Genomic DNA, 56786 nt, shown 5'->3' on the forward strand with positions numbered 1-56786 from the left:
CTCCTGCTGGGTATGGCATGCTCCTTGAGCTTCCTGCCCGTGAGGACGGCGCCCGCAGCCATGCCGGCAACCACGAACACCATGGCAATGGCGAACACAACCCAGCCCGCTGTGCCTGCTCCGCCCCAGATGGCCCATGCCAGCAGGCCTGCACCGATCAGGATGCTGCCCGGAAGCACCGGGATGACGGTGCCTGCCACGCCTACAAGAATTGCCAGGCCGCACAGGACGGTCACCACGGTCTCGGAGTTCATGGACCCAGTCTATGGTTCGGCCCGCTTAGCCAACGACGGCGGTGCCTCCCGCTCAGGGGAGGCACCGCCGTCGTAATTTCCGCAGGGGAAAGGAAGTTACTCCGCTTCCACGGCGGCTGCGACAGCCGCGGTGACAGCGGGGGCGACCCTGGGGTCCAGCGGGCTGGGCACGATGTAGTCGGCCGAGAGGTCCTCCGCCGCGAGCTCCGCGATGGCATACGCAGCTGCAAGCTTCATGGCAGGGGTGATGCGGCGCGCCCCGGCGTCCAGGGCTCCGCGGAAGATACCCGGAAAGGCCAGCACGTTGTTGATCTGGTTCGGGAAGTCGCTCCGGCCGGTGGCCACCACAGCGGCGTATTTCACGGCCACCTCGGGCAGCACCTCAGGGTCGGGGTTGGAGAGGGCGAAAATGATGGCGTCCTGGTTCATCAGGGCGAGGTGTTCCTCGTCCAGCTTGGAGGAGGAGACGCCGATGAAGACGTCGGCTCCGGCCAGGGCCTCGGCGGGGCCGCCTTCGAGGCTGCGGGGGTTGCTGCGGCCGGCGATGTCGGCCTTCTTGCTGGCCTGGTCCGCGGCCAGGTCCGTACGGGTGCTGTTGATGATGCCGCGGGAGTCCAGCAGGACCACGTCGGTGATGCCGGCTGCCAGCAGGATTTCGGCGACGGCGATGCCTGCCGCTCCTGCGCCGGAGACCACCACGCGCAGGGTTTCCAGTTCTCGGCCGGTGACCTTGGCGGCGTTGGTCAGTGCGGCGAGGGCAACGACGGCGGTGCCGTGCTGGTCATCGTGCATCACGGGGCAGTCCAGCGCTTCGATGAGCTTTTCCTCAAGCTCGAAGCAGCGGGGAGCGGAGATGTCCTCGAGGTTGACCGCCCCGAAGCTGGGGCGCAGGCGGACGAGGGTTTCCACGATTTCGTCCACGTCCGTGGTGTTGAGCACCAGCGGAATGGAGTCCAGGTCGCCGAAGGTCTTGAACAGGGCAGACTTTCCCTCCATGACGGGCAGGGAGGCGCTGGCGCCGATGTTGCCCAGGCCAAGGACCGCGGTGCCGTCGCTCACGACGACCACCAGGCGCTCGGCCCACGTGAGGGTGCGGGCGAGTTCGGGCCTGGCGTGGATGGCGCGGCTGACCTCTGCCACTCCAGGGGTGTAGGCGATGGACAGGTCCCGCTTGTTGGACAGCGGGACGGTGCTGGCGATGGAGAGCTTGCCGCCCTGGTGGGCGTCGAAGATCTCAGCTTCGCTCAGCGCGGTGGCTGCGGAATTGTCAGTGGCTGCAATTGCGTCAATGGACACGTCGTTGTCTCCTGGTGCTCGCCGTGGGCACACGGCACGTGGGGCCCAGGCCCAAACAGGCCTAAGGCGGAGGGGTGCGGCGGAAACCCAGGGGTGGCGGGTCTGGAAGGAGCGTCGGGGATGCGCCCTGCTGCTCCGTTCGACCATGGTAGGCAGCGGCGTGAGGTGCTTCTGCGCGATTTGACTGCCGGCACCCGTGCCAAAACGGTTCTGCAACGACTCTTGTGGCCCACGTCACGGCAATAAGGCGGATTTAAGGGGCGATTGGTCTAGACCGATTACGCGCTTTGATGGAGTGTGTAGCTGCCTTCGGTGGCCGGAGCAAGCCGTGCGCAGGCCTTTTTAAGGTCCTCCTCGGCCTCAAAGAGTGAAAGGCGGCGGTTCCTGACGGACTGGACCAGACCAGTGACGGTCAGCAGGAGCACCCTGGCGGCCGTGGCGTCGCCGCAGGCATTGGCCACCACTTTTTCACTCAGCGCGTCGATTTCGCGCAGGAGGGCTGTGGTGTCCCTGTCCGGAAGGTAGACGCCCCGGCTCAAGCACTGTTCAACCGCGGGCTGCATGACGCGCATGTGGAAGAGCTCCATCACCAGTCCGCCCAGCGCCCGGCCCCGGAACCGCGCCGCAGAAGTCCGCCCGGCAACCTGCAGCTCCCCGAGCTGGTGTCGGTAAAGCGCGAGCATCAGATGGGTGCTGGTGGGGAAGTACCGGTACAGCGTGCCCAGGGGTACATCGGCCTTCGCCGCCACCTCGGGCAGTTCCACGGCGTCCAGGCCCTTCCGCGCAAAGCCGCCGGCGGCTTCAAGGATGCGCGAATAGCGCAGGCGCTGGCGTGGAGCTGAGGGCATGGCAGTCATGGGCGGATGGTCTGGAAAGGTCTCAGGCATCAGTATTCCGGGGTTGTGTTTGACGGTGCAGCAGCCGGGAGCGTCCCCATCCCGGACCGCCTGCAATCCGGTTCAACTATACGGCACGGTAGTGTGCCGTAATTAGTCAGCCTGCCTTACTTCCGGCATCCCGGCAGGTCAACGGACACCCTTGATCTTCACCACAAAAACAGCCCCGAGCAGGCCGATGACCGCGGCAGCGAGGAACAGCGACCTGTAGCCGCCCCAGTACGTGACAGCAACCAAAGCGAGCGCGGGCGCCACCACCTGGGGCAGCGAGTTGGCAACATTGATGATGCCCATGTCCTTGCCCCGGTCCAACGCCAGGGGCAGGACCTGGGTGAGCAGCGCGTAGTCCACCGCGACGTAAGCCCCGAAGCCGACGCCCAATACGGCAGCGCCGGCCAAGGCCCCGGGCCAGACCGGGAAGAAGGCCATGATCAGGGCGGCCATGGCAATGATGACAGAAGACCCGATCACGAACGGCTTCCGGCGCCCCACCCTGTCGCTCCAGGGGCCCGCCACCACGGCGGTAACCATCACCATCACCGCGTAAATGCCGGTGAGAACGAGCACCCCTGCCGGGGGATCTTCATGTTCCAGGATGTCCCGCAGGAAAAAGAGCAGGTAGACGATGGTGAGCTGGTTGCCCACGTTCACCAGGAAGCGGGTGAGCCCGGCCCAGGCAAAATCCGGGTACAGCCGGGGACTGATCCAGAACCCCCGGAGGAAAGCAGCCAGCCGGAACCGGGGCAGGACGCCTTTGGGCAGCACTGGGTCATTGCGGTGCACAAGATAGGGGAGTACCGACAGCAGCAGGGCGCCGGCACACAGCCAGTAGCCCACCATGAAGTTGCCGGACACCACGGCGCCGAACACCGCGCCCGTGAGTATTCCCAGCGTCTGGCCCATGGCGGCGAGCCCCCCAACTTTGCCACGCTGGGGTACCGGGACCCGGTCCGGAACCGCGGCCGTGATGGCTGCGTACGCCGCGTTCGCCCCAAGCTGCATCAGGCACCAGAAGGCCACCAGCAGCGCCACTGTGGTGGCACCGGACATCGCCAGAAGCGCAATGGCAGCGAGTACTGCGCCCGCCAGCACCCACGGCGCGCGGCGGCCAAAGCGGGACGTGGTGCGGTCCGAGAGTGCTCCGAAGAGCGGATTCGCCACCAGCGAGACCGCCGCGCCGCACGCCGTGGCAAGGGAAAGGACCGCTTCCTTGCTGGGTTCATCGATACTGATGGCCTGCTGGCCAATGAAGATGTTGATGGGTCCAAAGAAGGCGGCGTTAATCCCCACGTTGACCAGGACCAGTCCGGTGACCCACCGGGGCGTGACCTTGCGTGTGGGCTCCGCGAACGGCGCAGCAGCGCCGTCCGGCCCGGTGCCACGGTCAGGGGGAGCTGGAGTGTTGGACAGGCTCATGGCGTTTCCCCCGTACGGCTGATTGGCTAGGGAATCAGACTATCGTGGGCTTTACCGCCGCTGTCAGAGGGCGCGCGGCGACCACTGGCGGCAGCCCGAGCATCGAGGAGAACCACATGAGCGCAGCGTCCACTCCGGCGGCAAGCACCGCCGTCAACACCGCGGACCTCTACGACGAGCGCGGTGAGGAACTGGCCTCGATATCACTGCAGTTCCAGTCCCTGGGCGGCCGTTCACACTTCAGCGGACAGGCGCGCACCATCCGCTGCTTCCAGGACAACGCGCTGGTGAAGTCCACCCTGGCAACCCCGGGCAACGGCAACGTGCTGGTGGTGGACGGCGGCGGTTCGCTGGGCACAGCCCTGATGGGGGACATGATCGCCGAAAGCGCCGTGGCAAACGGCTGGGCCGGCGTCGTCATCAACGGAGCAATCCGCGACCGTGAAGCGATCGCCAGGCTGGACCTCGGCGTGAAGGCCCTCGGCAGCAACCCGCGGAAGAGTGCGAAGGCGGGGGCTGGCGAAGTCGCCGTGGACGTCCAGATCGACGGTGTGACCATCCGGACCGGGGCCATGATCTGGTGCGACCCGGACGGCATCCTCGTGGAGCGCTAGCTCCGGCAGCAGAAATTTCTGGCTACGGGGAATAGACCTGCGCGTAACATAGTTACTGAAAGCAACTATCCGCCTGATTCCTTTCTTCCCCTGGAGCACCCATGCCCAAACCCGCTGCCGCGCGCGCCGCAGGAGACACCCTGACCCCGCGCCAAATCGTCACCGTGATGGTGGGCCTGATGCTGGGCATGTTCCTGGCATCGCTGGACCAAACGATTGTGTCCACGTCCATTTACACCATCGCGAATGACCTGGACGGGCTCTCGCTCCAGGCCTGGGCCACCACTGCGTACCTCATTACGTCCACGGTGAGCACCCCGCTGTACGGCAAACTCAGCGACATATTCGGCCGCCGCCCTCTGTACCTGACCGCCATTGTCATCTTCCTGGCAGGGTCCCTGTACGCAGGCTCGGTCCACTCCATGACCGAACTGGCACTGGCCCGCGGCGTCCAGGGCCTGGGCGCCGGCGGACTGCTGGCCCTCGCCCTGACCATCATCGGCGACATCGTCTCACTGAAGGACCGCGCCAAGTACCAGGGCTACTTCATGTCCGTGTTCGGCGTCTCTTCGGTGCTTGGCCCCGTAGTGGGGGGCGCTTTCGCCGGTTCCGCCAACATCCTGGGGTTCGAGGGCTGGCGCTGGGTGTTCTTTATCAACCTGCCCATCGGCCTGGCCGCATTGGCCGTGGTGTTCCTGTTCCTGCACCTGCCGGCAAAGCATGTGAAGCAAAAGATCGACTACTGGGGCGCAGCGGCTATCACGCTGGCGATCGTGCCGCTGTTGCTGGTGGCGGAGCAGGGGCGCAGCTGGGGCTGGGCGTCCCTGAACTCCTTCCTCTGCTACGGCCTGGGCGTGGTGGGCATTGCCTGGTTCCTGCTCGCCGAGAAGCGTGCCGGCGACTACGCGCTGATCCCGCTGCGGCTCTTCCGGAACGCGACCTTCGGCCTGTCGTCGCTGCTGAACTTCATTATCGGCATCGGCATGTTCGGGGCCATCGCCATGCTCCCGATGTACCTGCAGCTGGTCAAGGGCCTCACCCCCACCGAGGCCGGCCTGATGATGATCACCTTCACCGTCGGCATCCTGACCGGCTCCATCACGGCCGGCCGCACCATTTCGGCGTCCGGTACCTACCGGATCTTCCCCATCATGGGCACGGCCATCCTCACGGCCGCCGCCCTGGTGATGGGCCTGTCCCTGGGCGTGGACACCGGCCTGTGGGTTCCCGGGGTCATCGCGGTGTTCTTCGGCATGGGCCTGGGCTTCTGCATGCAGCCCCTCACCCTTGCCATGCAGGTGTCCGTGCCGCGCCGGGACATGGGCGTAGGCACCTCCTCTGCTGCGTTCTTCCGCTCCATGGGCGGCGCGGTGGGCACCGCCGTTTTCATCTCCATGCTGTTCAGTCTGGCCGCCACACGGATCGCCGACACCATGAAGTCCGCTATGGGAAGCGCGGAGTACCAGGCAGTCCTTCAGGATCCTGCGGTGGCCGGAGACCCCGCCAATGCCAAGCTGTACGAGTTCTTCCGGGACGGCGCCTCCAACGAATCCCTCAACGACACCAGCTGGCTTCACACCGCCAACAGCACGCTGACCCGCCCCATCACCGAGGGCTTCGCCTACGCCATCGACGCCGTGATGCTCACGGCGGCCGTGCTCACCGGCATCGCATTCCTGATCAGCTTCGCACTGCCCAACAAGAAGCTCACGGACTCCAAGGCAGCTCAGCAGGAGCCCGCCGCGGTTCACTGACCTGCCCTGCCCCGCACCATGTGACGACGACGGCGGACGCCTCCCGCCGTCGTCGTCCTCTGTCCCGGGGCAAGCAGGCTCCTGTCGACTGGAACAGTCCGCGGTGGCGTGGAACACTGTTTAGCGCGTGTGCGCCGGCCAGGTGGCCGGTTCCGCAGCCGACGACGTCCGCACACCGCGTCCACCCGAACCCAAACCAAGGGAGAACCATGCCCACTGCCCAGGAGCAGACAACCGCCAAAATACCGCGGCGGGTGATCTGGCTGGCGCTCGCAGGTGCGGTGGGCGGATTCCTGTTCGGCTTCGACTCGTCCGTGGTGAACGGCGCAGTGGATGCCATGAAGGACGAGTTCGCGCTGTCCGAGGCTGTCACAGGCTTCGCTGTGGCCATCGCCCTGCTGGGCTGTGCTGCCGGTGCGTACTTGGCCGGAAAAGTCGCCGACCGTTACGGACGCATCCCCGCCATGAAGCTGGGCGCACTGCTCTTCCTGGTCAGCGCCCTCGGCACCGGCTTCGCCTTCAGTGTCTGGGACCTGATCTTCTGGCGCCTGGTGGGCGGGCTGGGCATCGGCCTTGCCTCGGTCATCGCCCCTGCATACATTTCCGAGATTTCGCCGCGCAAGGTCCGCGGCCGCCTGGCCTCGCTGCAGCAGCTCGCCATTACCACAGGCATCTTCGCGGCGCTGCTCTCGGACGCGCTCTTCGCCACCAGCGCCGGCGGGGCGCACCAGGCGTTCTGGCTGGGGATCGAGGCCTGGCGCTGGATGTTCCTGGCCGCAGCGGTGCCAGCGGTGGTTTACGGCTGGGTGGCCTACACGCTTCCGGAATCGCCGCGGTTCCTGGTGTTCCTGGGCAAGGAAGAGGAAGCCCGCGAAGTCTTTGACTCCATCGCCCCGGCGGAGGACACCGACCGGCACATCCGCGAAATTCGTGAAGCAATCGAAGAGGACAAGCTGGCGGGTCAGAAAGGCTCGCTCCGCGGCAAAACCTTCGGCCTGCAGGCGGTTGTCTGGGTGGGCATCATCCTGTCCGTGCTGCAGCAGTTTGTTGGCATCAACGTGATCTTCTACTACTCCACCACGCTGTGGAAGGCGGTGGGCTTCCAGGAAAAAGATTCGCTCACCATCTCCGTGGCCACCTCCGTCACCAACATCCTGGTAACCCTCGTGGCCATCGCATTGGTGGACCGCATCGGCCGCAGGCCCATCCTGCTGGCGGGCTCGGTGGGTATGGCCGTGTCCCTTGCTGCCATGGCCCTGGCGTTCGCTTCCGCAGTTGGATCCGGCACCGAGATTTCTTTGCCTGGAGCCTGGGGTCCGGTGGCCCTGGTGTCGGCCAACGTGTTTGTGGTCAGCTTCGGCGCATCCTGGGGCCCGCTGGTTTGGGTGCTCCTGGGCGAGATCTTCCCGTCCCGGATCCGTGCCCGGGCCCTCGGCCTTGCCGCGGCTGCGCAGTGGGTGGCGAACTTTGCCATCACGCTCAGCTTCCCGGTTATGGCCGCCGGTTCGCTCCCGCTAACGTACGCCATGTACGCACTGTTCGCGGCGGCGTCGTTCTTCTTTGTGATGTTCAAGGTGCCGGAGACGAACGGCATGTCGCTGGAGCAGGCAGAGACGCTGTTTGTGGCGAAGGGCTCCGCCAAGGGCTAGACCCTCTCTCACCTAACGGGGGTTTTCACGGAACGCTCTCTCACTTAACGGGGCCTTTTACCGAACGCTCCTTCACCTTCCGCAGCTCAACGGCAGACCCTCCCCCACATTTTTTAGTGCGGGAGGGTTTGTGCTTTTCGTGCAGAAGGTGGAGGAGGGTCGCCGGAAAACCCACGTCAAGTGAGAGAGGGTCGCCGGAAAACCCACGTCAAGTGAGAGAGCGTCCTGGAAAGGACGCATCAAGTGAGAGAGCATGGGGAACGTCAGGCGAAGTAGACGCCGATCCGGTTGCCGTCGATGTCCTCGATGCGGATGTCGATGTCGTACACGTCCCGGAGCATGGCCTGCTGCATGATTTGGCGGGGGCTGCCCTGGTGGACCAGCCGCCCGTCCTTCATGGCCAGGATGGTGTCCGAGTAGCAGGACGCGAAGTTGATGTCGTGGACCACCAGGACGATGGTCTTGCCGAACTCGTCTGCCAGCCTGCGCAGGAGCCGCATCATTTCCACCGAGTGCTTCATGTCCAGGTTGTTCAACGGCTCGTCCAGGAGCAGGTACCGGGTGTCCTGCGCAAGCACCATGGCGATGAACGCGCGCTGGCGCTGGCCGCCCGAGAGCTCGTCCACGAACTTGTCCGCCATGGGCGTCAGGTCCAGGTGGGCGATGGCTTCCTCCACCTTGGCGAGGTCCTCCACAGTGGGCCGGCCGCCGGAGTGGGGGAAGCGGCCAAAAGCCACAAGGTCCCGGACGGTGAGCCGCATGGTGAGGTGGTTCTCCTGCCGCAGGATGGCCATGGTCCGCGCCAGCTCCCGGCTGTCGGTGGCGGCGATATCCAGGCCGGCCACGGACACTGTGCCTGCCTCGAGCGGCTGCAGCCGGCTGATCAGCGAGAGGAGGGTGGACTTTCCCGCCCCGTTAGGGCCGATGATCGAGGTGATGCCGCCCTCGGGGATCACGCAGCTGACGTCCTCGAGTACCGCCTGCCCGCCGTAGCTCTTGGAGACGTTGCGGACCGCGATGGTCATTTCAGGGAGCCTTTCAGGAGGAGGTAGAGGAACAGGATGCCGCCGGCGAATTCGATGACCACGCTCAGGGCGGTGCCGAAGCCGAACACCTTTTCCAGGAGCAACTGCCCGCCCACCAGGGCCACGGCGCCAATCAGCACCACGATGGGCAGCAGCCAGGCGTGGCTGAAGCCGCGGCACAGCTGATAGCCCAGGCTCACCACCAGCAGCCCGAAGAACGTCACTGGCCCCACCAACGCTGTGGACACCGCCACGAGCAGCGAGCACCCCAGAAGGACCCGCATCACCACTTTCCGGTGGTCCACACCCACGTTGATGGCCACGTCGCGCCCCAGCGCGAGCACGTCCAGCGTGTGGCGCGCCCGCCAGACAACAGCACAGACAACAGCAACGATGACCGTGGAGACGCCCAGCAGCGCGGGATCCACATTGTTGAAACTGGCGAAGAACAGGTCTTGGAGGATGATGAATTCGCTCGGCTCCATCAACCGCTGCAGCAGGGAGGACAGGCCACGGAACAGGCTGCCCAGGATGACGCCCACCAGCAGGAGCAGGTGGAGGGAGCGGGTGGCGCCGGTGAACATCCAGCGGTACAGCAGCGCGCTGAACGCCACCATCAGCAGCACTTCAACGCCGAACTGCAGCGCGGGCGGGGCGGCCACCACCGCGGCGGCCCCGAGCGTGAACGCCATCACCGTCTGCACCAGGATGTACAGCGAATCGAAGCCCATAATTGACGGCGTCAGGATCCGGTTGGCCGTAACGGTCTGGAACAGGAGGGTGGACACCCCTACGGCAACGGCCACCAGCAGCATCGCGGCCACTTTGATGGCTCGGCGCGGCAGGATATAGGCGATATTGCCTTTGAGTTCGAAGAACAGGAAAAGGCAGACGACGGCGGCAGCGGCCGCGAGCAGGACTCCCACCACCAGTCGGGGGGAGGCGTTACGGATGGCGGCTTTGAGCTTGTGCGCTGCCCCCACGGCCTGCCCCTTCACATTGCCAGGGCTTTTGGCGGGTGGCAGCAGCGTTGTGCTTTCACGCATTGCGTTTCCTCAGGATCAGGGCGAGGAAGAGAATGGCGCCCAACACGGACATGACCATTCCCACGGGGACCTCGTAGGGGTAGCGGATGGTCCGGCCGATGATGTCGCACGCCAGCACGAAGGCGGCACCGAACAGGGCTGTCCAGGGAACGGCGCGGCGCAGGTTGTCGCCGAAGATGAGGGACACGATGTTGGGCACCACGAGTCCCAGGAAGGGGACTGCGCCCACGGTGGTGACCACCACCGCCGAGATCAACGAGACGATAACCAGGCCCAGCCGCATGGTCCGGGCATAGTTGAGTCCCAGGTTGGTGGTGAAGTCCTGGCCCATTCCCGCCACGGTGAAACGGTCGGCGCCGAGGAGGCCCAGCAGCATCAGGACGGCGACGATCCAGAGCAGCTCGTACCGGCCACGGAGGACCCCGGAGAAGTCGCCCATCATCCAGTTGCTGAGGGTCTGCAGCAGGTCGTAGCGGTAGGCGAAGAACGTGGTGACGGCAGCAATCACCCCACCCAGCATGATTCCCACCAGCGGGATGAGCAGAGTGTTGCGGGCCGGGAGCCGCCGCAGGATGGCCAAAAAGAGCGCGGTTCCCAGCATGGCGAAGGCGCTGGCCACCAGCATCTTGGCCAGCACCGGGGCCTGCGGGGCGAAGACGGTAACCACCAGGATCCCGAGGGTGGCTGATTCAACCGTCCCCACCGTTGAGGGCTCCACAAAGCGGTTCCTGGCCATGAGCTGCATGATCAGGCCGGCGACAGCCACCGCCATGCCGGCGAGCACCACGGCGAGGGTCCGTGGCACACGGGAAATCCAGAAAACCTCCACCGTGGCCGGTTCGCCCGACAGGAGGGCCGGAAGTGAGACGTCGCTGACGCCCACAAACATGCTGGCGGCCGCGAGGGCAAGGACGGCAACTGCGGCCGCAGCCAGGCCTGCACTGCGGCGGGCCTGGCTGCGGGTTGCCGGCGCAAGCGGGCGCACGGCGGTGGCGGTCATGGAGCTTGGTGCTCAGTTGGGTGGCGCTAGGCCACGGACTCGGCGACGGCGTCCACCATTGCCTTGACGTTGTTCAGGCCGTAACCCACGATGTACCAGCCGGCGGGATCAAGGTTGATGACCTTGTTGTTCTTGGCGGCGTTCGTGGACTGGACGAGCTCGTTGTCCAGGATGGGGTTGGCGGCGGAAGCTTCAGTGCCTACCGCTGTGTCGCGGTTGATGACGTAGAGGATGTCCGGGTTGGCCTGCTTGATGTATTCGAAGGAGATTGCCTCGCCGTGGCTGCCGTCAACCTTGACGTCTGCTGCCGTGGGGACGCCCAGGACGTCGTGGATGATGCCGAAGCGCGAGCCGGCGCCGTAAGCCGTCAACTCTCCGCCGGAGGTCAGGACGATCAGGCCCTTGCCGGCGTCGGCGGCCTTGGCCTTCGTGTCGGAGATGGTGGCGTCCACTGCGGCGAGCTTTTCTTCCACTTCGGCTGCCTTGTCGAAGATGGTTCCCAGCTTTCCGGTCTGCGCCTTGAAGCTTTCCATCGGCTGGGCAGCATCGATGGACAGGTCGATAGTGGGGGCGATCTTGCTCAGTTCCTCATACGCTCCCGCGGTACGGCCGGAGATGATGATGAGGTCCGGTTCGCCGGCGCTGACGGCCTCGAAGTCGGGCTCCTTCAGCGACCCGATTTTGCTGTACTTAGCATCGGCGTACTTGCTGAGCGCTTCCGGGTAGGCAGCTTCCGGCACGCCTGCGGGCTCAACACCGAGGGCATCCAGCGTGTCCAAGACGCCGAGGTCGAACGTGAAAACCTTCTCCGGGTTCACCGGGACGTTGGCGGTAGTGCCCTGGGCGTGCTCCACGGTGATGGTGGTTGCTTCGTCAGCGGGAGTCGCCGTCGCGCTTCCTCCGCAAGCGGTGACGGTCAAAAGCGCCGCTCCCGCCGCAAGTGCCCCCAGGTAGCTCGACAGCCTCTTCTTCACGTTTTTCTCCGCTCGGGTAATACGTCACAACTTCGTTGCCTAATGGTCCAGAGCCTATAAGTAAGGGAAGGCTAACTTCAAAACGGAAGTGGCAGTATCGAGTCATAAGTGGGAGAGATCACACACAACGACGCCGGCACTTGGGGAAGTGCCGGCGTCGTAATTGCGAGAGGGTTGCCGAAAAACCCGCAGGAACTGAGAGAGCGTCTAGGCGGGGGTTTGGGCGAGTTCCGCCTGGCGTTCCTCCACCAGGGTGGAGACGGCGTTGAACAACGGATGCCCGGGCTCCAGGCCTGTGATCCTCGCCGTGGCATCAGCCGGGCTGGCGGAGGCGAGGATTTCGGCGAGCTCTGTTGCCTCGGTATCAGCGGGATCGTTGAAGCGGAGGGCTGCGGCAATGGCTCCCAGAAGTGCCTCAGGCACCACCCCGCGTTCAGCGAGTTCCGCGGCCGGGCCGATGAACCGCTCGTGCCGGCTCAGCTTCCGCAGCGGGGCACGCCCCACCCGGTTCACCGTGTCCGGCAGGTACGGGTTGGAGAACCGGACCAGGATCTTCTGGACGTACGCTTCCTGCTCATCGTTACTGAAACCGTGTTTGGAGACCAGGAGTTGCTTGGTCTCCTCCAGCACCGCCCGGACGTCCTCGGCAACGTCCTGGTCCGCCATGGCGTCGGATATCTTCTCCAGGCCCGCCTCGAACCCGAAGTAGGCCGCCGACGCGTGGCCGGTGTTCACCGTGAACAGCTTCCGCTCGATATACGGCGAGAGGTCGTCCACAAACGTGGCACCCGGGATTTGGGGGGCGGCACCGGCAAAAGCAGTACGGTCGATGACCCATTCGTAGAACGTCTCCACCGTGACATCCAGGCCCTGGCCTGCTTCCTGGTTTGGCACAATCCGGTCTACTGCAGTGTTCGCGAACACCGCTTTGCCGTCCAGCGCCCCTGCGGCGGCCCCCGGCTGTGAAGCCATTTCCTTGGCCAGGATGTCGGTGGCGTTGATGGCATTCTCACAGGCCATGACCTGCAGCGGAGCCAGTTCTGCCCCCCTTGCCACGATGCCCCTGGCAATTACAGGCGCCACGAACTTCAGGATGTGCGGGCCCACCGCGGTGGTAACGATGTCCGCCGTCGCAATTTCTGCAACGAGCTCGGCCTCCTGCGTTTTGGAATTCAACGCCCGGAAGTTGTTCACCGTCCGCACCGCAGGGTTCTCCCCTACTTCATGCACGGCGTAGCTCTCGGCCTTGGCGAGTTCGGCGATGAGGTCCTCCGCTACGTCGGCAAACACCACCTCATAGCCTGCGTTGTGCAGGAGCAGGCCCACAAAGCCGCGCCCGATGTTTCCGGCCCCGAAATGTACCGCCTTCACTATGCGTTGACCTTTCCAAAGAGCTCCAGGACCTCGTCCTCTGACGTGGCGGCCTCCAGCCGGGCCACCTGTTCCTTGTTGGTGAAGACCTTCGCGATGGAGGACAGGATGTGCAGGTGTTCGTTGTTGATGCCGGCGACACCCACCACGAACTTGACCTGCTTGCCGTTCCAGTCGATGCCCTCCGGGTAACGGATCACGGACACCGCGGACTTCCGGATGTGGTCCTTGGCCGCGTTGGTGCCGTGCGGGATGGCCAGGAAGCTGCCCATGTACGTGGACACCGACTGTTCCCGCTCGTGCATGGCCCTGACGTAGTCCTCATCCACCGCACCGCGGGCCAGCAGGAGCCGGCCGGCTTCGTCGATGGCGGCATCACGGGTGGTAGCTGCTCCGCGGAGCACTACGCTCTCCCGGGCCAGGATTTCGGACGTTCCGGTCCCCGCGGGTTCGGCTTCGGACGTTCCGACGGCGGTGCCGGCGGCTCCTCCAGCTGCAGTTCCAGCCGCTAGTCCCGTCGCCGGTCCGGATGCGGACGCTCCGCCCGGTGTTCCCGCACCGGCGTCCGGACCTTCCATTACGGAGGCACCGTCGGTGTTGCTCTCCCTGACCAGTTCCACGATTTCGTCGTAGCGCGGGCTGCTCATGAAGTTGTCAACCGAATAGTGGACGGCACTGGAGGTGGCCGGCTTGGCGCGTTCGGTCAGGTCCTGGTGGGTGACCACAACGTCGTAGTCGTCGTTGAGGTTGGCGATGGAGGCGTTGGTGACCTTCACGTCGGGGAACCCGGCCGCCTTGATCTTGTTCCGCAGCACCGAGGCGCCCATGGCACTGGAGCCCATGCCGGCGTCGCACGCGAACACGATGTTCCGAACAGGTCCGGCCAGAACAGCAACCCCGCCGCCACCGGCAGCGGAACCCGCGCCCGTCAGGGTGGAGGACACGGAGCTCTTCTTGCCCTTCATCTGCTCCATGCGGGACGTGGCCGCGCTGAGGTCGCCCTCATCGCTGTGCTTGGTGGTCTTCATGATGACCGAGGCCACCAGGAAGGACGCCGCGGTGGCCAGGAGGACCGCCAGGATGACGCCCACGTAGCTGTCGCGCGAAGTCTGCGCGAGAACGGCGATGATGGACCCCGGCGCGGCCGGAGCCACCAGGCCTGCACCAGTGATGGCCAGGGTGGCGATGCCCGTCATGCCGCCGGCAATGGCCGCCAGGATCAGCAGCGGACGCATCAGCACGTACGGGAAGTAGATCTCGTGGATGCCACCCAGGAAGTGGATGATGGCGGCACCGGGAGCGGAGGCCTTGGCGGCACCGCGGCCGAAGAACATGTAGGCGAGCAGGATGCCGAAGCCGGGGCCGGGGTTGGCTTCCAGCAGGAACAGGATCGACTTGCCCTGCTCCAGCGACTGCTGGACGCCCAGCGGGGTGAGCACGCCGTGGTTGATGGCGTTGTTGAGGAAGAGTACCTTGGCCGGTTCGATGAAGATGCTGGTAAGGGGCAGCAGGCCGTTGTTGACCAGGAACTGCACCACGTTGCCCGCGCCGGTGCTGAACGCCGAAACCAGCGGCGAGATGCCGTAGAAGCCCAGCAGGGCAAGCAGTCCGCCCCAGATGCCGGCGGAGAAGTTGTTGACCAGCATCTCGAAGCCGGGGCGGATCTTGCCGTCCCAGATCGAGTCGATCTTCTTCATGGTCCAGCCGCCCAGCGGACCCATGATCATTGCGCCGATGAACATGGGGATGCCGGCACCCACGATCACACCCATGGTGCCGATGGCGCCCACCACGCCGCCGCGGACGTCGTAGACCATCTTGCCGCCGGTGTACCCAATCAGCAGCGGCAGCAGGTAAGTGATCATTGGTCCCACGAGGCCGGTGTTCGGCACCCCGTTTGTCTCGCCGAAGCCGCCCAGCTGTGGAACAGGCAGCCAGCCCTTCTCAATGAAGAGGGCTGTGATGATGCCCCAGGCGATGAAGGCGCCGATGTTGGGCATGATCATCCCGGACAGGAACGTCCCGAACTTCTGGACGCCAACCCGCATACTGGTGCGGGGTTTTGCAACTGTCTCTGTTGCCATGTGCTTTCCTAACCGTCATTCCCGCTGCTCCGCAGGATGGTCCGATACTTACGACGACGTACTGATAGAACTGTTGGCGCTTTTCAGCCCGCCGGGCTGGTGGAGATGCGGTGAAGCCATTCGAGGAAGAGTTTGAGTTCCGAGCTGGAGAGCTGGTCTGAGTGCGAGGCCTGAAGTGCGGCGTTCAGGGCGATCGCTGCCACTACCACCGATGATTTCCCGGTGTCGCCCGGGGCCGCGCCGCTGGCCGGCTCGGCGGACACCGCGAAAATCATGGCGTCCCGGGTCATGGTGGACAATTCGAGGTTCCGGTCGGAGGCGGGCTCCGCAATCAGCATCAGCGTCACGCCCACGTTCGCGGCCAGGATGGACCTGGCCGCTTCCCGGGGCTGGACATTCAGCTGGCCTGCCACCGCTGCCTTGTTCAGCATCTCCTCCATCAGCGCCTCGGCATCGGCAACGATGGCGGGGCGGCTTTCCGGGCGGATGTTGCCGAACATCACCAGGTACAGTTCCGGCTGGTTGAGCCCGAACTGCACGTGGTTGTCCCACATTCTCCGGATATCTTCGAGCGGCTGTCCGGAGGGGGCGAAATCCCTTTCGCCCGCAACATACTCTTCAAACCCTGCGGCGACGACGGCGTCGAACAGCCCTTCCTTGTCACCGAAGTGGTGGTACAGCGTGGGAGCCGTCACCCCTGCCAGCTGGGTGATCTGGCGGGTGGAAACAGGCGCTCCCGCAGAGTTTGCCAGCAGCTCGGCGGCTGCACGCAGCAGCCGCATCTTGGGGGGAAGCTGGCCATCCAAACTCATAACCGCTACCCTAGCACCTATAGCAATGCTATATGAACTGAATCACATACAATTTTTTCAGGCACGTTTCCCGCCTCCGGACGTAGCAGTCCTCCGGCGGACCGGCATGGCGCCGGACAATACCGGCGGGCCTGGCAACCGGCAGAGAATGAGGACCTTCAGTGCAGAACTTCCCAGGAGTAGGCGTCAGCCCAGGCCGCGTTATCGGCACCGTCCGGCAGATGCCCAAACCCATCAGCGAGCCTCCGGCCGGCGAGCAACTGGCAGCAGGCACCACCGCCGAGGAAGCCACAGCAGCGCTGAAGGCGGCCTCGCAGGCCGTGCACGATGAGCTCAAAGCGCGCGCCGCCCATGCCACCGGCGACGGCAAGGCAGTCCTGGAAGCCACGGCACTGATGGCCAAGGACACCATGCTGATCAAGGGTGCCGCCAAACTCGTTGCCCGCGGAACATCGGCCGAACGCGCCATCTGGGAGTCCGGCTCCTCCGTTTCCGAAATGCTCCACAACCTGGGCGGCTACATGGCCGAGCGCGCCACCGACGTCCTGGACGTGCGCGCCCGGATCGTCGCCGCACTGCGCGGAGTCCCCGCACCCGGCATCCCGGCGTCCAGCACCCCCTTTGTCCTGGTGGCCGAGGACCTGGCCCCGGCCGATACCGCCACCCTGGACCCGAACAAGGTTTTGGCCCTGGTGACCTCAGGCGGCGGACCCCAGTCCCACACCGCCATCATCGCCCGTTCCCTCGGCCTGCCCGCCGTCGTCGCGGCAGTAGGGGTGGACGAACTCCCGGACGGCACGGAAGTGTACCTGGACGGCGCCGCCGGCGCTGTCACCTCCGAGCCGGACGAAGCCTTGCGCGCGGCCGCAGAGGCGTGGGCGGCCACGGCTTCGCTGCTGGCCGAGTTTAGCGGCACGGGCTCGACGGCGGATGGCCACCTGGTCCCCCTGCTCGCCAACGTGGGCGGCGGCAAGGACGCGGAGGCGGCCGCCAAGCTCGGCGCCCAGGGCGTGGGTCTGTTCCGCACGGAGTTCTGCTTCCTGGAACGTGACACCGAACCCAGTGTTGAAGAGCAGGCCCTTGCCTACAAGAAGGTCTTTGATGCCTTCCCGGGCAAGAAAGTGGTCCTGCGCACCCTCGATGCCGGCGCCGACAAGCCGCTCCCCTTCCTCACCGACTCAACCGAACCCAATCCCGCCCTCGGCGTCCGCGGCTACCGCACCGACTTCACCACCCCCGGCGTCCTGGACCGTCAACTGGAAGCCATCGCGCTGGCCGAAAAGCAGTCCGAAGCGGACGTGTGGGTCATGGCCCCGATGATCTCGACGGCGGAAGAGGCAGCCCGTTTCGCCTCCATGTGTGCTGATGCCGGCATCAAGACCCCCGGCGTCATGGTGGAGGTTCCTTCCGCTGCCCTTACTGCGGAAGCCATCCTCCGCGAAGTGGGTTTCGCGAGCCTTGGCACCAACGACCTCACCCAGTACGCCATGGCCGCCGACCGCCAGCTCGGCCCGCTCGCCAACCTCAATACCCCCTGGCAGCCGGCCGTTCTGCGCCTGGTGGGGCTGACGGTGGAGGGATCACGCGCCGAGGGCAGCAACAAACCCGTGGGCGTCTGCGGTGAGGCAGCTGCGGACCCGGCGCTCGCCGTCGTCCTTACCGGCCTCGGCGTGAGCACGCTGTCCATGACCGCCCGCTCCCTCGCCGCCGTCGCTGCGGTGCTTAAGACGGTGACCCTCGAGGAAGCGCAGCAGCTCGCCAAGCTCGCCCTGTCCGCGCCCAGCGCCACAGAGGCCCGGGCGTGGGTGCGCGAAAGGCTGCCCGTCCTGGAGGAACTGGGACTCTGACGCTGCCGGCCCCCGCCCTGCCGGCGGGGGTCCGTCAGGCAGTAACGCCGAACCCGTTCACGGCCCGGACCCAGCCGCTGATGGCCTGGGCCGCGATTTCCGGTGCAGTGTGCTGGAAGACGTGGCCCTGGCCCAAAATTTCGGCCACCGTTCCCTGCTGGGCCACCTCTGCGAGACGCACGCACCAGGGCCGGCGGGCAATGGGATCTTTGGTTCCACGAAGCACCAGCACGGGCTGGCTGACCGCGGCCAGCCGTTCCTCCAGCGGGTATTCCATCATCACCGGCAGTTCGGTCAGGTACCAGCGCGGGCCCGCCCGGAAGTAGTCGCCGAACACGATGGCGTTGGAGGCCAGGGACTCGCTGAACATCGCGTCCCGCGTCAGCGCCATCGCCTGCCGGATCACCGATTTTCTGCTCGATTCCACCACTGGCCCCATCAGGACTGCGCCGGATACCCGCTCAGGTTCCTGCAGCGCCAGTTCCACCGCGAACTGTGTGCCCATCGAGTGGCCCACGGGCACGTAATTGTCCACCCCGGCCTCCGTCAGGACGTCCCCTACGAAGGCAGCGAATTCCTCAACCTGCAGTTGGCGCCCGGGGTTTGACGACTTCCCGAAGCCGGGCAGGTCGAAGGAATAGACGTCCGCTGCTTCTGCCAGTTCCTCGTGAAGCCGGGCCAGGTAGCGGTGGGAGACACCGATGCCGTGCAGCAGCACATAAGTGGGCCGGGCTCCCATCTCTGCCGGTTGGACGGAGGCGTAGAGCCTTCCCTGCAAACCGCCGGATTCAACGTCCCGGCCACCAGTTAATGCCATCAGCCGAGCATACCGCCGGAGCTGGAAAGCCACCGGCAGGCCGGGACGCACGAGTGAACCTGTCACATCGGCAGGCCGGTGATCCACCGGTAGGCTGGGGCCATGGCACTGATTGCTCCCAGGATGGCCGGCGCCCTTCCGCCCGACGACGCCGTAAAGCTGCAGCAGGCCCTGGCCGGCAGCGACGACATCACTGTTTTTGTGGACGGCACTGTCCACCGCCTGCCGCCCCTGGCGAGGGACGCCGTGGTAGACCTCCTGCAGCGGTTCAGCCGCGGCGAGGCTGTGACCGTCAGCAGCGTGGAGGAAATGCTGACCACGTCAAAGGCTGCAGAACTGGCGGGAATTTCGCACACCTACCTGCGCAACATGACGGACCGCGGCGAGATTCCCGTGGAGTACCGGGGCAGCCACCGGCGCATTCCCCTGGCGGCGATCATGGCGTGGCTGGAGGGGCAAAAGAAGGACCGGCAGAAAAAGGCGGTTGCGGACCAGGCTGACGGGGACCTCAGATTCGGGGCCGAAGGGCCCAGCGCCGCATCTTAAGGGCAGCATGCAGTTCCAGGCGGGGCATCCCTTTCAGCGGATCCACCCCCAGCAGTTGCCGGATCCGGCCCAGCCTGTTGTAGATGCTGCTGCGGTGCAGGTGGAGTTTGGCGGCAACATCCTGGACGGAACCGTCGTTGTCGTACAGCAGTTCCAGGACCGGGATCAGTTCACCGTTGCGGTCGTGGTCCTCAAGGGTTCGGAAGTAGACGGACCCGGAGTCAGCCCAGGCGCCGGCCCCTCCCCCGGCAGAGGCCAGCAGCTGATAGACGCCGGTGGACCGGCAGTCCACGAGCTCCCCGAGCTGGGCGTCCACTGCGGCGGCCTGTGCAGCGAGCTTGGATTGCCGGTAGGCCTCGGCGAGTTCCCGCGGCCGGGCAAACCCTTCGCTGATACCTAAGATGATGCGGTGAACCGGCCGGCCGGAGCGCTTTGCGAGTTCCAGCTGGTAGTGGACCAGGACCTGGGCGTGGTTTGCGCGGCCCGATGACTCGCGGAACAGCACCACGGAGTGGGTCTCCGTTCCGGCGCTGAAAAGGGCGGCATCAACACCCACCGTTGCCTGGAGTGCTGCCGAACGGTGGATCAGGGTTGAGGCGATGGGATCCGGCCCACCCGCCCACCCGTCGGCGTCGAGCACTGTAACCATCTGCCACGGCCCGCGGCCCTGAACCTCTTTCCAGCCTGCCACCGCCGCCACCGCATTTGCTTCCCCCGCACAAGCTGAAAGGAATTCCCGCTCCCGCCCGCGCCGGAATTCGGACTCGGCGGTGTTCGAATCGAGGAGCAAACCGGAGAGCATCTCGAGCTCGTTGGTGACCGTTGGCAGTTGCGTGAGGATCGACGTCGGATTCTCCTCCACAGAGTCCTGCTGCACCCAGAGGTAACCCACCCGGAAGCCGCGGACCATCAGCGGGACACAGACGCGGCCCAGCATTCCAAGGTCAGGGTTTGCGGGAACCGCGACGGGGCGGACGGCCGTGGCAATACCGTGGGACAGCTGCCAGGCGCTGACATCGGCCGGTACCTTCTTGCTGAGCAGGAAGTTCACGCGGACCCGGTCGGCGTGGGACTGGTTGGAGCTGTACGCCAGCAGCACGCCGTCCAGGTCTTCCAGGGACAAGCCGCGGCCCAGTTTCTGCGCCACCTGCTCGACCAGTTGCTCCACGCCCTGCTGCTGCATGGCCCAACACTACTGCCTTTGCGCTGGCCTGCACGAACGGACATGAGGCGACACCTGACGCCCAGAGGCTAAACAAATGTCGATTCTCTTGTGCTGTAATCCGCGGAATGGCGGGGTTCTTAATTCACCGACCCTTGCTTCACATGTCGGCTGGCTCACAATCGGATTTATCGTGGAAACACAGAATCTTCCGCACTTTCCGGCTTACCAGCCGAGAACCTGGAGCCCACGATGATCATCGGTGTCCCCAAAGAAATCAAGAACAACGAATTCCGGGTGGCCATCACCGCCGCCGGCGTCCACGAGTTCCGCACCCACGGCCACACCGTGCTGGTGGAACGCGGCGCGGGACTGGGCTCAGGGATCACAGACGAGGAATACGCCATCGCCGGCGCCGAGATTGTCAACGACGCCGACGACGTCTGGGCACGTGCGGACATGGTGATGAAGGTCAAGGAACCCATCAACGCCGAGTACCACCGCTTCCGCAAGGGCTTGATCCTCTTCACCTACCTCCACCTCGCCGCCGAGCCGGAACTTACCCGTGAGCTCATCAACTCCGGCGTCACCGCCATCGCCTACGAGACCGTCCAGGAAGGCCGCACCCTCCCACTGCTGGCCCCCATGTCCGAGGTAGCCGGCCGGCTCTCCGTGCAGGTGGGCGCCGCTTCCCTGATGGCCCCCGCCGGTGGCAAGGGCGTGCTGCTGGGCGGCGTGCCCGGCGTCCGGCCCGCAAAGGTAGTTGTCCTGGGCGCCGGCGTTGCCGGAACCAACGCAGCCGCCATGGCACTGGGCCTGGGTGCCGACGTCACCATCATGGACATCAACATCAACCGCCTGCGCGAGCTGGACGCCCAGTACCAGGGCCGGCTGAAGACGGTGGCATCGAACTCCTACGAGATCGAAAAGTCCGTGGTGGACGCCGACCTGGTAATCGGCTCCGTCCTCATCCCGGGCGCCAAGGCCCCCAAGCTGGTAACCAACGAGCTGGTGGCCCGCATGAAGCCCGGTTCAGTCCTGGTGGATATCGCCGTGGACCAGGGCGGCTGCTTCGAGGACACCCGCCCCACCACGCACCAGGAACCCACCTACAAGGTCCACAACACCATCTTCTACTGCGTGGCCAACATGCCCGGCGCCGTCCCCAACACCTCCACCTACGCCCTGACCAACGTGACCCTGCGGTACGCCGTGTCCCTGGCCAACCTCGGCGTCAAGGCCGCCTTCGACCGCGACCCCGCCCTCGCCGCCGGCCTCAACATAGCCGCAGGCCACGTGGCACACCACTCCGTGTCCGAAGCGCACAACCTGCCCCTCGTAGCGGACTGGCACGAACTGGTTTCTGCGTAAGTCTTGACTCGACCCGCTGCGCTGGACGACACACATCCTCTGCGTGCTGGCTCCTTCGTCGCCTGGGCCCACGCCAGCAGGGTTCCCTGGTTGAGCTTGTGAGGTTAGGGAGCTGGTGGGGAGCACGCTGCCGGATGTCTGTGGTCCAGCGTTGTCGTTTAAACCCTGCCGCGGGCCAGTTCGCGCGCCTCTTCTATTAGTTTGAGGGACTCGACGGCGTCTGCGGGGTCTACCGGGAGCGGCAGGGGTGAGGTGGCTCCGCCGTCGAGGATTTTGTCCGCCAGGAGCCGGTAGAACTCAGGGTAGGCGCCCCGCTCGGTGGGGAGGGCATCCAGGTGGCCGTCGCGGCCCAGGAGCCCTGCCCACTCCGGTGCCTCCTCGCCGTACTCCGCGTCCAAGGGGCTGCCGCCGGCAACGATGTACGGCTCCTGCGGATCCACACCGTTCTTGGTGTAGCCGCCGACGGAACCCAACACACGGAACCGCGGGCCCTGCTGCGCGCAGAGCATGTTCATTGTGAGGTGGCTCAGCACTCCTGAGGTGTGCCGCAGCACCAGGAAGACGTCGTCGTCCGCCCGCTCGTCCGCGCGCCGGGCCCTCAGCTCGGCGTGGACCACCGTCGCGGGACCAAACAGCAGGAGCGCCTGGTCGATCAGGTGGCTGCCGAGGTCGAACAAGACGCCGCCCCCGTCCGAGACGGTGGCGTGCGCCTTCCACGCTTTGGCGATGGCGGGAGACCACCGCTCGAACCGCGACTCAAACCTGGTCACCTTCCCCACGGCGTCCGCTGCCAGGAGTTTCCGGAGCGTCAGGAAGTCCCCGTCCCACCGCCTGTTCTGGAACACCGTCAACACCCGGCCCAGTTGTTGGGCGAGGGCAACAAGCTCCTGTCCTTCCTCGCTGGTCACCGCGAACGGCTTATCCACCACCACATCCAGGCCGGCTTCCAGCGCTGCCTTGGCGAGCGGGTAGTGCGTGGCTGGCGGGGTGCCCAGGACCACGAGGTCAAGGTCAGCGGCGCGCGCCAGGACAGCATCGCCGTCGTGCACTGTCCTCACGCCGGGGTAGCGGGCAGTGGCTGCCTTCTGCCGCTCCACGTTGGACGTGGCGATGAAGTCCAGCGAGTAGCGCGCGTCCGTCCCGATCAAGGGCGCGTGGAAGACGCTGCCGGACAGGCCGTAGCCGACGACGGCCGTGCGGATGGTGCGTGGAGCGGCGGAGTCAGTCATAGGGCTACGGTACTCCGGCACGTGTGCGCCGGTCCCCGAAGTGTTCAAAGGTGAGAGAGCGTTCCGGAAAAAGCCGCGGGACGTGATGGAGCATTCCGGAAAAAGCCGCGGGACGTGATGGAGCATTCCGGAAAAAGCCGCGGGACGTGATGGAGCGTTCCGGAAAAAGCCGCGGTAAGTGATGGAGCGTTCGGAAAGGGGGCGGCGGTTCGGGCACGGCGAAGGCCGGCACCCCCGATTTTCCAGGAGATGCCGGCCTCGCCGTGTTGCCGTATTTGCCGTAGTCAGTTGCTCTTCAGCTGAGGCGGGGTTTTACTTCTTTTCCCAGCCGAGGGTGGTCCAGTCCGGAACCTGGGACAGGCTCTGGAACAGGGACGGGCCGTAGTTGGCCAGGCCAGTGCGGACGAAGGAGATCTGCGGACCGTTCATCACCACGCCCATGGAGAAGTACTTCGCCATGTGCTCCTTTTCAACTTCCATTGCCGCCTTGTTGCGCTCGGCGTTGTCCTCGATGGATGCCAGATCGGCGATCTTCTTGTCCAGTTCGGCATCGCCCAGCTGGTTTTCGTTGGTCTTGGAGTCGTAGTACTGCTTGACGGCGGACGTGGCGTCCGGACCGACTGTGTAGCCGGAAACGCTCATGTCGAAGTCGCGGCCACCAATCACCTTGCCGAAGTCGGCGGAGGCGCGCTGGTCGATGCCAACATCCATGCCGCCGGCTTGGAGCTGCTTCTGCAGGGTCTGGGTGAAGGCGAGGGTGGTGGGATCGTCACCGAAGTTGCTGATCTTGAAGGCTGCGGGCTTGCCGTCCTTCTCCATGATGCCGTTGGCGTTCGCGGTGTAGCCGGCGTCGGTCAGCACCTTCTTGGCAGCATCGGGACCGGTTTCCTTCACGGGGTAGTTGTCCTGGTAGTACTCGGAGAAGGGCAGGAGCATCATGGAGCCGGAGCTGGGCTCTTCCCAGTTCAGTCCGTTAAAGCGCACCTTGCGGAGGGCTTCACGGTCCACTGCCGCGAAGATCGCCTTGCGGACTGCGACATCGGTGATTTTCTGGGCGTTGATGTTCATGCCGCCGGCGAAGAGACGCTGGCCGCGCCGGACCTCGGAGTCCTTGGTGCCTTCGAGCTGCTTGTAGAGGGCGATGGTGTTGGCGGACATCGCGTCGATCTCGCCGTTTTTGAAGGCCGCGATCTGGGCGCTGGTCTCGAGCTGGCGGAACACCACGCTTTCCAGGACCGGCTTGTTGCCCCACCACTTCTCGTTGGGCACCAGGGTTACCGTCTTGGCTGCGGTATCGTACTGGTCCAGCTTGAACGGGCCTGCCATCCACTCCGGATGCAATTCCCCGTTAAAGCCTTCGTTGAAGATCTGCGGAGTGTTCACAGCGGGGTGGATCAGGCCGAAGAACAGGTCCTCCAGCGGGTACACCGGCCGGCTGGTCTTGACGATGACTTCCTTGTCGCTGCTGCCCGCCTCGACGGATTCAACAAACTCGTACGCTCCCGAGGAGACGATGTCGTAGCCGGCATCGGGGCTCTTCAGGATGTTCCAGGTGTTCTGGAAGGCCTTGACGTCAATGGGGGTGCCGTCATTGTAGGTGGCCTTCTCGTTGACCTTGATGGTGATGGTCTGCTTGCCATCCTTGACTTCGTTCGTGACCTCCTCGCAGAAGTCCTTATTGGGCGAGGCCTTGCCCTCGAAGTCGAGCTTCCAGCAACCGCCGATGCCGCCGCTGTTTACAGCGACAGGGTTCATGGGAATCTGCAGCGCGGAGTTGTCTGCGCTGTTGCCGTTGTTCGAGAAGCCGTTGAAGTCCGGGCCGATGTTGCCCAGCGGAAGGGTAACCTTGCCGCCCTGTTCAAGATCTGCGGCGGGCTTTTCGTTAACGCTGATGAGCTTGGACAGGTCGCTGCCTGCTTCCTGCCCCTTTGCCGTTTCCGGCCCTGTGGCCCCGCCACCGCCGCTGCCGCAGGCCGTCAGCGCCAGAGCAGCAGCAATGGCCGCCGCTCCGCCGATCTTGTTCAGTTTCCTCATGGTGTTCCCTTCGTTGTTGCAGGTGGTGATGCTGGTGATGGGTCGAAAAAACTTAAGGTGCATGGTGGTCCGATGATTCGTGGACTACCAGCATGTCCTCGTCCAGTTCCCCGTCCGGGAAGAAGCAGGCGAAGCGCTGGTCCAGGGCCGGCAGCGGCTGGGCGGCCAGGGCCAGGGCCGCTGCCGAGGGTGCCACCGGTTCCAGCGGGGGCTCCAGAGTGAGGCACTTTTCCTGTTTCACCGGCGGCAGCGCCGCGAAAACGGGGCACCTGGTGGCAAAGTTGCAGCCCTTGGGGGCGTCCAGCGGGGAGGGCAGGTCGCCCCGCAGGATGATCCGCTCCCTGGTCTTCTCCACCTGCGGGTCCGGTACCGGGATGGCCGAGAGCAGGGCCCGGGTGTAGGGGTGGCGGGGGTTGTCGAACACCCGGTCCACTTCACCGATCTCCACAATCTTGCCCAAGTACATAACAGCCACGCGGTTGGAGATGTGCCGGACCACCGAAAGGTCATGGGCCACCAGCAGGTAGCTGAGCCCCAGCTCGGCACGGAGCTTGTCCAGGAGGTTGATCACGCCGGCCTGGACGGAAACATCAAGGGCGGAGACAGGTTCGTCCAGGACCACCAGCTTCGGATTCACGGCCAGGGCGCGGGCAATGCCGACGCGCTGGCGCTGTCCGCCGGAAAACTGGTTGGGGAAGCGGTTGACGTGGTCCGGCTGCAGGCCCACCAGCTTCATCAGTTCCATGATGCGTGTCCTGATGGCCTGCTTGTCCATGCCGGCGTTCTGAAGCGGCTCGGCGAGGACTTCGTAGACCGTGAACCGCGGGTCCAGCGCCCCGGTGGGGTCCTGGAACACCATCTGCATCTCGCGGCGCATCGCATTCTTGGTCCGGGCATCGGCAGCCTGCTTGTTGCTGATGCCGCCGATCGTCACCTCGCCGTCCTGGTCCTTGTGGAACTCCATGATTTCCAGCAGGGTGGTGGTCTTTCCGGAACCGGACTCGCCAACGATCGAGAAGCACTCACCCTCGCGGATGTCGAAGCTGACACCGTCCACGGCCTTGACGGTGCCGATCCGGCGCTTCAGCAGCGCACCCCTGGTCAGGGGGAAGTGCTTGCGCACGTCCTTGAGCTGCAGGACCGTGGAGCGTTCCGTACGCGGAATGGCATCAAAGCGGGACACCGCCACCGGCGGGGCCGAGAAGACGTCGTGGACGTCGACGTCGCCGCCAAGGGACCCGGACTTGATGCAGGCGGCGCGGTGAATCGCACTTCCGGGCACCGCCGCCAACGCCGGCTCGCCCTCCAGGCAGGCATCTGTTGCGAGGGGGCAGCGGGGTGCGAAAGAGCAGCCGGTGGGTGTGTGGAGCAGGTTGGGCGGCATGCCCTCAATGGGAACCAGGGACGCCTTCTCCGCCACGTCGACCCGCGGCACGGCGCCGAGCAATCCCATGGTGTAGGGCATCCGCGGGTTGTAGTAGATGTCGTCCACTGCGCCCGTCTCCACGGGCTTGCCGGCGTACATCACCATGATGTCGTCTGCCATCCCGGCCACCACGCCCAGGTCGTGCGTGATCATCACGACGGCGGCGCCCGTCTCCTCCTGGGCGGTATGCAGCACCTCCAGCACCTGCGCCTGGATGGTGACGTCCAGGGCCGTCGTCGGCTCGTCAGCGATGAGGACGCGCGGGTTGTTCGCGATCGCGATGGCAATCATCACCCGCTGGCGCATGCCGCCGGAGAACTCGTGCGGGAAGGCCTTCAGCCTGTCCTTGGGGCTGGGAATGCCCACCATGGCCAGGAGTTCGACGGCGCGGGCTTCTTTTGCGTGCCTGCTCATGGTGGGGTTGTGGATGGTGAGTGCTTCCACAATCTGGGTGCCCACGGTGTACACCGGCGTCAGGGACGACAGCGGGTCCTGGAAGACCATGGCCAGTTCGTTGCCACGGTACTCGCACATGGCTTTGTCGCTGAGGCCCAGCAACTCCTTGCCTTTGAGCCGGACGGACCCGGATATTTCCGCCGTGGTGGGGAGGAGCCCCATGATGGCCAGGGACGTAACCGATTTGCCGGAGCCCGATTCCCCCACGATGCCCAGCGTCTTCCCGGGCAGGAGGTCAAAATCAACGCCCCGGACTGCGTGTACTACGCCGTTCTCGGTGTTGAAGCGGACGTTCAGGTCGCGGACAGAGAGGACTGCGTCCGTGGCGGCGTGCAGGCCGGCGACGTTCAGCCGCTCCACTGTTGATTGTGGCTGTTCGGCGTGGCCGGCGGCAATTTCGCTGCTCATGAGGACTTCCCCTTAACACGGGTTTTCAGGGCGCTGCGTTTTTTGGCGCTGCCGCTTGAGCTGGAGCTGGGGTCGAAGGCGTCCCGCAGTCCGTCGTTCATCATGGCCAGGGAGCCTGTGAGCAGGAACATCACGGTCAACGGCACCCAGAACATCCAGGGAAAGGTCTGTACCTGCGATGTTGCGCCGCCGATCAGGACCCCCAGGCTGACGTCCGGAACTTTGATGCCGATGCCGATGAACGAGAAGGCAACCTCCGCAAGGATGGCGCCGGTGACGCCGCGGGTAATGTCGAGCACCAGCAGGGAACCGATATTGGGAACCAGGTGCCGCCAGACGATCCGGCGCGGCGGGACACCCATGTACTGGGCGGCTTTGACGTAGTCCCGCTGCATCAGGGACATGGACAGCGACCGGATCAGCCGGGCTGTGCCCATCCAACTGAAAACCAGCAGAACGATGATCAGCAGCAGCCAGGAGGGCAGGTCCCGCTTCAGCCCTTCCCCTCCCCCGCTGGTGGCAACCGCTACCACCAGCAGTGCCGGCATCATGATGAGCGCTTCGAGGACAAAGAGCATCACTTTGTCCACCTTGCCGCCGAAGTAGGCCATGGTGCACCCATAGACGGCGGCAATCAGGACGGAGACAAGCCCCACGATCAAGCCGATGAGGATGGAGATCCTGGTGCCTTCGACCGTCATGGCATAGAGGTCAATGCCTGCCTGGGACGTTCCGAGGAAGTGCTCGGCCGAGGGAGGCATACCGATGTTGAAGGGATCGATGGTCTCCTTGTCCCAGGGGGTGAAGTAGCCACCGACAAAGGAGAAGACGGTCAGGGCCAGGAAAATGGCAAGGCCTGTCACGGCCGTCTTGTTGCGCATAAAACGGCGGAAGATGATGGTGTTCTTGCCGATGATGACATCGGCGTTTTCCAGGTGGGCGTCCTGTGCGACGGCGGCCGGGTCCACGGCGTTGAGGTTGGTCATGGCTACTGCACCCGCACTCTCGGGTCAACGAGGGTGGTGGCGAAGTCCGCCAGGATGGCCCCCAGGGCGAAAATAACGGAACCGTAGGCCAGCGTGGCGGTGGCGGCGTTGACGTCCTGGAGCGAGATGGCGTCGATGCTCCAGGAGCCGACACCGGGCCAGGCGAAGATTTTCTCCGCAAAGAAGCCGCCGGCAAAGATCGCCGGAATGGTGAAGGCGATGCTTTGGGCTACGGGAATGAACGAGACACGCAGTGCATGCCGGGAGATCGCTTGGTTCCGGGTCAACCCCTTGGCCCGGGCGGTCCGGACAAAGTCGGCGTTCACGTTGTCCAGGAGATACTGGCGCTGCGCAATCTGGTACGAACCCCACCCCACCAGCGTGATGGCGATGGTCGGAACCGCGTAGTGCGCCAGCATGTCCACGAACTGCGCCCACCCCGGCTCTATTCCGGGCGTGGAGATGCCGGTGACAAAAAAGATGCGCTCCCCCACGGTTTCGTTGATGTTAATGGCCCCCAGCTGAACCAGGAAGTACGCGATCGGGGCAGGCACGATGTAGGCGAGGTAGCTGTAGGACGTAATGACGCGGTCTTGGAACTTGTACTGGCGTGCTGCCGAATAGACTCCGAGTGCCACGCCGATGACGAGTGTCAGGATGATGGAGGCAAGGAAGAGCCGGGTGGAGATCCACACCCGGTCCCCGAACTCCGCGTTGATGTACGCGCCGTTGGGGCTGCGGCCCCAGTCCCAGCGGGTAACGATGGCAGTCAGCCATTCCACGTAGCGCTCCCACGGGCTCAGGTCCGGGTCCAGGCCCTTGAGCCGCATCGAGTTTGCCACCTGCTCCGGGGTGGGCCGGGGTATCCGTTCCTGCTCCAGCAGCGCGGGCTTGAGGGAACTGACCGCCAGGAAGTAACCCGCCGAGGTGGTCAGGAAGATCATAAAAGCGTACGTGATGCCACGCTTGGCGAGGTACCTGAGCATGGCGCTAGTTCAGCTTCGCCGCCGGCAGCTGGACGGTAAAACCCCGCGGTGTCAGCAGGCGGGCCAGGCTGTTGGGCAAATCAACAATCACGTGCTGGATCCTTCCGTTATCCCCGGATCAGCGGGGGTTGTGCCGCCTCATCGGGTCCTCTGCCAGCGGTAGCTGGGCTCCCGCAGCCTTTGCAGGCCTAGCCCTGGTGGACTATGTCGCGGGTCACATTCCAGAGGAAACTATCACAAGCCGCTCCCCAAAAAGGGCTGGTTGCGGGCAAACCCACCTGCCCGTATCAGATCGTTATGAATAATTCTGTAAATTTGGTGTGACAGGGCTCAAGAACAATGACCGGCGAAGTCTAGGAAGCGGTGACAACCCGTGTGACAAGCTCCCGCCACGAGTCATTGAGCCGGTCACTACTCACCCCATGCACCCGAACCAGATTTAGGAGCCGGTCCGGCGCCAGGGTGGCGCCCAGCGAACGCGCCATCAGCCAAGGGTCGGCCCCGAACCCCTCCTCCCTGAGCAGCACCTCGATATGGCGGTACCACAGGGCAGCTGCGGGAACTTCAAAGCGGCCCCGGGAGGTGTTCTCCGCTGCGAGCGCCAAGTCACCAAACTCCATCACGTAGGCAATCCGCTCCACGCCGAAAGCAACCAGGCGTTCCAGTCCGGGCGCGCCGGGGCCCAGGGGTGGCGGCCCGAACATAAAGCGGGCCTGGAAGGCGGCCTCGGACTCGCTCAGGAGCGTGAGCATGAGCCCGGCACGGCTGCCAAAGCGGCGGAATACGGTGCCTTTGCCCACCCCTGCGTGCTCGGCGAGCCGGTCCATAGTCAGCCCTTCTGCCCCACACTCGCCGATGAGGCTCCGGGCAGCATCGAGCAGGCGCTCCCGATTCCGCGCGGCATCGCTGCGTTCCACCGCTTCACCCGGCGACAGTCCGGGGCTCATTGGGATGAAGCTCACAGTCCACATTCTAGACCCCGGGAATAAGAACCGGACCGTAGTCCGTTTAGATGGGTGAAGGCAGCAAGAGCCTCAGCCATTACCCGGCCAGCGGACCCCTCCCGCCGCCCCTACCCCAGGAGTTCCCATGACCAAGAGCACCGTACTCACCCTCGTCGGCAGCCTCCGCGCCGAATCCACCAACCAGAAGTTGGCCGAAGCAATCCAGTTGAACGCTCCGGAGCAGGTGGACGTCGTCATCCACGAAAACCTTGGCAACATCCCCTTCTACAACGAAGACATTGACGTCGAAGGCCAGGTTCCCGCCGCTGCTGCCGCCCTGCGCGCCGCAGCCAACGACGCCGACACGCTCCTCCTGGTCACCCCGGAGCACAACGGCACGGTACCCGCAGCACTGAAGAACGCCATCGACTGGCTGTCCCGCCCCTTCGGTGCCGGAGCCCTCGCCGGTAAGCCCACCGCCGTCGTCGGCACTGCCTTCGGCCAGTACGGTGGAGTCTGGGCCCAGGACGAGGCCCGCAAGGCAGCAGGAATCGCCGGCGCCCAGATCCTTGAGGACGTCAAGCTCGCAGTGCCGGGTTCAATGGTGCGCTTCGCCGAAGTCCACCCGAAGGACGATGCAGAGGTCGTGGAGCAAATCAAGGGCGTTTTTGATGCCCTCGCAGCTTCCCAGCCTGCAGCATAACCAGCCTTCCGCGGTGCCCGGTGCATAATGCGCCGGGCACAGCTGTTTAAGCTGCGCCGCTGCGTTCACCGTGCCGGAGCGTCCGGCACGGTGCGTCCCGCGGAACTATGGCTGAGAAATCCAATCGTTGCTAGCGTGACGGAATGACGCCCTCGAAGACCCCGGCCGAGATCCTCGACATCGGTGGCGCGGAGGTCCGCATCTCAAGCCCGGACAAAGTGGTGTTCCCCGGGCCCGGGCTCACGAAGCTGGACCTGGTGCGGTACTACCTTGCGGTGGCGGATGGCGCGCTCCGCGGCGCCGGCGGGCGGCCCATGGTGCTCAAGCGTTTCCCGAAGGGCATCGACGCTGAGCCGTTCTTCCAAAAGCGCGTGCCCGAGAACCGCCCTGACTTCATCGACACGGCCACCCTGCACTACGCGTCCGGCACGTCGGCCGAGGAGGCTGTAATCCGGGATGCCGCAGGACTGGCGTGGGTGGTGAATCTTGGCTGCCTGGACCTCAACCCGCATCCTGTCAGGGCGGAGGACCTTGAGCATCCCGATGAGCTTCGGGTGGACCTCGATCCGATGCCGGGCGTGGACTGGTCACAAATCGTGGATGTCGCCTATGTGGCACGGGAGGTACTCGGTGACATGGGACTGGTGGGCTGGCCGAAGACAAGCGGCTCCCGGGGACTTCACATCCTGGTGCGCATCGCGCCGGAATGGCCCTACCGTGACGTGCGGCTTGCCGCGGAGACCCTTGCGCGCGAAGTCGAAAACCGGGCCCCCGGACTCGCCACCGCCCGGTGGTGGAAGGAGGAGCGCGGCGAGAGCGTGTTCGTGGACTTCAACCAGAACGCCAAGGACCGCACGGTGGCATCCGCATATTCGGTCCGGCCCCTCCCCGACGCCAGGGTCTCCACGCCGCTTTCCTGGGATGAGGTGCGCTCCTTCCGTCCCGACCAGTTCACGGTCCTCACAGTGCCCGCGCGCTTCAAAGACGTGGGTGACCCCCATGCAGGGATCGACGAGGCCGCAGGCAAACTGGACAGGCTCCTGGCCCTGGCGGAGGAGTTGGGGCCTGCGGAGAAAGCGCCGCGCAGCGGTGACGGCTCCGGCCGCCGGCAGTCGATGATGCCGCTCATCGAGGTGGCCCGCACCAAAACCAAGCCTGAAGCCCTCGCGGCGCTCGACGAATGGAAGTCCCGGCATGCGGACCTCGTCCCGGCCCTGCACCCCGCGGACGTGCTGGTGGACGGGATGCGCGGATCGAGTTCGCTCTGGTACCGGGTGCGGGTGAACCTGCAGCACGTCCCCGAGCCGGAGCGGCCGCCGCAGGAAGAACTCATCGCCGACTACGACCCCTGGGCGGGCAAGGAATGGCCGGGACGTCCGGGGACCTGAACGGAGACTGCCCAGTCCCCCGACCTCCCGGGCCGTGATCAACTCTTATCCCAACCGGTATCTCGTGGACATTCTTTGGCGGACGGGCCAGCCGTAACGTTAATCCACGGACGTACCGGGACGGGATTGCGGTGCAGGGATGGCAAGAGGGCCGATTGCTGGAAGGCGGATAACGGGCGCGCGCGCTCTAGTAGCGGCATCCGCACTGGCGCTTCCACTGTGGGCCGCCGCCTGCGTCAGCCCGCCCCCTCAACAAACGCCGCCGCCTTCCCCGGAGCCCCTGGTTGGCGCCGGCTCCACCCCCACCCTTGCACCCGCTCCTCCCGCGCCGGCTCCCCAGCCGCAGTCGCCGCCTCCCGAAGGCACAACCGGGGTGACGCCGGGCGTGGTCCCGCCCAGCCCGGCCAGGACCACGCCCCGCGGCACGCCCACGGCTTCGCCAACGCCCGAAGTACCACCGTTGGAGGGCCCCGTTACATCCGAGCCGGTTCCCTCGGGCAGTGCGGCGGCCCTGCAGACGGTGACCGCCTACTACGTGCTCGTGGACGACGGCGGCAGCAACGGCGTGCGGTTCGGCTGCAATGACAGCCTGGTGGGCGTAGCCCATACCAGGTCCGCCGGAGAGGACCCGCTTCCCGCTGCCATTCGAGCGCTGCTGGAGACGCCGGCTGATGCAGTCCCGCCCCAACCATCACCGGACGTCTATAACGCCCTCCGGGGCTCGGACCTGAAGTTCCTCTCGGGAAGCTTCGACGGCACCACCGTCACGGTGTACCTCGCCGGCACACTCAGCATGGGAGGTGTTTGCGACCTCCCGCGCGTAGAAGCCCAGCTGACACAGACGGCGGTCTCGGCCGTTGGGGCCATCCGGGCGGAGATTCATATCAACGGGCGCAGCCTGGCCGAGGCTTTGCGGCAGGACTAACAGGCGGGTTGCCGCTCACTGGTACTTCTTTACTCAACGAGTGTTGCCTATCCAGCAACACTCGCCTGTATCCTGATTGATGTGAGCCACGAGACACTCGACGCCGCAGCACAGACGCTGCCTGCCGAAGCCATTGATGCCATCGAGCGGGCGGCAACGTCCGCCCACCGCCATGAGGAACTCTTCTCAGAGCGCGCCGCCAACATCCGCCAGTCCGCAGTCAGGGACGTCTTCGATATCTCCCTGCGCCCCGGGCTGGTTTCCCTCGCGGGTGGAAGTCCCTACCTGCAGTCCCTCCCCCTTGACCGGCTGGCCGCCACTGCAGCAACCATCATCGCCGAGGACGGGCTGGCGGCCCTCCAGTATGGCAGCGGCCAGGGCACCGAAGAGCTGCGAACCCAGATCTGCGAAGTGATGGCCGCCGAGGGCATCCTCGACGCCCGGCCCCGGAACGTGGTGATCACGGCAGGGTCGCAGTCCGCCCAGGACGTGGCCACCAAAGTCTTCTGCAATCCGGGAGACGTGGTGCTGGTGGAAGAGCCGACCTACGTGGGCGCGCTGAATACGTTTGAGGCGTACCAGGTCCAGGTGGAAACGGTGGAGATGGACGGGGACGGCCTCGTTCCGGACCTCCTTGAGGCGAAGATCGCAGCCCTGCAGCTCGCTGGGAAGAGTGTCAAATTCCTGTACACCATTCCGAACTTCAACAATCCCTCCGGAATCACCCTCGCCCGCGAGCGGCGGCAGGCGATCGTGGACATATGCCGCAACGCGAATATTCTGATCCTTGAGGACAACCCCTACGGACTCCTGCGGTTCGACGGAGAACCGCTGCCGCCCCTCCGCGCCGACAACCCTGCCGACGTGATCTATATGGGCTCTTTCTCCAAGATCTTCGCCCCCGGACTCCGCATCGGATGGGCCCTGGTGCCCGAACACCTGCAGCGCCGGTACTACCTTGCGGCCGAAGCCGTAACCCTGTGCCCGCCCGCCCTCAACCAGATGCTGGTGTCCGCCTACCTGCGCGACTACGACTGGCGGGGCCAGATCGAAACGTACCGTGGACTGTACGCGGAGCGCTGCCGGGCAATGCTCGCTGCCCTGGAGGCGCACATGCCCGCCGGGACCAGCTGGACCAGCCCGGAGGGCGGATTCTTCGTCTGGGTAACCCTGCCTGAAGGAGTGGACACCTACCCCCTGCTGCACAAGGCGATCGACGCCGGAGTGGTGTTCATACCCGGCGCCGCCTTCACGCCGTCGGACGAGCCGTCCAACAAGCTGCGCCTGGCCTTCAGTGCGGTGCCGCCGGAAGCCATCACGGAAGGCGTGCGCCGACTGGCGCCGGTACTGCGGCAAGCCATCGCCGGACTGTAGCCTTGGGCTCACTGACTTAAGCCGCAATAACCAAGCAAAGGAGCAACACATGAGCGGAATCATCGTTGTAGGGGTTGACGGCAGCGGTACAGCCAAAAAGGCAGCGGAGTCCGCCCGGGACCTCGCCGCAGCACTGAGTGCATCGCTGCACGTCGTCTCAGCCTTCGACAGCGACCGCACCGAGGTCTTCGGCAGCGGCAGCGACCAGTGGATCGTCTCCGACGCCGACGCCGCCGAGCACGTGGCCCGCACCGTGGCGGAATCCCTGGGCCGGGACATCAAGGTGACCTACTCCGCTGCCCGCGGCCGCCCGGCCGACGCCCTGATCAAGGAGGCGCTGCGGATGGAAGCCCGCATCATTGTGGTCGGAAACCGCAGGATGCAGGGCATTGGGCGCGTCCTCGGGAGCGTTGCGAACAGCGTTGCCCACAACGCTCCCTGCGACGTTTACATCGCCAACACCTACGACGCCGACTAGAAGTTACCGCGGACACTCCCCTTGGTGGCAAAGGTCGCTACGGGGAGTGTCTGTTCTCACGCCGGATACACCACTGAGGCCTCGGGCGCAACGATAAAATTGGATAAGCCCCCAACGGAGCGGACACCCAGCATCCACGATTATCAAGGGGCACCATTGATCACTCTGCAGCGCCGCCAGCTCGTAGGCCACGACATCCTCCTGGCCCGCCACGGAAACCACATCTGCTCCATGCGCGTCGACCGCAGCAACGGCAGGGTGGTGGCGCTGCTGGACGATGGAACCGTGGACAGCGCACCGAACCTGATCGCCCCGGACCTTCAGCTTCCCGAGACTGTGGCCAGCGTGCTGCGCGAAGACTGGAAGCTGCTGACCGCACTGGGCGGAGCAGGCGCCGTACTCAGCGGTTTGATGATTGCAGCGGCCGTTTCCCTCGGGACTGTGGTGGATCCCTCCACCGTTGAGATGCTCTCGGTTTACTCCACGTACTGACGTACATCTCGGGCTAAAGCACCATCCAGCCCTGCAGTACCCGCCAGATACCGGCCATCACCACCCCGCCGAAGAGCGAACCGGCAACCACCTGCGCCAGCGTGTGGGCGCGCAGCACCACCCTCGACCAGCCCACAGCGGGGATAAGCAGCAGCAGCGGAAGCCACGGGGCTCCGAGCATCAGCACAGCAATCACTGCTGAAGACGAAATTGCGGCAGCATGCCCGCTGATCTTCCAGAATGGGCTGACGCCCGCCAGCACAACCACCCCGGCCACCACTGCCAGGACCATCGCGACGACGCTCTCAGGAGCTCCTGCCGCATACAGCACCAGAAGCCCGGCAACAATCGACGCCAGTGCCATCAGCAGTACGGGCGCCCGCTGTTTGCGGTCGCTGACGTGGTGATCGGTGACTTTGCCCAGCTTCACCATGAGCAGCAGCAGGAACAGCGGGATCACGCAGACGAACAGCGCTGCCAGGGCGCCGTAGGCCATCGTTCCGGGGAAACCGGCCTGCGTCAGGGGGCTGATCAACAACTGCACACTCACCACCACTGGCGGCTGCAACAGCTCCGTGATCCATCTGGCTGCCCTGTTCTTGGCACGGATACGGCCGGCGTTAATGACCACTGCTGTCAGTTCCTAGTCCAGCAGCAGCGCCGGCTCCTCCAGGATGGCGGCGACGTCGGCCATGAAGCGGGCGGACAGGTCGCCGTCCACCACCCGGTGATCAAATGAGCCGCCAAGGGTTGTGATCCAGCGGGGAATTACCTCGCCGTCCAGTACCCAGGGCTTCTGCTTGATGGTTCCGAACGCCACGATCGCCACCTCGCCGGGGTTGATGATCGGCGTGCCCGTGTCGATGCCCAAAGCCCCGATGTTTGTGATGGTGAGCGTCCCGCCCTGCATTTCCGCGGGCTGGGTCTTGCCCGCCCTGGCGGTGGTGGCCAGGTTGTTCAGGGCCAGCGCCAGTTCCTTCAGGGATAGGTCCTGGGCGTTTTTGATGTTCGGCACCATCAAGCCGCGCGGGGTTGCCGCCGCAATTCCCAGGTTCATGTAGTGCTTGACCTGGATCTCGGCGCTGCCTTCGCCGGTGTCCACCCAGGTGGCGTTGACACTGGGGTTCCGGGCTGCTGCCCAGATCACGGCCTTGGCGAGGATGAGCAGCGGCGATACCCGGATGCCCTCGAAGTCACGCGAGGCCTTGAGCCTCTTGACGAACTCCATGGTGCGGCTGGCATCCACGTCCACGAAAATGCTGACGTGCGGTGCAGAGAACGCCGAGTCCACCATCGCCTTCGCCGTGGCCTTGCGGACGCCCTTGACGGGGATCCGCTCCACCCGCTGGTCCTGCGGCTTTCCGGCTCTACCCCAGAAGCCGTCAGCCTTGTCCAGCTCGGCGTCCCGCTGGGCCTGGTAGCTGACCAGGTCCTCGCGCGTCACCTCACCGCGCAAACCGGTGGCCACCACATCTGCCAGGTCGATGCCAAGGTCACGGGCGATCTTCCGGACCGGGGGCTTGGCCAGGACCTTGTTCACCAGGCCTGTGATGGTGCCGCCAAGCGTTGGACGGTTGTCGACGGCGTCGCCGGCGGTTTGACCTGGGGCCTCCTTGGCAGCGCCCGCTGTGGTCATTTCCGGCATGGCCGCCACCGCAGCAGGGGTGTGGGGCTGGACGGGCTCCACTTCCGGGGCATTAATCGTGATGGTGCCCGCTGCGTCACCAGTGTTTGAGCTGGCCGAAATCCGCGGGCGGCGCTTGACGGCGTCGGCCTTGGGCCCGGAACCCACCAGCGGACCGCCTGCCAAGGCACTATCCGAGGTGTCGCCGTCGGGCGCCGGAAGCGTGCCGTAGAGCGGCTGCACGGGCGTCTCGGGAGCCCGCACGTCAGCCGGGGTGGGATCACCGGCAACCTCGCTGCTGACGCTGATAATGGCGGTGCCGACGTCGATGGTCACCCCTTCGGGGACCAGCAGTTCGCTGACGGTGCCGGCAAACGGCGAGGGCAGCTCCACAATCGACTTGGCCGTCTCGATCTCACACAGGACGTCGTTGATTGCGACGGCGTCGCCGGGCTTGACCTTCCAGGAGACGATTTCCGCCTCGGTGAGGCCCTCGCCGACGTCAGGCAGGTTGAACTTGTTGAGAGTCATGGTGTCCTCGGTTCGGGAAGCCCGGCTGCTGTTGGGGAACGGAAGCCGGGCGGAAAGGATGCGGCGGCTCAGTAGGAGAGGGCGCGGTCCAGCGCCTCGAGGATGCGGTCGATGTCCGGAAGGTAGTCTTCCTCCACCTTGGCAACCGGATAGGGCATGTGGAAGCCGCCCACGCGGATCACCGGCGCCTCCAGGGAATGGAACGCCCGCTCACTGATCCGGGCAGCGATTTCACCGCCGATTCCACCGAAGGTGGGTGCCTCGTGGGCCACAATCAGCCGTCCGGTCTTTCTCACCGAGGCTTCGACGGTATCGAAGTCCAAGGGTGAGATGGAGCGCAGGTCGATGACCTCAACGCTGCGGCCGTCCTCCTCCGCCGCGTTCGCCGCAGCCAGCGCCACGGGCACCAGCGGTCCGTAGGCCACGAGCGTGGCGTCCGTCCCGGCCCGGAGCACGTGGGCCTTGAAGGGGTCCTCCGCCAGGCCGGGTGCCTCGACGTCGACCTCTCCCTTAAGCCAGTAACGGCGTTTGGGCTCGAAGATGATCACCGGGTCCTGGCAGTCGACCGCCTGCTGGATCATCCAGTAGGCGTCGTGCGGGTTGGACGGGGTGATGATCCGCAGGCCGGCCGTGTGGGCAAAGAGCGCTTCGGGAGATTCCGAGTGGTGCTCCACAGAGCCGATGCCCCCGCCGTAGGGGATGCGGATGACCACGGGAACGGTGAGGTTGCCGTTGCTGCGCGCGTGCATCTTGGCCAGCTGGGTGGTGATCTGGTTGAAGCCCGGGAAAACGAATCCGTCGAACTGGATTTCACAGACCGGGGTGTAGCCGCGCAGTGCGAGGCCGATGGCGGTGCCGATGATGCCGGATTCGGCCAGCGGGGTGTCCACTACGCGGTCCGGGCCGAACTCGCCGATCAGCCCGTCCGTCACGCGGTACACGCCACCCAGGGCGCCGATGTCTTCACCCATCAGCAGCGACTTGGGGTTGTCAGTTAGTGCTGTGCGAAGGCCCTCGTTGATGGCCTTGGCGAGAGTCATGGTGGTCATCAGTGGCCTGCCTCTTGGTATGCCTGCGCTGTTGCTGCCTGCCGGGCGGGTTCTTCTTCAGTTGCAAAACCCGCTGAGTACTCCTCGAACCAGGCCAGTTCCTCTGCCACCAGCGGGTGGGCTTCGACGTAAGTGTTGGCGAAGGCGGACCGGATATCCGGGGTTTCCAGGTCATGGGTGGTGCGCCGGACGTAGGCTGCGAGCTCGTCACCGTCAGCTTTCACCTTGGCGAAGAACGCCTCGTCGGCCAGGCCTTCGGCGCGCAGGTACTTCTCCAGGCGCATCAGCGGATCCTTGGCACGCCAGGCGTCCTCCTCCGCCGACTCGCGGTACTTGGTGGGGTCGTCCGCCGTCGTGTGAGCGCCAACCCTGTAGGTGAAGGCCTCGATCAAGACGGGGCCCTTGCCTTGGCGTGCGTGCTCCAATGCCCACTCCGTGACGGCGTGCACGGCAATGACGTCGTTGCCGTCCACCCGGATGCCGGGGAAGCCGTACCCCTTGGCCCGGTTGGACAGCGGCACCCGCGTTTGCACGTTGGTGGGGACGGAGATGGCCCAGTGGTTGTTCTGGCAGAAGAATACAACCGGCGCGTTGTAGGAGGAGGCGAACACCATGGACTCGTGGACGTCACCCTCCGAGCTGGCGCCGTCGCCGAAGTAGGCGATTACCGCGGCGTCCGGGGCGGCAGCCCCGTTGTCCTGACCGTCGGCGCGGACTGCTGCGGCACTGGAGGCTGCAAGCTTCTGGTCCCGCTGAATTCCCATGGCGTAGCCCACCGCGTGGAGCGTCTGGGCTGCCAGCACCAGGGTGTAGAGGTGGAAGTTGGTGTCCTTCGGGTTCCATCCACCGTTCGAGACGCCGCGGAACTGGCGCAGGAGCTCGGCAAGGTCCACATTGCGGGTCCAGGCCACGCCATGCTCCCGGTACGTGGGGAAGATGTAGTCCTGCGGCTGGCTGGCCCGGCCCGAACCGATCTGGGCGGCTTCCTGGCCGGTCAACGGAACCCAGAGCGCCAACTGGCCCTGGCGCTGCAAGGCTGTGGCTTCGACGTCGAACCGGCGGATTGCGGCCATGTCCGCGTAGAGCCCGCGGAGCTTCTCCGGGGTGAGCTTGTCAGCGTATCCGGTGAAGACCGGATCAAAACCCAGTTTCCCGTCGGGGCCGAGGAGCTGGACCATCTGCGCCGGAGGCTCTCCCATCACGGCTTCGGCATCAGCCTCACGCTGATCGTCTACAGCTGTTCCATCGAACTCGGTGGCAGGCAGATGTGTGCCCATACCGTCTCCTTGCTTGCCGCATCCGGATGCAATGCAATGTCGCTGGGATATATGCTTCAAAAGGAATAGATTCCTCCCGCGGCATATATATTGGCTTACTGATCCTAACTTTATCTTCAGTAAGTAACCGCGGGGCTACTTGTTAAGTGCTAGGAACCGCGCGGGGCCTTTGTATAGTTCGCACACAGAGCGAGAAAACGCGTATTGGCGTCTTCCTCGCCGATACTGACGCGGACGCCTTCGCCCGCAAAGGCCCTCACGGACAAGGCCTGCGTGGCAGCCAGATCGGCAAACCCAGTGCTGTCAGCGCCGAGATCCAGCCAGACGAAGTTGCCCTGGGCATCTGGAACACTCCAGCCGAGGCTCCGCAGGCCTGCCGTGACGCGCTCCCGTTCGTCCACGAGCCTTTGTACCCTCTCTACAACTTGGGGGTAATTCTGCAGCGAAACAATTGCTGCAGTTTCTGCAATCTGCGACACGGCGAACGGTGTGGCCGCAACCCGCAGGTGCTGGGTCAGCCCAGGATTGGAGACACTGTAGCCCACCCGGAGGCCGGCAAGCCCGTGTGCCTTGGAGAAGGTCCGGAGCACAACAACGTTCGCGTACTTCCGGTACAGCGCGATCCCATCCACGGCCTCAGCCGCCCGCACGAATTCCTGGTAGGCCTCGTCAATCACCACCACCACGTCAGACGGGACGGAGCGGATAAACGCCTCTGTTTCGGCCGCAGCCAGGGCAGGACCGGTGGGATTGTTGGGGGTGCACAGGAGGATCACCTTGGTGCGGGCCGTGACTGCCGCCGCCATGGCCTTGAGGTCGTGGCGGCCGCCGTCAGCCAGCGGGACCGGGACGCCTTCTGCGCCGGAGAGGCCAACACTGATGGGGTATGCCTCGAAGGAGCGCCAGGCGTAGATGACTTCATCGGGCTTGCCGTCTTCGTTCCGCCCGGCGAACGCGGCCAGGAGTTGGTTCAGGGCGCCCAGGCTGCCGGCGCCAGTGACGATGTCTTCGGCGGGAACATCAAGGAACGCGGCGAGTTCGGCGCGCAGCCTGCTGCTCAGCGGATCAGGGTAGCGGTTGAAGTCCGTCTGCCGTGCAATCGCCTCAATGACCGCCGGAATCGGGGGCAGAGGGTTTTCGTTTGAAGACAGCTTGTAGCTGGTCAGTCCGTCCACGGCGACGGGAGGTTTGCCAGCGGCGTAGCGGGGCAGCTTTGCCACCACAGGGCGCGGCTGGATGCCCCCGGCGAGGGTATCTGATGAAGTCATGCAAACCAGCCTACTTCTCCAGCCGCGGGACGGAAGGCGGCATCTGCGCAGGGTCGCACCCCCTGCCGTAGTGGGTCGGGCAGCCGGACGGGCCGCCAAGCACGGACCGTCCGGCCACCTGTTCCTCTCCGTTCCCTGCCCGGGGGCCCTACACCCGCGGAGTGCTGTCGGACCGGCTGCCCGCCAACTGGGGAGCCCAACCGTCGGTTCCCTGGAGATACGCCTCCAGCGTGAACTCCTGTGCCAGCCCCGGATCAAGTTGCGGCCTCTCCGGGGTGAGGCGGGACCCCGGGCCGTTGTTGTTGAACTCGTGGAAGCGCGCTTCCCGCCAGGAGAAACCGCTCATGTCCGTCCAGGGTGCGGCGGAAATGTGCGCGCCCAGCCAGGAATCCCGGATGAGCACCTGGGCGATGGCATCCACGTCCCCGCTGGGATGCCAGGGGCGGCCCAAATGGACCGAACCGGCAGCGGCGTCTGACACAAAGCGGCAGTCGGTAAACAGATACCCGTGCTTGATCCCGATATTCAGGCTGCCGGCCGAAACATAGCCGTTGTTGCTGTCGGACCCACGGTCAAGGGAGCGGAAGTCACTTCCGGAGAAGACTGCAGTGCCACGGCCGAAGATGAAATCTACGTCGCCCTCGATGTAGCAGCCGCTAAAGAAGAAGCGCGCCTGTACCCCGCGGGAGGGGGAATCAACCAGCAGCGTGTCCTGGTTGCCCAGGCACCGGACGTTGTTAAGGACGGCACGGTCCCCTGTCAGGAAGAGCGCCACCGCCTGGCGGTTCTTCATCTCCTCGTTGGCGGCCTCGTCAAAGTCATTGCTGAACGTGACGTTTGAAGCCATGAAGTCCGGCCCGTCAATCCGAACGCTTGCGCTTCCGCCCGTCCCGTAGGGCCCGGTGCCATCCGGTTTAGGAGTGCCGGAGGCGTTGTTGTAAACCAGGACAACGTCTTCCGCTTTCCCGCCGAGCCCGAGAAACGAAATTCTTGGCTTGTTGGCCGGCACCCTGATGGCCTCCCGGTAAACGCCCGGCTGGATCCGGATGAGGGTTCGGCGGGTACTGCCCGTGGGCACGGCGTCCACGGCTGCCTGGACGGTCGGGAACGCCTGGCCCCTGCCCACATCCAGGACCGTGGGCTTGTCCACGGGGCGTTCGCTGGGCCAGTAGATGCCGGTGAGAGCATCCAGCCCGGCGTCGAGGTGCTGGAAGTACCCGGGGGGCAGGGCCTGTTGTGCCCGAAGTTCGGACGCAACCAGCCTGGCGACGGCCAGGGCGCCTTCAGCCTGGAAATGCGTATTGTCGGTCACGCCTTGCGGATACTGCGGATACTGGCCCGGCGAGGCATAGAGGAAGTGGGACTTGGTTCCCTCGGCCCCGAGCTTCTGCCACAGGTCCTTTGAGGAGGCGGTGAGGTCCACCAGCGGGGTCCGAGTGGCCGCCGCATGTTCGCGTACGGCCTGCGGGTACGCGCCATGCGAGTCCTGCGCGATGCCAAGGGCGCTGAACCGGCGGCGTTCCACCGGCGTCACCAGTACAGCCTTCGCACCACGGCCGGCGGCACCGTCCATGTACTTCTGCAGGTACTCCTTGAAGGTGGTCTGCGGATCGGTTCCCCTGGCGGGGTCCTCCACCTTCTCGTCGTTGTGCCCGAACGAGATGAGCAGGTAGTCGCCGGGCTGGAGCAACGACACTACCTCGTCCAGCAGGCCGGCGTCGGCGAAACTCTTGGACGAAGCTCCGGACCAGGCGTAGTTGAAGACGTCAGCCTGTGGCCCCAACAGCAGCGGGAGGGCCTGCCCCCAGCCGGCCCGGGGACGTTCAGAGTGCTGGTAGGCGGAGGAGGTGGAATCGCCCACCACGAAGATGACGGGCTTGGTTCTTGTCCGCGGCGGGACCGTCACGGCACGGACTGCGGCTTCTGAGCGGGCAACCCCTGGTCCGGCGAGCCCCGCGGCCGCGGTGACGGCTCCGGTGGCCACTGCGGCAAGCAGTGAGCGGCGCGTGGGTTGGAAGCGGCGCATCAGCGGGCATCCCCCGCCGTGAAGATAGGCCCGACGGCGTCCGCCAGGAGTGCGGGAACGGCCTGAGCGGCGTTGACGTGCGTCCGCAGGACAGGCGTCCAGGTGTCATCGGCGCTCAGTTGCCTGTCCGCAGGCGCAGCTTCGTTGTAGGCGGCGCGGAGGTCCACGATTTTGCCGTTGACTGCGTTTTCGCTGGTGGTGATGACCTTCCCCTTGAAGTAGGAGATCAGGGACTGCACGGGGATTTCCGCGGGGAGTGTGAAGGCATTGGCCTCGGCGTGCAGGTGGGACTCAACCCCTGCACCGAACGTGTATCCATATGGGATGTCGGAACCTGTGGTCGTCTTGAAGTGGTTGTTGTAGACGTCCACTTGTCCGAAACGGACCCGGGGTGCGCGCTGGCCTACGTTCTCGAAAAGATTGTGGTGGATGGTCACCCGCAGCTTGCCGGCGTCTCCCCTGTTGGTCGAGTCCGTCGAGCCGATGAGCAGGAGCTTGTCGTGCTCGGAGAACCGGTTGTAGGACATCGTCACGAGGTCGGAACCGTTGGTGACATCCACTGCTCCGTCGTGCACCTGGTACGGCCGGCCGAAGTAGCTGGGCTGGGCGCTGTCCAGGTTCGGGGCATCAGTGAAGTGTGAGTGGTCCACCCACACATGCTTGGAGCCGTTGATGATCTGCAGCAGGTCATACTCGCTGTTCCAGTTGCCGGTGGCACCGTCCGTAGGGTCCCACGACGGGAAACAGTCGGCGGCATCCCGCACTGTGAGGTTCCGGAAGATGACGTTTTCGGCTCCGTTGATCCTCAGGGCAGCTCCGGTGATGCTGCTGTCCGGGCCGGCCCCCACGATCGTGGTGTTGCTGGGGATGTCCCAGCGGATGGCAGCAGCCTGCCTGGATGCGGCCAGCCGCCGCGCGTTCTCCTGCGTGCCCTCCGGCTTTTTCGCGGTTCCGTAGCGGGCCGGGTCGAAATCATGGAGGTACTGGGTCAGCGAGTAGCCGGTACCGCTGGCGTAGTCTTCACAGCTGATCGGTGCGCCGTCCGGGCTGGCATTCGCAGCAATGTCCCCGTGGACCCGGATGATTTTGGGTTCGGTTCCCGTGGCGAGGGCCGCGAGGAGTTGTCCTTTGTTGGAGACGTCGTAGATCCGGTTTTCCCCAGCGGTCGAGCCGCCAGTGGTTCCGGCCCCCGAAGCTGCCCAGCCATCATTCTGTGGGAGTACTTGGCGTTCAAGGGGTTGGCGTGCGGTCTGGGATGTTGGATCCGCGTGCGGGGATGGAGATGCTATTGAATGGGCAGGGGCTGCGAGCAGGGATACGGCGACGGCCGCGGTGACCGATACGGGCGCGAAGGGCATCTTCTTGCGCATGATCTCTCTTCCTCCGTTGGAATGAACCACGCTTCGGTGCCGGACTTGGAACCGCCAGCACGTCAGAAAGCGATTTCTCAACTATCGGAAAACGCTTTCTTCTTGTCAAGGGTTAGTTGATATTTGACACACGCTTGTGCAGGGTCGTCACGCGCGGTCACTCGGCGGGAGCCTGACCCACTGAACGGGTCCAAGCTGCAGCGCTACCCCCGCAGGGGCCTTCAGGCGGTGTGCAACCATAGGGTCATGCGACTCATTGCCCGGGTACTGATCAATGCCCTCGCCCTCTGGGTGACCAGCTGGATCCTGCCGGGGCTGGAGATCTCCAGTTCAGCAGCCACGGACGCAGTGGCAAAAACCGGCGTGACGCAGGGGGCGGACACCGCTGGGATCGCCCTCGCCTACTTGTTCATCGGCGCCATTTTCGGCTTGGTGAACGCCTTGGTACGCCCGCTCGTGAGCCTCCTCGCGCTGCCCATCACCATCCTGACCCTCGGCCTGTTCACCATCGTCATCAACGCGGCAATGCTCTACCTGACCTCCTGGATCAGCAGCTACACGCCGGTGCACTTCACCATCGACTCCTTTTTCTGGACTGCCGTTTTGGCGGCGATCATCATCACGCTGATCTCACTGGTGGCCGGCCGCATTGCTGGAACCCGAAGGTAGCTGAAGGTTCGAGGCGCTGTGCACACTGCAGGTGCTGAAGCCACGTCCCGGCCCGGCTAGCGTCCGCCATAGCCGCGCTCCTGCCTGCGGGTGTCTGCGGCATGGAGATTTGGCGTGGGGGCCTTGGTCCGGGCCAGGGAAAAGCGGGTAGCGGTGGCTGCCCCGCCGGCTCCCAGCACCGCCCCCAGTGCGGCGGTGGACCCGGCCAGCGAGGGATCGTTGCTCGCCGAAACGAGCCGCGCGCCGTCCTGATAGCCGCTGAGCTGGTGGCCTGGACCGATGCCAACGTTCTCCCCCGTCTGCACGTACAGGTTATCCGTCATCGTGGCTGTGACCTGGTTCCCGGTGTCGGGGTTGGGTGCGCCGTCGGTGCCCGGGACCCAGTCGGTCCGGTGTTCAAGATGGAGGGTATTAACGTTCGGATTCGGCGTGATTCCGGCGACGGGCGACCCTGCCGTGAGAACGTACTTGAGGTCGTAGTCGGCCAGGAATTCCTCGCTTGCCGCCAGGTTCATGGCGTGGATCCCTCCTTGGCTGTAGCCAACGCCCACCACAGTTGCTCCCCTTTGGGCTCCAGCCGCCGTCAGCGCCTCCATAACGGCCGCCCTGACGTTCTTGGAATTGCTGCCTACCCCTTCGGCTATTCCGCTCAGGCCAAATGGATTCCCGCTCGCAACTCCACCATCCAGTTGGGTCCCCGGGATGACCACCACGTAAACCTTCTGCCCGCCGTGATCGACCTCTATGACCTCGATGAAACCCGCACCACGCTGATCGATCAGCTGTACTCGTTCAAGCAGCCCTGCAGGAGAAGGATCGAGGTCAATTGAAATGCTTTCCTCCCGTTGGACCTCCACCAGCCGGGACCGCATGCCTGGCAGTGCACCCTCCACCAGCGCCTTTAGCAGAGGCGTGGCCGATACCGCCCCTGCAGTCATGTTTTCGAGGGCGCTGTTGTTAAGGAAGCCAGTCCTCCAAAAGTCTGTGTGCCTTTCCCACTCAGCCTCAAGGTTTGGAACGCCAATACTGCGGGCAGCCGCCGCCACAGTCTCCGCCATCTCGTACTCCCGTTTGCAGGCGCGGACCTGGCTGCTGATGCGCTGCAGCTCGGTCCATACTGCGCGAAGGCTCCGCTCGGACTCACCAACCGCGTTCAGGGCCATGGTCCCGGACCACCGTGGCAGGTTCTGGAAGGGAACGAGGTCCTCCCGGATCCGGCGGACCTCAACCTCCAGTTCGGAAAGCCTGGCGGCGAGGTCATCCACCCTTTCAGCACCTCCGGCCAGTTCCTCCAACTGGAAACTGATGCCGCCGACACCGCCACGGACGGTAAGGGGCCCGTCGTCGGGAGGACCGTACAGCCTTATGGAGCCGCTCCCGGACGGCGTAGCTTCCGCCATCATGGCCTGCCCGGAAAAGTGCAATCAGCGGTGAAGGTCTCGAGGGCATGCCGCTCCACAGCAGCCTTTGCTTCAACGAGCGCCTCAAGGGCTCGCCGGAAGGCAGCACACTGCAGTGATACCGCTTCGCGGTAGGCACGGCCGGCCGGCGACTCCCATTCCAGCAACTGAATATCCCTGAAGTCTGCCAGGACGTCCTCTCCGCGACTGAGGCAATAGGCCACGCGGCCGGCCAACTGCTCCACCTGGGAAGCGCGCACCATGTCTTGCTGCAGGTTTGCGCCTGCCGGCTCACTACTCATTGCCCTTCCCTTTCCGGACTGTCCAGCGCCCCGGATGCCCGCCCCTGGAACTACTGACGTGAACGCTACGGCGGGACAACCACCCGGCCAACTCCCGCCGTCGTCTATGTGGACAAGTAATCCCGCGGGAACGGCTCAAGCTGGCACAAAAGTTCATGAAAGAATCAGCACATGCCTGAAACTGCCGCCACAGCTGACACCCGTACGCCCTCAGGACGCCTGGCCCTCGCCGCGTCCCCGGAAAGAATCGCGCTCGGCCCGCTGGACGGCCGCTACCAGTCCGCCGTCGCCCCGCTCGTGGATTACCTGTCGGAGGCAGCCCTCAACCGGGACCGCGTGGCCGTGGAAGTTGAGTGGCTCATCCACCTGACCAGCAACAACGTGCTTCCCGGCGCAGGTCCCCTGACCCCCTCGCAGCAGGACCAACTGCGCGCCATCGTCACCGAATTCGACGCCGGATCGGTGGCCGAGCTGGCTGATATCGAAGCCGTGACCGTCCACGATGTAAAGGCCGTGGAGTACTACATCGGCCGGCGCCTCCCGGCCATCGGCATCGAGAACCTCACAGCCATGGTTCACTTCGGCTGCACCTCCGAGGACATCAACAACCTCTCCTACGCGCTGGGCGTCAAGGGTGCTGTGGAGGACGTGTGGCTTCCGGCAGCGCGCGCCCTGGTGGCCCAGATCAGCAAGATGGCCCGGGACAACCGCGCCGTCCCCATGCTGTCCCGCACCCACGGACAGCCCGCCACCCCCACCACGCTGGGCAAGGAACTGGCCGTCATCGCGCACCGCCTCACGCGCCAGCTCGACCGCATCGCCAAAACTGAATACCTGGGCAAGATCAACGGCGCCACCGGCACCTACGCTGCCCATGTTGCGTCGGTTCCCGGTGTGGACTGGCAGCAGGTGTCCAAATCCTTCGTGGAGGCCCTCGGACTGACCTGGAATCCGCTGACCACCCAGATCGAAAGCCACGACTGGCAGGCTGAACTCTACGCCGACGTCGCACGCTTCAACCGCATCCTGCACAACGTCTGCACGGATATCTGGAGCTACATCTCCATCGGCTACTTCGCGCAGATCCCCGTGGCCGGCGCCACAGGATCCTCCACCATGCCGCACAAGGTGAACCCCATCCGCTTCGAAAACGCCGAGGCCAACCTGGAAATCTCCTCCGGGCTGCTGGACGTACTGGGATCCACGCTCGTCACCTCCCGCTGGCAGCGTGACCTCACCGACTCCTCCAGCCAGCGCAACATCGGTGTGGCATTCGGCCACTCACTCCTGGCCATCTCCAACGTGGCCAAGGGCCTGGAACGCCTCGACGTTGCCGAGGACGTGCTGGCCGGAGACCTGGACACCAACTGGGAAGTCCTGGGCGAAGCAATCCAGATGGTCATGCGGGCAGAGGCGATCGCCGGCGTCGAAGGCATGGAGAACCCCTACGAGCGGCTCAAGGACCTCACCCGCGGACAGCGTGTTGACGCCGCCCGCATGCAGGAATTCGTCCAGGGCCTGGGCCTCTCCCCCGAAGCCGAAGCGCGGCTCCTCGCGCTGACCCCCGGGAAGTACACGGGCATCGCGGACCAGCTGGTGGACCACCTGAAATAAAAGTACGACGGCGGCGCCGGGCCTGGGAGGGCCCGGCACCTTCCTTCATTCCTGCCCCCTGCGGCCGGGACGGCACCATGCTTCAAGGTGCGAAACTGGAGGAATGAAGCTGCTCCTGATCCGCCACGGACAAACTCCGGGCAACGTGCTTGGCCAGCTGGACACTGCCCACCCCGGTCCCGGGCTTACTAAACTGGGTGAGCGGCAGGCCGAAGCCCTGGCCCGTTCGTTAGCCAACGAGCCGATCGAGGCCCTCTATGCCTCCACCCTGGTTCGAACCCAGATCACCGCGGCACCGTTGGGCCGGCTGCACAGCCTGGACGTCGAAGTCATGGATGGCCTCCACGAAATCGAGGCCGGGTCACTGGAAAAACTGACCGACCACGAGTCGCACAAACGGTACATGGGCACGGTGTTTTCCTGGGCCGCCGGGGATCTTGACCAGCGGATGCCGGCCGGGCCTGACGGGCATGACTTCTTCGAACGGTTTGATACAGCCATCGCCCGGGTTCTGGACCGCGCATCCGGGGATCAGGCCACGGCAGCAGTTGTCAGCCACGGCGCAGCCATCCGCACCTGGGCCGGACGGCGGGCCGAGGACGCCGACCACGAGTTCGCCGCGAAACATGCTTTGGCCAACACCGGGATTGTGGCGCTCGAGGGTGATCCGCACAGCGGGTGGAGGCTGATCCACTGGGACGGCAGCCCGGTGGGCGGCCTGGCACTTGCCGATCCCACAGCTCAGGACCCTACCGGACGCAATGTGGAAGGGCCCTAAACCAGCTGCCTGATCCGGCGGGCCGGGAACACGACCATTTTTCGGCACTGGCTGGTGCTCTCCACAACGGGTACCTGGTGCACGAGCCGTGCAGCCATAACGGCAGCCTCAGCCGCCGTCGGCCGTGCATCGCTGTCCATGGCCGTAAGGGCCTTCAGAAAGTTGCACCATCCGGGACCGAGGGAATCCGGGATGACCGGGCAGCGAAGGGTCCTCGCCACCAGGGACTCGATGGCGGTGCCGGGAAAGGCTTTGGACCCCGTGAGAAGCTCCAACAGGACCAAGCCCATGGCGTAGACGTCCCACGAGGTCCGGGCCGACCCGCCCGCCGCCTGCTCCGGACTCATATAGTGCGCCGTTCCTGACGAGATGCCCGGTTCGGGAGCCGATCCGGCGGCAGCCACGATGCCGAAGTCGATGATGCGTACCGGACTCCTCCGCAAGCCGCTGAGCATCAGGTTGGCGGGCTTGATATCACGGTGGACCAATCCCTGCCCATGCAGATGCGCAAGGGCCCCAAAGAGGCCGTACGCCCAACCCGCAACGTCACCGGCGCCGGGCCGGCCGCTGCGCGCTGCCTCTGCAAGGCTCGCCCCGAGGGCCAGTTCTTCAACCAGGAATGGTCGGCCGGCAAGCTGCGTCCCGGCGGGCATCACGCCGTGGGCAATGAACCTGATGATGGAGGGGTGTTTCAGTGCGGCCAGGACTTCTGCTTCATTGCGGATCCTCTCGAAGTGCTTTGCGGAGCCGCCAACAGCGACTTTGACGGCGACATCGGGACCGCCCGCAAGGTCGGCAGCGCGGAAAACCTCAGCCAGTGAGCCCCGGCCCAAGCGTTCCCTGAGGTGGTAACGGTCCGCCATCAGGGACATCCCGGGAAGAAGGGGAGCGCTCTTCTGCAGTGGCGCTGCTGCGGCGGAACTCATGCGGAGAGGGCCGCGGTATGGGCTTCTCCCGGATCAGTAAACTGCTCCCGGGAAGCGTAGGGGGAACGGATCCAGGCGTCGAGCTGAAAGCCGCAGCCGCAGCGCCAGACAGGCGGCAGCTGGACGGGACGGCCGTCGTCCGGCTCGAAGGTATAGCCGACGGCGACCGGCCCCACAGCAGGCGTCACCAGTTCCATGGTTGTTCCGCAGTGCAAGGGGGCCCCGTGCCACGCGCCGTTCATCTGCCCTGCAGGGTCCAGCGACAGCCTGTTGGTGCAGGCACTCAGAGCACCAAGGTCAGAAAAAGTTGCCAACGCTCTCACGACTCCAGCCGAAGTTATTTCAGGATTGATCGTAAGCATACATATTACTAGTCGATCTAGCTAGTCCGGCTAGTTACTTGTGTCCGTGCCCTTCATCAACGTCCTGCAACGCGTCAGTCATTCGTTGCAGGAACTCGATGACAACGTGCGCCTCGTCGGCGCTCAACCCCTCAGCAACCGCCATCATGCGGCGGTGCATCGCACCTAGGGTCACGCGGACTTCCTTGTCCGACTCAACGGTTGGAACCACCACCACGGAGCGCCGGTCCGTAGGGTGGGCTTCCCGCCGCACGTGCCCGCTCCGCACAAGCCTGTCAATCAGCGTGGTGGTGGAGGCGCTGGTGATTCCCAGGAACTGGCTCAGATCCTTTGGCGCTGTCGCCTCGCCTGCGGCCTGGACGCGCAGCAGGTAGCGCAGGGCAAGGATGTCCGTTTCACCCATGCCCATGGAGTCACGGGTAGAACGCCGGACGATCGTCTCAGCGGCCCGATAATCCCGCAGGGACTTCAGCACTGCCGCGCTGTAGTCCAGCTGGCCGTCGGGACCGTACCAATAGCCAGAGCCTTCATTACCGGTGGAACGCATGCCAACATTCTAGATCAACTGGTATCTAGACAGCCAAGCGAGTGCCGCCGTAAGCGTTATTCGGCCGCTTACCGAAGAGAAACACCAGCGTAACCAGAGCCTCCTAGCCTTGATTTGCATATCCCTTCGGCGAATCGAGGCAGACATGCAGACCAATCCGCGCCTGAACATCCGGCAGGTCACGTGGTCCAACCCGGTTGGTGCGGACCTGCGCCGTGCCCAGCAAGCTGAACTCGATGCCCGCTTTGGTACCCCTGACCATGAACCCGGCACCCCGCCGTCGGGTGCTGACTGCGCCGTGTTCCTGGTGGCCTATGACAAGGGATCCGGCCAGCCTGTGGGCTGCGGCGGATTGCGGCTCCTCGATGACAGGACAGCAGAAATAAAGCGCTTGTACGTTCTCCCCTACACCCGCGGATCGGGAGTGGCCAGTTCCATCCTGGCGGCGCTGGAAGCCGAGGCCTTTAAGCAGGGAATCACCCGCATCAAAGCGGAGGCCGGGTCCGCCCAGCCTGACGGGCGCAACTTTTACGAGAACTCCGGGTTCGAGCCGTTACCAAACTTCGGCCCCTACATTGGCGTTGCGCACTCCTACTGCTATGCCAAGAGCATCCACGCCCGCAGCGCTGCTCATACCGCCATGGCGTAGCAGGAGCGGCGGGTGGCGCGGGGATCCGTCACACTCGGTGCCGCCCGCAGGGCTCCGCTAACCTCGGGCTATGGAATCAGCAGACATCACCTTCCGCACCCGAAAGTGGGTCCGGCCCGAGGACCTCAACGCCAACGGCACTCTTTTCGGCGGCAGCCTGCTGAAGTGGATCGATGAGGAAGCGGCCATCTACGCCATCCTCCAGCTCGGTAACGGGCGTGCCGTCACCAAGTACATCTCGGAAATCAACTTTGTCAGCTCTGCGGTGCAGGGCGACCTTATTGAGATGGGGCTGACGGCCACACGGTTTGGCCGAACATCCCTGACGATGCGCGCTGAAGTCCGGAACATGATCACCCGCCAGAGCATCCTCACCATCGAAGAGATCGTCTTCGTGAACCTCAACGCCTCCGGCAAACCGGAGCCCCACGGCTACACCCAAATCACCTATGACAGGGACCGGATCCCCACCCATCACCTCACGGACACCCTCCAGCAGGACTGACGCACGGGCAGGACCGGGCACGGCAGGACTGCCGTCCCGCACACTCTGCCCTCCGGACGACCCGCAGCGGCACCCGGCAAACGTTAACCGCAGGTTTGCCCGCCCGGCGCCGGGCGTTTCCCTCATTGGACCACGGTGGACAGTCGGGCTGTTTATCAAATCGATAGCAATAGGGCCCGACTTTCGTCATGCCCGGCTATAGGCTTGCCGGACATGCTCCGATTCCAGTCCAGAAATGAGTCCTGATCGTGCGTAAATTGCAGACTTTGGTTGCCGCCGCCGTCGCCGTCACCCTCCTCGCCGGATGCGGCGGGGGCACAGCAACACCAGCCGCCTCAGGCGATGCCTCCTCGGCCCCCGCAGGGGGTTCAGGGGAGACCCTGGTTGTCTATACGAACTCCAACGGTGAAGGCCGCGGCGAGTGGCTGACCACAAAAGCAGCGGAGGCTGGTTTCAAGATCGAGATTGTCGGTGCAGGCGGCGCAGACGCCACCAACAAGCTGATCGCAGAGAAGAACAACCCTATCGCTGACGTTGCGTTCGGGTTGAACAACATGTACTTCTCCCAAATCACAGCCGAGGGTGCCCTTGAACCCTATGAGCCCGCCTGGGCCGGCGAGGTGGACAAGGAACTGGGCGACGGCGAGACCTACTGGCCGCTGGTCAAGCAGGCCATCCTCCTGGGCTACAACTCCGATAAGTTTGCTAAGGATGCTGCCCCGCAGGACTGGACGGACCTTTGGACGAAGGACGAGTTCAAGGCCCGCTATGAGCGGGTCACGGGCCTGGGCACTGCCACTGCGCAACTGGTTTTCGCCGGAATCCTGAGCCGCTACCGGGATGACTCAGGCGACCTGGGCATTTCTGATGAGGGCTGGAAGCAGGTGGAACAGTACTTCCAGAACGGAAGCCCCGCCGTCGCCAAGACCGACCTCTTTGCCCGCATTGCATCGGGCGAAGTGGACATGGGCCAGATGCCGTCCTCGATCATCGCCGAGCGTGAAAAGTCGTTCAAGGTGAACGTTGAGACGGTGATCCCGTCCGTCGGTGTCCCGCTTGCCGTGGAGCAGGTGGCGCTGGTGAAGGGCACCAAGAAGAAGGAGCAGGCCCAAAAGTTCATCGACTGGTTCGGCAGCGCCGACGTCCAGGGCGAGTTTGCGCAGCAGTTCAACTCCATGCCGGTGAACAAGTCTGCTGAAGCGAAGGCCAACCCCGAGGTGGTGGACTTCTTCGCGGACCTCAAGCAACAGGATATCGACTGGGAGTTCGTGCAGGAGAACATGGGCGCCTGGGTGGAGAAGATCGAGCTCGAGTACATGACGTAACCCGCGGTTTCCGGCCCTCCCACCCGCTTCACCAGACAGGTTTTGCCATGATCCGCTTGGACAACATCACAGTATCCTTTGGTGACTTCACCGCCATTCCGCATCTGGACCTGCACGTCCGGCCAGGCGAGTTCTTCACCTTGCTGGGGCCTTCAGGCTGCGGCAAAACGACCGCGTTACGCACCCTGGCAGGTTTCATCCAGCCCTCCGCGGGGACAGTCCAGGTGGATGGCAAGGACGTGACCCGGCTTCCCAGCGACAAAAGGCAGGTGGGCATGGTCTTCCAAAACTATGCCCTGTTCCCCAGCATGAGTGTGTGGGAGAACATTGCCTTCGGGTTGCGGGTGCGGAAGGAGAAACCAGCGGACAGCGACCGCCTGGTCCGGGACATTGCCGGGCGGGTGGAGCTCAGCGATGAGCAGTTGTCCAAGAACGTGGCTGAACTTTCCGGCGGCCAGCAGCAGCGGGTGGCGGTGGCGCGGGCACTCGTGCTGCGGCCCAAGATCCTGCTGCTGGATGAACCTTTGTCCAACCTTGACGCCAAGCTCCGGCATCAGTTGCGGCAGCAGCTGAAGGACCTGCAAAGCGAGTTCGGGATTACTACTGTCTACGTCACCCATGACCAGGACGAGGCATTGGCGATGAGCGACCGCGTGGCAGTCTTCAACAAAGGCGTAGTGGAGCAGGTGGGAACCCCGCAGGAGATTTATGATCACTCCGCCACCGAGTTCGTCTGCAACTTCATCGGGGACAGCTCCGCCCTGACGCCTGAGTTCGTGGCGGAACTGAACCGACTGTCAGGTGCGGGGCTCAGCCCGGACGCGAAGTCCTATCTCCGGGTTGAAAAAGCGTCGCTGAACCCGGCGGCGGACGGGAGTGCCGCCGCCGGACTTCCCGGAACGGTGACGTCCCGCACGTACCACGGCCTTCACAGCCGCTACGTGGTGCGGAGCCATGGCGCGGACATCCGCCTGCTGGTGAAGGAAGACGGCGGCGCCCATCCTGAGCCGGGCACGGAGACCACCATCTACCTCCAGCCCGCCCACGTGCTGCAATACCATCCCGGGACCGGCGCCGTACTCAAGCGGGAAGACCAGGCGGTATCCCTGTGATGGCCGGGACACCGGTCCGCCGCATGGCCCGCTCCCCCTTCGTCCTGGTGGTCGGGGCTGTCCTCACGTGGTTCATCGCTGCGTTCCTGGTGTGGCCAAACCTCAACGTCCTGATCGCCACCTTCTTCCCGGACGGCAATTTTTCGGGACGCGCTGCCGAAAAACTCTTCTCTTCCCAACGCGCCATGAAAGCCCTGGGAAACAGCTTCCTGCTCGCCGTCGCCCTGTCCATCACCGTGAACCTGGTGGGAATATTTATTGTCCTGGTGACGCACTACTTCCGCATCCGGGGCTCAAGGATCCTTTTCCTCGGCTACGCCTCCACCTTCATCTACGGCGGCATCGTCCTGGCCGCCGGCTACAAGTTCATCTACGGGGACAAAGGAATCGTCACGTCCCTGCTCGTGAAGGTTTTCCCGGCCATGGACCCGGGGTGGTTTTCCGGGTTCTTCGCAGTCCTGGTAGTGATGACTTTTGCCACCACCACCAACCACATGCTCTTCGTGGCCAACGCGCTGAAGGGCATCGATTACCAGACCATTGAGGCAGCGCGGAACCTCGGCGCCTCAACCTGGACCATCCTGCGGCGGATTGTGCTGCCCATGCTCAAGCCAACGCTGTTCGCCGTCACCATCCTCTCCTTCCTCACCGGCCTCGGTGCGCTGAGCGCCCCGCAGGTGCTGGGCGGCCGGGATTTCCAAACGATCACGCCAATGGTCCTGACGTTTACGAACAGTCCCACCTCACGCGACCTGGCGGCGCTGCTTGCAGTCATCCTGGGCGTGGCCACCATCCTGATGCTCGCGGTGATGTCGCGCCTCGAGAAAGGCGGCACCTATTTTTCGGTGTCAAAGGTTTCATCAGCCCTGGAGAAGCAGGACATCGCCAATCCAGTGGCAAACGTGGCGGTCCACGCCGTGGCGTACCTGCTCTTTGCCGTGTACACCCTGCCGGTAGTTCTGATCGTTCTGTACTCGTTCGCCGACGGCGCGGCCATCCAGACCGGACAGCTCACGCTGGGAAACCTGACGCTGGACAACTATGTCCGGGTCCTGACCCAGCAGTCCGGGTTGCGTCCGTTCGTCGTCAGTGTGGTGTACAGCGCGCTGGCTGCCCTGATCGCCGTCGGCGGCCTGCTCTTCGTGGCCCGGCTGCTGCAGAAGTACAGGAACTGGGTGTCGGCTGTCTTCGAATACCTGCTGCACATCCCCTGGGTCCTGCCGTCGGCCCTTCTGGCCCTGGGCCTGATCATCAGTTACGACCATCCGAATCCGCTGGTGGGTGGGGCTGTACTTACCGGAACCACCGTGATCCTCCTTATCGCTTTTGTCACCGTAAAGATCCCGTTCACGCTTCGCATGCTCAAGGCGTCCTTCGCCTCGGTTAATTCCTCACTCGAGGAAGCGGCAGCCATCATGGGCGCCAAAACCCTCTACGTGTTCCGGCGGATCCTCCTGCCGCTGGTGCTGCCCGCGGCCGCCGCCATCACGGCCCTGAACTTCAACAGCCTGCTGGACGACTACGACACAGCCATCTTCCTTGCCCACCCGCTGGTCCAGCCCCTCGGCCTGGTCATCAAGGCCAACACGGACGGGGCCGAGGGCGTGGAAGGCGTGGCGAATACCTTCGTCTACACCGTGCTCCTGATGGTTATCACCGGTGTCACGATGTATCTCGTCTACGGCCGGT

At 64.7% G+C, this 56786-nt stretch carries 51 protein-coding genes (2 of these 51 cut by a window edge); 20 read left to right on the top strand and 31 right to left on the bottom strand.

What is annotated here, in order from left to right; translation table 11 throughout:
* The 4 genes from AC5RUQ_RS00275 to AC5RUQ_RS00290 form a co-directional block, all read right to left on the bottom strand.
* Positions 1–254, bottom strand: the 5' portion of a protein-coding gene (locus AC5RUQ_RS00275) for a DUF456 domain-containing protein (protein WP_493945409.1). It extends 250 nt beyond the left edge of the window; 254 of the gene's 504 nt are visible here — the first part of the coding sequence; the start codon lies at positions 252–254; its stop codon lies off the left edge, out of view.
* A 96-nt stretch (positions 255–350) separates the two neighbouring features.
* On the bottom strand, positions 351–1550 hold the full coding sequence (locus AC5RUQ_RS00280) for an NAD(P)-dependent malic enzyme (protein ID WP_493945410.1): 1200 nt from the start codon (positions 1548–1550) through the stop codon (positions 351–353).
* Between the two features lie 278 nt (positions 1551–1828).
* On the bottom strand, positions 1829–2437 hold the full coding sequence (locus AC5RUQ_RS00285; RefSeq protein ID WP_493945411.1) for a TetR/AcrR family transcriptional regulator: 609 nt from the start codon (positions 2435–2437) through the stop codon (positions 1829–1831).
* Positions 2438–2575: 138 nt separating this feature from the next.
* A complete protein-coding gene (locus tag AC5RUQ_RS00290; protein ID WP_493945412.1) occupies positions 2576–3862 on the bottom strand; it encodes an MFS transporter in 1287 nt (428 codons plus the stop codon).
* A 116-nt stretch (positions 3863–3978) separates the two neighbouring features.
* Between AC5RUQ_RS00290 and rraA the strand changes: the two genes are divergently transcribed.
* From rraA to AC5RUQ_RS00305, 3 genes are all read left to right on the top strand, one after another.
* Entirely contained in the window at positions 3979–4476 is a 498-nt protein-coding gene (rraA, locus tag AC5RUQ_RS00295) for a ribonuclease E activity regulator RraA (RefSeq protein ID WP_493945413.1), read from the top strand.
* 101 nt (positions 4477–4577) lie between these two features.
* On the top strand, positions 4578–6230 hold the full coding sequence (locus AC5RUQ_RS00300; protein WP_493945414.1) for an MDR family MFS transporter: 1653 nt from the start codon (positions 4578–4580) through the stop codon (positions 6228–6230).
* 209 nt (positions 6231–6439) lie between these two features.
* On the top strand, positions 6440–7879 hold the full coding sequence (locus AC5RUQ_RS00305) for a sugar porter family MFS transporter (RefSeq protein WP_493945415.1): 1440 nt from the start codon (positions 6440–6442) through the stop codon (positions 7877–7879).
* 263 nt (positions 7880–8142) lie between these two features.
* Here the strand turns inward: AC5RUQ_RS00305 and AC5RUQ_RS00310 are convergent, their stop codons facing one another.
* The 7 genes from AC5RUQ_RS00310 to AC5RUQ_RS00340 all read right to left on the bottom strand — a co-directional run bounded on the left by AC5RUQ_RS00310 (position 8143) and on the right by AC5RUQ_RS00340 (position 16191).
* Positions 8143–8904 carry an iron ABC transporter ATP-binding protein gene (locus AC5RUQ_RS00310; protein WP_493945416.1) on the bottom strand — a complete coding sequence of 254 codons (762 nt, stop codon included), beginning with the start codon at positions 8902–8904 and terminating at the stop codon, positions 8143–8145.
* Positions 8901–9950 (bottom strand): iron chelate uptake ABC transporter family permease subunit, encoded by a 1050-nt coding sequence (locus tag AC5RUQ_RS00315; protein WP_493945417.1) that lies wholly within the window; start codon positions 9948–9950, stop codon positions 8901–8903. Before AC5RUQ_RS00315 ends, AC5RUQ_RS00310 begins: the two co-directional genes overlap by 4 nt.
* Positions 9943–10950 carry an ABC transporter permease gene (locus AC5RUQ_RS00320; RefSeq protein WP_493945418.1) on the bottom strand — a complete coding sequence of 336 codons (1008 nt, stop codon included), beginning with the start codon at positions 10948–10950 and terminating at the stop codon, positions 9943–9945. The genes AC5RUQ_RS00315 and AC5RUQ_RS00320 overlap by 8 nt, the downstream gene beginning before the upstream one ends.
* Positions 10951–10976: 26 nt before the next feature.
* Positions 10977–11924 carry a siderophore ABC transporter substrate-binding protein gene (locus AC5RUQ_RS00325; RefSeq protein ID WP_493945419.1) on the bottom strand — a complete coding sequence of 316 codons (948 nt, stop codon included), beginning with the start codon at positions 11922–11924 and terminating at the stop codon, positions 10977–10979.
* 207 nt (positions 11925–12131) lie between these two features.
* Entirely contained in the window at positions 12132–13295 is a 1164-nt protein-coding gene (locus AC5RUQ_RS00330; protein ID WP_493945420.1) for a mannitol-1-phosphate 5-dehydrogenase, read from the bottom strand.
* Complete coding sequence (locus tag AC5RUQ_RS00335; RefSeq protein WP_493945421.1) at positions 13295–15379, bottom strand: PTS mannitol transporter subunit IICBA; 2085 nt, start codon at positions 15377–15379, stop codon at positions 13295–13297. Before AC5RUQ_RS00335 ends, AC5RUQ_RS00330 begins: the two co-directional genes overlap by 1 nt.
* Positions 15380–15462: 83 nt before the next feature.
* Positions 15463–16191, bottom strand: coding sequence for a TetR/AcrR family transcriptional regulator (locus AC5RUQ_RS00340; protein WP_430230679.1), 729 nt, complete (start codon positions 16189–16191; stop codon positions 15463–15465).
* A 161-nt stretch (positions 16192–16352) separates the two neighbouring features.
* Between AC5RUQ_RS00340 and ptsP the strand changes: the two genes are divergently transcribed.
* A complete protein-coding gene (gene ptsP, locus AC5RUQ_RS00345; RefSeq protein WP_493945422.1) occupies positions 16353–18038 on the top strand; it encodes a phosphoenolpyruvate--protein phosphotransferase in 1686 nt (561 codons plus the stop codon).
* A gap of 34 nt (positions 18039–18072) precedes the next feature.
* On the opposite strand, the gene AC5RUQ_RS00350 is transcribed toward ptsP, so the two are convergent.
* A complete protein-coding gene (locus AC5RUQ_RS00350) occupies positions 18073–18855 on the bottom strand; it encodes an alpha/beta fold hydrolase (protein ID WP_493945423.1) in 783 nt (260 codons plus the stop codon).
* A 102-nt stretch (positions 18856–18957) separates the two neighbouring features.
* On the opposite strand from AC5RUQ_RS00350, the gene AC5RUQ_RS00355 reads away from it, so the two are divergent.
* Entirely contained in the window at positions 18958–19401 is a 444-nt protein-coding gene (locus AC5RUQ_RS00355; RefSeq protein WP_493945424.1) for a helix-turn-helix domain-containing protein, read from the top strand.
* Here AC5RUQ_RS00355 and AC5RUQ_RS00360 read toward each other — a convergent pair.
* Entirely contained in the window at positions 19364–20584 is a 1221-nt protein-coding gene (locus tag AC5RUQ_RS00360; RefSeq protein WP_493945425.1) for a PucR family transcriptional regulator, read from the bottom strand. The two genes, AC5RUQ_RS00355 and AC5RUQ_RS00360, sit on opposite strands and share 38 nt — an antisense overlap.
* 231 nt (positions 20585–20815) lie before the next feature.
* On the opposite strand from AC5RUQ_RS00360, the gene ald reads away from it, so the two are divergent.
* On the top strand, positions 20816–21934 hold the full coding sequence (gene ald, locus AC5RUQ_RS00365; RefSeq protein WP_493945426.1) for an alanine dehydrogenase: 1119 nt from the start codon (positions 20816–20818) through the stop codon (positions 21932–21934).
* A gap of 158 nt (positions 21935–22092) precedes the next feature.
* On the opposite strand, the gene AC5RUQ_RS00370 is transcribed toward ald, so the two are convergent.
* The 6 genes from AC5RUQ_RS00370 to AC5RUQ_RS00395 form a co-directional block, all read right to left on the bottom strand.
* Complete coding sequence (locus tag AC5RUQ_RS00370; protein ID WP_493945427.1) at positions 22093–23163, bottom strand: Gfo/Idh/MocA family protein; 1071 nt, start codon at positions 23161–23163, stop codon at positions 22093–22095.
* 312 nt (positions 23164–23475) lie between these two features.
* Positions 23476–25197 (bottom strand): ABC transporter family substrate-binding protein, encoded by a 1722-nt coding sequence (locus AC5RUQ_RS00375; protein ID WP_493945428.1) that lies wholly within the window; start codon positions 25195–25197, stop codon positions 23476–23478.
* Positions 25198–25249: 52 nt separating this feature from the next.
* Positions 25250–27487, bottom strand: coding sequence for a dipeptide ABC transporter ATP-binding protein (locus AC5RUQ_RS00380; RefSeq protein ID WP_493945429.1), 2238 nt, complete (start codon positions 27485–27487; stop codon positions 25250–25252).
* The gene (locus tag AC5RUQ_RS00385) at positions 27484–28473 is read right to left on the bottom strand and encodes an ABC transporter permease (RefSeq protein WP_493945430.1); all 990 of its coding nucleotides are present in this window, start codon (positions 28471–28473) and stop codon (positions 27484–27486) included. Before AC5RUQ_RS00385 ends, AC5RUQ_RS00380 begins: the two co-directional genes overlap by 4 nt.
* Before the next feature lie 2 nt (positions 28474–28475).
* The gene (locus AC5RUQ_RS00390) at positions 28476–29459 is read right to left on the bottom strand and encodes an ABC transporter permease (RefSeq protein WP_493945431.1); all 984 of its coding nucleotides are present in this window, start codon (positions 29457–29459) and stop codon (positions 28476–28478) included.
* 353 nt (positions 29460–29812) lie between these two features.
* Positions 29813–30421, bottom strand: coding sequence for a TetR/AcrR family transcriptional regulator (locus AC5RUQ_RS00395; protein ID WP_493945433.1), 609 nt, complete (start codon positions 30419–30421; stop codon positions 29813–29815).
* A 127-nt stretch (positions 30422–30548) separates the two neighbouring features.
* Between AC5RUQ_RS00395 and AC5RUQ_RS00400 the strand changes: the two genes are divergently transcribed.
* The 6 genes from AC5RUQ_RS00400 (at position 30549) to AC5RUQ_RS00425 (ending at position 35763) form a co-directional block, all read left to right on the top strand.
* Entirely contained in the window at positions 30549–31106 is a 558-nt protein-coding gene (locus tag AC5RUQ_RS00400) for an NAD(P)H-dependent oxidoreductase (RefSeq protein ID WP_163165200.1), read from the top strand.
* 143 nt (positions 31107–31249) lie between these two features.
* Positions 31250–32494 carry a non-homologous end-joining DNA ligase gene (ligD, locus tag AC5RUQ_RS00405; protein WP_493945434.1) on the top strand — a complete coding sequence of 415 codons (1245 nt, stop codon included), beginning with the start codon at positions 31250–31252 and terminating at the stop codon, positions 32492–32494.
* A gap of 373 nt (positions 32495–32867) precedes the next feature.
* Positions 32868–33419 carry a GerMN domain-containing protein gene (locus AC5RUQ_RS00410; RefSeq protein ID WP_493945435.1) on the top strand — a complete coding sequence of 184 codons (552 nt, stop codon included), beginning with the start codon at positions 32868–32870 and terminating at the stop codon, positions 33417–33419.
* An 81-nt stretch (positions 33420–33500) separates the two neighbouring features.
* On the top strand, positions 33501–34793 hold the full coding sequence (locus AC5RUQ_RS00415) for an aminotransferase-like domain-containing protein (RefSeq protein WP_493945436.1): 1293 nt from the start codon (positions 33501–33503) through the stop codon (positions 34791–34793).
* A 49-nt stretch (positions 34794–34842) separates the two neighbouring features.
* Positions 34843–35271: a universal stress protein gene (locus tag AC5RUQ_RS00420; protein WP_493945437.1), complete on the top strand. Its 429-nt coding sequence runs from the start codon at positions 34843–34845 to the stop codon at positions 35269–35271.
* A gap of 156 nt (positions 35272–35427) precedes the next feature.
* Complete coding sequence (locus AC5RUQ_RS00425) at positions 35428–35763, top strand: hypothetical protein (protein ID WP_493945438.1); 336 nt, start codon at positions 35428–35430, stop codon at positions 35761–35763.
* Between the two features lie 13 nt (positions 35764–35776).
* Here AC5RUQ_RS00425 and AC5RUQ_RS00430 read toward each other — a convergent pair whose 3' ends face one another.
* From AC5RUQ_RS00430 to AC5RUQ_RS00460, 7 genes are all read right to left on the bottom strand, one after another.
* Positions 35777–36394, bottom strand: a complete 618-nt coding sequence (locus AC5RUQ_RS00430) for a phosphatase PAP2 family protein (protein WP_493945439.1) — start codon at positions 36392–36394, stop codon at positions 35777–35779.
* A gap of 12 nt (positions 36395–36406) precedes the next feature.
* The gene (locus AC5RUQ_RS00435; protein ID WP_493945441.1) at positions 36407–37918 is read right to left on the bottom strand and encodes a dihydrolipoamide acetyltransferase family protein; all 1512 of its coding nucleotides are present in this window, start codon (positions 37916–37918) and stop codon (positions 36407–36409) included.
* Between the two features lie 68 nt (positions 37919–37986).
* A complete protein-coding gene (locus tag AC5RUQ_RS00440; protein WP_493945443.1) occupies positions 37987–38967 on the bottom strand; it encodes an alpha-ketoacid dehydrogenase subunit beta in 981 nt (326 codons plus the stop codon).
* The gene (gene pdhA / locus AC5RUQ_RS00445) at positions 38967–40244 is read right to left on the bottom strand and encodes a pyruvate dehydrogenase (acetyl-transferring) E1 component subunit alpha (protein WP_493945444.1); all 1278 of its coding nucleotides are present in this window, start codon (positions 40242–40244) and stop codon (positions 38967–38969) included. The genes AC5RUQ_RS00440 and pdhA overlap by 1 nt, the downstream gene beginning before the upstream one ends.
* Before the next feature lie 149 nt (positions 40245–40393).
* A complete protein-coding gene (locus AC5RUQ_RS00450; protein ID WP_493945446.1) occupies positions 40394–41512 on the bottom strand; it encodes a histidinol-phosphate transaminase in 1119 nt (372 codons plus the stop codon).
* A 148-nt stretch (positions 41513–41660) separates the two neighbouring features.
* Positions 41661–43538 carry a pectinesterase family protein gene (locus AC5RUQ_RS00455; RefSeq protein WP_493945448.1) on the bottom strand — a complete coding sequence of 626 codons (1878 nt, stop codon included), beginning with the start codon at positions 43536–43538 and terminating at the stop codon, positions 41661–41663.
* Positions 43538–44908, bottom strand: a complete 1371-nt coding sequence (locus AC5RUQ_RS00460; protein WP_493945449.1) for a pectate lyase family protein — start codon at positions 44906–44908, stop codon at positions 43538–43540. Before AC5RUQ_RS00460 ends, AC5RUQ_RS00455 begins: the two co-directional genes overlap by 1 nt.
* A 246-nt stretch (positions 44909–45154) precedes the next feature.
* On the opposite strand from AC5RUQ_RS00460, the gene AC5RUQ_RS00465 reads away from it, so the two are divergent.
* Positions 45155–45577 (top strand): phage holin family protein, encoded by a 423-nt coding sequence (locus AC5RUQ_RS00465; RefSeq protein ID WP_493945451.1) that lies wholly within the window; start codon positions 45155–45157, stop codon positions 45575–45577.
* 56 nt (positions 45578–45633) lie between these two features.
* Here the strand turns inward: AC5RUQ_RS00465 and AC5RUQ_RS00470 are convergent, their stop codons facing one another.
* A complete protein-coding gene (locus AC5RUQ_RS00470) occupies positions 45634–46980 on the bottom strand; it encodes a hypothetical protein (protein WP_493945452.1) in 1347 nt (448 codons plus the stop codon).
* Entirely contained in the window at positions 46977–47279 is a 303-nt protein-coding gene (locus AC5RUQ_RS00475; protein WP_493945454.1) for a hypothetical protein, read from the bottom strand. Before AC5RUQ_RS00475 ends, AC5RUQ_RS00470 begins: the two co-directional genes overlap by 4 nt.
* Before the next feature lie 171 nt (positions 47280–47450).
* On the opposite strand from AC5RUQ_RS00475, the gene purB reads away from it, so the two are divergent.
* Together purB and AC5RUQ_RS00485 are read left to right on the top strand one after the other, a co-directional pair.
* The gene (gene purB, locus AC5RUQ_RS00480; RefSeq protein WP_493945455.1) at positions 47451–48893 is read left to right on the top strand and encodes an adenylosuccinate lyase; all 1443 of its coding nucleotides are present in this window, start codon (positions 47451–47453) and stop codon (positions 48891–48893) included.
* 103 nt (positions 48894–48996) lie between these two features.
* Positions 48997–49671: a histidine phosphatase family protein gene (locus AC5RUQ_RS00485; protein WP_493945456.1), complete on the top strand. Its 675-nt coding sequence runs from the start codon at positions 48997–48999 to the stop codon at positions 49669–49671.
* Here the strand turns inward: AC5RUQ_RS00485 and AC5RUQ_RS00490 are convergent.
* From AC5RUQ_RS00490 to AC5RUQ_RS00500, 3 genes are all read right to left on the bottom strand, one after another.
* Positions 49668–50597 (bottom strand): serine/threonine-protein kinase, encoded by a 930-nt coding sequence (locus AC5RUQ_RS00490; RefSeq protein ID WP_493945458.1) that lies wholly within the window; start codon positions 50595–50597, stop codon positions 49668–49670. The genes AC5RUQ_RS00485 and AC5RUQ_RS00490 overlap by 4 nt on opposite strands.
* Positions 50594–50911, bottom strand: coding sequence for a hypothetical protein (locus tag AC5RUQ_RS00495; RefSeq protein ID WP_493945459.1), 318 nt, complete (start codon positions 50909–50911; stop codon positions 50594–50596). Before AC5RUQ_RS00495 ends, AC5RUQ_RS00490 begins: the two co-directional genes overlap by 4 nt.
* Before the next feature lie 82 nt (positions 50912–50993).
* Positions 50994–51506 carry a MarR family winged helix-turn-helix transcriptional regulator gene (locus AC5RUQ_RS00500; protein ID WP_493945460.1) on the bottom strand — a complete coding sequence of 171 codons (513 nt, stop codon included), beginning with the start codon at positions 51504–51506 and terminating at the stop codon, positions 50994–50996.
* Between the two features lie 145 nt (positions 51507–51651).
* Between AC5RUQ_RS00500 and AC5RUQ_RS00505 the strand changes: the two genes are divergently transcribed.
* The 5 genes from AC5RUQ_RS00505 to AC5RUQ_RS00525 form a co-directional block, all read left to right on the top strand.
* The gene (locus tag AC5RUQ_RS00505) at positions 51652–52155 is read left to right on the top strand and encodes a GNAT family N-acetyltransferase (protein ID WP_493945461.1); all 504 of its coding nucleotides are present in this window, start codon (positions 51652–51654) and stop codon (positions 52153–52155) included.
* Positions 52156–52225: 70 nt separating this feature from the next.
* Positions 52226–52660 carry an acyl-CoA thioesterase gene (locus AC5RUQ_RS00510; RefSeq protein WP_493945462.1) on the top strand — a complete coding sequence of 145 codons (435 nt, stop codon included), beginning with the start codon at positions 52226–52228 and terminating at the stop codon, positions 52658–52660.
* Between the two features lie 248 nt (positions 52661–52908).
* On the top strand, positions 52909–53985 hold the full coding sequence (locus tag AC5RUQ_RS00515) for an extracellular solute-binding protein (RefSeq protein ID WP_493945463.1): 1077 nt from the start codon (positions 52909–52911) through the stop codon (positions 53983–53985).
* A gap of 47 nt (positions 53986–54032) precedes the next feature.
* A complete protein-coding gene (locus AC5RUQ_RS00520) occupies positions 54033–55097 on the top strand; it encodes an ABC transporter ATP-binding protein (RefSeq protein ID WP_493945465.1) in 1065 nt (354 codons plus the stop codon).
* A protein-coding gene (locus AC5RUQ_RS00525; RefSeq protein ID WP_493945467.1) for an ABC transporter permease crosses the window boundary here: on the top strand, positions 55097–56786 show its 5' portion. The gene runs 131 nt beyond the window's last position; the window shows 1690 of its 1821 coding nt (coding positions 1–1690); its start codon is at positions 55097–55099; its stop codon lies off the right edge, out of view. The genes AC5RUQ_RS00520 and AC5RUQ_RS00525 overlap by 1 nt, the downstream gene beginning before the upstream one ends.

This window comes from Arthrobacter sp. MDT2-3 (assembly GCF_059090465.1).

Bases quoted from the DNA above. Each gene is read 5' to 3' on its own strand.
- AC5RUQ_RS00285 (WP_493945411.1), bottom strand. From the start codon at position 2,437: ATGCCTGAGACCTTTCCAGACCATCCGCCCATGACTGCCATGCCCTCA.
- AC5RUQ_RS00290 (WP_493945412.1), bottom strand. From the start codon at position 3,862: ATGAGCCTGTCCAACACTCCAGCTCCCCCTGACCGTGGCACCGGGCCG.
- rraA (WP_493945413.1), top strand. From the start codon at position 3,979: ATGAGCGCAGCGTCCACTCCGGCGGCAAGCACCGCCGTCAACACCGCG.
- AC5RUQ_RS00300 (WP_493945414.1), top strand. From the start codon at position 4,578: ATGCCCAAACCCGCTGCCGCGCGCGCCGCAGGAGACACCCTGACCCCG.
- AC5RUQ_RS00305 (WP_493945415.1), top strand. From the start codon at position 6,440: ATGCCCACTGCCCAGGAGCAGACAACCGCCAAAATACCGCGGCGGGTG.
- AC5RUQ_RS00310 (WP_493945416.1), bottom strand. From the start codon at position 8,904: ATGACCATCGCGGTCCGCAACGTCTCCAAGAGCTACGGCGGGCAGGCG.
- AC5RUQ_RS00315 (WP_493945417.1), bottom strand. From the start codon at position 9,950: ATGCGTGAAAGCACAACGCTGCTGCCACCCGCCAAAAGCCCTGGCAAT.
- AC5RUQ_RS00320 (WP_493945418.1), bottom strand. From the start codon at position 10,950: ATGACCGCCACCGCCGTGCGCCCGCTTGCGCCGGCAACCCGCAGCCAG.
- AC5RUQ_RS00335 (WP_493945421.1), bottom strand. From the start codon at position 15,379: ATGGCAACAGAGACAGTTGCAAAACCCCGCACCAGTATGCGGGTTGGC.
- AC5RUQ_RS00340 (WP_430230679.1), bottom strand. From the start codon at position 16,191: ATGAGTTTGGATGGCCAGCTTCCCCCCAAGATGCGGCTGCTGCGTGCA.
- AC5RUQ_RS00350 (WP_493945423.1), bottom strand. From the start codon at position 18,855: ATGGCATTAACTGGTGGCCGGGACGTTGAATCCGGCGGTTTGCAGGGA.
- AC5RUQ_RS00355 (WP_493945424.1), top strand. From the start codon at position 18,958: ATGGCACTGATTGCTCCCAGGATGGCCGGCGCCCTTCCGCCCGACGAC.
- AC5RUQ_RS00360 (WP_493945425.1), bottom strand. From the start codon at position 20,584: ATGCAGCAGCAGGGCGTGGAGCAACTGGTCGAGCAGGTGGCGCAGAAA.
- ald (WP_493945426.1), top strand. From the start codon at position 20,816: ATGATCATCGGTGTCCCCAAAGAAATCAAGAACAACGAATTCCGGGTG.
- AC5RUQ_RS00370 (WP_493945427.1), bottom strand. From the start codon at position 23,163: ATGACTGACTCCGCCGCTCCACGCACCATCCGCACGGCCGTCGTCGGC.
- AC5RUQ_RS00375 (WP_493945428.1), bottom strand. From the start codon at position 25,197: ATGAGGAAACTGAACAAGATCGGCGGAGCGGCGGCCATTGCTGCTGCT.
- AC5RUQ_RS00380 (WP_493945429.1), bottom strand. From the start codon at position 27,487: ATGAGCAGCGAAATTGCCGCCGGCCACGCCGAACAGCCACAATCAACA.
- AC5RUQ_RS00385 (WP_493945430.1), bottom strand. From the start codon at position 28,473: ATGACCAACCTCAACGCCGTGGACCCGGCCGCCGTCGCACAGGACGCC.
- AC5RUQ_RS00390 (WP_493945431.1), bottom strand. From the start codon at position 29,459: ATGCTCAGGTACCTCGCCAAGCGTGGCATCACGTACGCTTTTATGATC.
- AC5RUQ_RS00400 (WP_163165200.1), top strand. From the start codon at position 30,549: ATGACCAAGAGCACCGTACTCACCCTCGTCGGCAGCCTCCGCGCCGAA.
- ligD (WP_493945434.1), top strand. From the start codon at position 31,250: ATGACGCCCTCGAAGACCCCGGCCGAGATCCTCGACATCGGTGGCGCG.
- AC5RUQ_RS00420 (WP_493945437.1), top strand. From the start codon at position 34,843: ATGAGCGGAATCATCGTTGTAGGGGTTGACGGCAGCGGTACAGCCAAA.
- AC5RUQ_RS00435 (WP_493945441.1), bottom strand. From the start codon at position 37,918: ATGACTCTCAACAAGTTCAACCTGCCTGACGTCGGCGAGGGCCTCACC.
- AC5RUQ_RS00440 (WP_493945443.1), bottom strand. From the start codon at position 38,967: ATGACCACCATGACTCTCGCCAAGGCCATCAACGAGGGCCTTCGCACA.
- pdhA (WP_493945444.1), bottom strand. From the start codon at position 40,244: ATGGGCACACATCTGCCTGCCACCGAGTTCGATGGAACAGCTGTAGAC.
- AC5RUQ_RS00450 (WP_493945446.1), bottom strand. From the start codon at position 41,512: ATGACTTCATCAGATACCCTCGCCGGGGGCATCCAGCCGCGCCCTGTG.
- AC5RUQ_RS00455 (WP_493945448.1), bottom strand. From the start codon at position 43,538: ATGCGCCGCTTCCAACCCACGCGCCGCTCACTGCTTGCCGCAGTGGCC.
- AC5RUQ_RS00460 (WP_493945449.1), bottom strand. From the start codon at position 44,908: ATGCGCAAGAAGATGCCCTTCGCGCCCGTATCGGTCACCGCGGCCGTC.
- AC5RUQ_RS00465 (WP_493945451.1), top strand. From the start codon at position 45,155: ATGCGACTCATTGCCCGGGTACTGATCAATGCCCTCGCCCTCTGGGTG.
- AC5RUQ_RS00470 (WP_493945452.1), bottom strand. From the start codon at position 46,980: ATGATGGCGGAAGCTACGCCGTCCGGGAGCGGCTCCATAAGGCTGTAC.
- AC5RUQ_RS00475 (WP_493945454.1), bottom strand. From the start codon at position 47,279: ATGAGTAGTGAGCCGGCAGGCGCAAACCTGCAGCAAGACATGGTGCGC.
- purB (WP_493945455.1), top strand. From the start codon at position 47,451: ATGCCTGAAACTGCCGCCACAGCTGACACCCGTACGCCCTCAGGACGC.
- AC5RUQ_RS00485 (WP_493945456.1), top strand. From the start codon at position 48,997: ATGAAGCTGCTCCTGATCCGCCACGGACAAACTCCGGGCAACGTGCTT.
- AC5RUQ_RS00490 (WP_493945458.1), bottom strand. From the start codon at position 50,597: ATGAGTTCCGCCGCAGCAGCGCCACTGCAGAAGAGCGCTCCCCTTCTT.
- AC5RUQ_RS00500 (WP_493945460.1), bottom strand. From the start codon at position 51,506: ATGCGTTCCACCGGTAATGAAGGCTCTGGCTATTGGTACGGTCCCGAC.
- AC5RUQ_RS00505 (WP_493945461.1), top strand. From the start codon at position 51,652: ATGCAGACCAATCCGCGCCTGAACATCCGGCAGGTCACGTGGTCCAAC.
- AC5RUQ_RS00510 (WP_493945462.1), top strand. From the start codon at position 52,226: ATGGAATCAGCAGACATCACCTTCCGCACCCGAAAGTGGGTCCGGCCC.
- AC5RUQ_RS00520 (WP_493945465.1), top strand. From the start codon at position 54,033: ATGATCCGCTTGGACAACATCACAGTATCCTTTGGTGACTTCACCGCC.